The organism is Variovorax sp. 01T432 (genome assembly GCF_056398605.1).
Genome location: NZ_JBFTPS010000029.1, coordinates 1 through 55,358 on the forward strand (window position 1 = coordinate 1; position 55,358 = coordinate 55,358).

Genomic DNA, 55,358 nt, shown 5'->3' on the forward strand with positions numbered 1-55,358 from the left:
AATAGCGGAATAGCGGGCTCACCGCACGGCGTCCGATAACGCCGTGAGCTCGCACCAATGACGTGTCGGTCATCTTGGCGCTGCCGTTCACCTTGTAGCGCATAGTCGTTTCTTCGCGAACGCCTGGCCCGGGTACGGGTTTGGGATGCTCAATAGACAATCGTCAAGAAGACGGCACATCAATCAGGAGACTCCCCGCGTGCATCCATCGCTCCTCATTGCCGAGCGCGCCAAGATCTCAGACTGACTGCGAAAGGCTGAAGCCAGAAGGCCGGGGCGGAATTCATCAAGCCTCTTCACGCGCGTCATCGCTTGTCAGAATCCGTTTCACCTCTGCAACGGAATCTGACGCGCAACGGGGCGAGGCTTGCGCGGGATGCTTGCCGCGCACTTGCCGACTCAGCGATCAGTGCAAGGCCGCACCGGGCCGCTGCACGATGCGGTTTTCACGCGATGGCGAACGCAGCAAGTAGCCGATGCCGGCGGCCTCCGACTTCTGCCGCGTGACCTCCGTCTTGCTCGTCGCCACCACGGGGCAGGCCCCCGTGTCGCGCAAGCTCAGCGCCGCCGCGAGTCGCGCTTCCGCCGGGTCGCCGAGCCCGTGTGCGAAATCGTCGGCCACCACGCAAGTGGGCGGGAAACCGTCACCGTAGTCGCCGAAGCCCTGCTGGTTCACGCCCTGCATCTGGATCGCGAAATAGGTGGTGCCGCAGTTGTCCTGCGGAAAGAAGGCATAGGGCTTGCCGCAGGTGGTGCCGCCGACCAGGTTCACCGTGACGCCCACGCCCCGCAGGCCGTTGACGACCGACTCGCTCGCCGAGCAGGTGTCCGGCCCCGCGAGCACAGTGACGCGCGACAGGCCGAGCCTCGGCAGCGGCTGGCCCGCCGGCGTGGAGAAGCCGCGCGAGGTCGCGTAGAAAGGCACGGTGGACAGGGCGGCCGTGAGGTGGAAGGGGTTCTTGCTGTTGAACTGCAGGCGCTCGAAGGTCGCCCCGTCCGTGGCGGCCGGTGCGCTGACCATCGAGGCCAGTTCGCTGGCCACGTCGAGCAAACCGCCGCCGTTGTAGCGCATGTCGATCACCAGGTCGGCGATGCCCGCGGCCTGGAGCTGGCTGACGGCGGCGATCAGCTGCGACTCTGCCGTCTCGAGGTGGTCGTTGAAGAGCATGTAGCCGACTGACCCGCTCGCGGTGGCGATCGTCTTCACGTTCTGGACGGGCGATTCGGCGATGTTGCCGGCCGTCAGCGTCACGGTCCTGATGCTGCCGTCGAGCGCCTGCAGCATGAAGCTGTGCGTCTCGCCCGCGTGCGCGGGCGCGAGACCGGCATTGAGCCCGGCAACGTCGGTGCCGTTGATGGCATCGAGGCCGTCGATGCCGATGATCTTCTCGCCGCGCTGGATGGCGGCCTGCGCCGCCTGCGAGCCCGGATGGGTGAAGGCCACGCGAACATCGCGCGGCGGTTGCGGGCTCAGGACGGCCAGCTGGAGCCCGTAGCCCAAGGCGATTCCACCTTGCGCCAGCGCGCGGTATTGGGCCGTGTCCTGCGTGAAGTGGAAGCGGTCCTTCGGCCGGCCACTGGCCGTGAGCTTGGGCGTCTTGAGCACGTCGAAGTAGGCAATGGGCGTTGCGTAGTTCGCGGCGACGAGGGTGGTCGGCACTTCGTCGAACCAGAGATAGGTCTCGTCGATCCACGAACGCAGCCAGCTCTTTTCGGTGTCCAGCGATCCCTGCGTGTCGGGGAAGGCGGCCCCGGTGTCCGGGTCGACGCCGAAGCGCGGGGCGATGCACTGGCCCGCGAAGGTGGAAGACTGCGCGAGGGCCGTGGCCGTCGCCGGGGCGTTGTTCGGTGCGGCGCCTCCACCGCCACCCCCGCCTCCGCCTCCGCAGGCCGCCAGCGAGGCGACGATCGCGAACATGGCAAGGCGCACAGTTGCGCGTGCCGTGGCCGTCCGGCAGACAAGCTTCATGACGACGATCTCCCTTGAGCGCGCGGGCATCCGGCGCAACTGTCTTGCGTTCGTACTATTGGACGAAGCCCATGCCGCGGGACTCGCGCACTTCGGGCTTGATCCGGTGCTCGGCGTCGAGCTGGTCGAGAAACTCGGCGGCCGAGAATTCGACGGCGAGGATATCCGTTTGGCGCTTGACCGCCGCGAAATCCCCCGGACAAAGCTGGGGAAGCTTGGCGAGGCGAAGCCTGATGTCGCTGGTCATCAGGCGCTCGTCGCCGGCCAGGGCCTCGGTGATGAACATGCGCTCGCGCTGCGTTGCCGTCAGCGGCATGAACTTGATCTTGAAGGTGAAGCGGCGCAGCGCGGCCTGATCGATCCGGTCGAGCAGGTTGGTGGTGCAGACGAAGATGCCGTCGAAGCGCTCCATGCCCTGCAGCATCTCGTTGACCTCGGTCACCTCGTAGGTGCGTTGCGCGCCGCGGCGGTCCTGCAGGAAGCTGTCGGCCTCGTCGAGCAGCAGCACGGCCTTCTCGCCTTCGGCTTCCTTGAACATCGCGGCCATGTTCTGCTCGGTCTCGCCGACATACTTGCTCATGAGATCGCTGGCCTGCTTGATGATGAGAGGCCTGCCGATGACCTTGGCAATGTGCTCGGCCAGCGCGGTCTTGCCGGTGCCGGGCGCGCCGTAGAAGCACAGGGTGCCGTGGCCGCGCGCCTTGAGCGCCTCGACGATGCGGGGAATCTCGAAACGGGTCTCGACATTGAGCATGTCGAGGTCATAGGAAGTGACGCTGCGCCGCGCGCCGAGGCCGTCGACGGTGCCCAGGGCGAGGTCGGCATTTCGCAGCTGGCGCTCGATCAGCCCCTCGACCGAGGTGCCTTCGGTTCTCGCCAGTTCCGCGAAGCGCACGGCCGTACGTATCTGCGCCGGGGTGAGGCCCTTGCGGGCGGCGAGCTTGGCGGTGAAGGCATCGGAGACCGAGACGCCTTGGAGCGTCTTGCGCACCAATTGCTCGCGCGCGCCGGGCGGAGGCGACTTGAGTTCGAGGTGATAGGCGAAACGGCGTCGGAACGCGGGGTCGATCTGCTCGATGCGGTTGGTGACCCAGAGCGTCGGCACGGCGTTCGATTCGAGGATCTGGTTGACCCAGGCCTTGCCGCTGACGCTGCCGGTGGACGGCGACGGGACCTGCTCCGCGCGCGCCATGATCTGGGCGGCCTCGGTGCTGATCGGAGGAAAGACGTCCTCGACTTCATCGAACAGCAGCGCGGCCTGGGCGCTGCCCTTGAGGAACACCTGTGCGATCTGCAGCGAGCGGTAGCGGTCGCGGCCCGACAGCGAGTTGCCGTCGCGGTCGGCGTATTCGACTTCGAAGAGTTCGAGGCCGGCGGCCTGCGCGACCACCTTGGCGAGTTCGGTCTTGCCGGTGCCGGGGGGGCCGTAAAGCAGCACGTTGACGCCGGGCTCCTTGCGCGAGACGGCGGCGCGCAGCAGCGTGATGAGCATCTGCGCGTCGTCATCGACGAAGGAGAAATCGTGCACCGACAGCGCGCTCTTGGCCGAGGGTCGCGTGAAGACCGCCATCAGTTCGTTGTGGTCGCGGTATTCGCGCATGAGCACCGGCGGAAGCTTCTCGCTGACCTTCATCAGGTCGGCGAGATCGGTGATGTTGTGTTCGGAGATCAGGTTCTCGACGAGGCCGATGCGTTCCAGCCGCGAGCCGGCGCGCAGCGCTTCGCCGACTTCGCTGGCGTTGACGCCGGCGACCTCGGCGATCGCGGCGTAGGCCTCGGGGGCATTGTTCACCTTGAATTCGACGAGCAGGGAGCGCAGGTCGCGCTGGTAGCGCGCCAGCGTCCCGTAGAGCAGCAGCGCGCGCTCGGCCTTGTTCAGCTGCAGCAGGCCCGCGAGCGCGTCGATGTTCTTCTCGACCAGGGTGGACTGCTTGCGCAGCGCATGGGTCAGCCAGTCGCGGGTGACCGAGAGCACGGCGAGCAGGTCCTTGGGCTGGTCCTTGGCATATTCGTCGAGGTAGAAGAAGAGCGTGCCTTCCTCGTAAGGGCCGCGCCAGACGCCATGGCGTTCCAGTAGCGTGCGGCCGTCGAAGCCCTCGACACCCTTCCAGACCTCGTTGCCCGCGCAGCGCCGGCCAAGGAATTCACGCAGGCGTTGCAGCACGGGGGCCGGCCAGACCAGGTGCCGGCCGGTGAGCGACAGGAGGCCGTTGAGGTCGCGACGGACATTGAAGCGCGGGCCCTGCTTGGCCGCGAGCGTGAGCACGAAGTGCGAACACATGAGTTCGAGCACGGGTGCTTCCTTGAGTCCGGGCGACGGCAATGCGTGGCCGCGCGCAGCGGCAGCCACCACATCGACACCGGAGCGCTTGACCATCAGACAACCTCCAGATAGGAGCATCACGAACTGACTGGACCATAGCGCAGAGTTTTGGGTTGGGGAAGACTCGGGGGCGGTAAAAACCCTTGTGTTGCAAATACATTCCACAATCCGCCGATGGTTGGAATCGACGATATCGAACGCGCCGCCGCGCGCCTCAGGGGCCAGGTTCTGGACACACCCTGTGTGGAATCCCGCACGCTTTCCGAGATCGTGGGGGCGCAGGTCTTCCTGAAATTCGAGAATCTGCAGTTCACCGCCTCGTTCAAGGAACGGGGGGCCTATAACAAGCTGGTGGATCTCGCGGAGGCAGGAACGCGGGGTGTGATCGCGATGTCGGCCGGCAACCACGCGCAAGGCGTGGCCTACCACGCACAGCGGCTGGGCCTGCGCGCGTTGATCGTGATGCCGCGCTTCACGCCGGCCGTGAAGATCGAACGGACGCGCGGCTTCGGGGCCGAGGTGGTGCTCTACGGGGACTCGCTCGACGCGGCCCGCGCCCATGCGCTGGAACTCGCGCAGCGCGAGGGCCTGACCTTCGTCCACCCGTACGACGATGAGGCCATCATCGCGGGGCAGGGCACCGTCGCGCTCGAGATGCTGGACGCGATGCCCGAACTCGACGTGCTGGTGGTGTCCGTCGGCGGCGGCGGGCTGATCGCGGGCATGGCAATCGCGGCGCGGGCGCGCAAGCCGGACATCCAGATCATCGGCGTCCAGACCACGCGCTTTCCGGCGATGGTGAACGCCGTCCAGGGCACGCACCATGCGCAGGGCAAGAGCACCATTGCGGAAGGCATCGCCGTCGGGACGCCGGGCGTGCTGACGCGCGAGATCATTTCGGCGCTGGTCGACGACCTGCTGCTCGTGGATGAAGGCGACATCGAGCAGGCGGTGCTGATGCTGCTGGAGATCGAAAAGACACTGGTCGAGGGCGCGGGCGCCGCCGGGCTGGCCGCGCTCATACGCCACCCGGACCGCTTCAGGGGAAAGCGCATCGGGCTGGTGCTTTCGGGGGGAAACATCGACCCGCTGCTGCTGGCCGCGATCATCGAGCGGGGCATGGTGAGGGCAGGAAGGCTGGCGCGCGTGCGGGTCAGCGCGCGCGACGTGCCGGGCTCATTGGCCCAGATCACGGCGACTGTGGCGGAAGCGGGCGCCAACGTCGACGAGGTCCACCACCAGCGCGCCTTCACGATGCTGGCGGCGCAGAACGTCGATGTGGAGCTTGTTCTGCAGACCCGCGGGCGCGAACATCTCTCGGCGGTGCTGGATGCTCTTCACGCAGCCGGATTCGAAGCCGTCGAGCAACACTGAGGGGCGGGCAACTTCCTACACCGCGACGGGCGGGGCCATCGGTAAAATGGTTCTAACTTGTCAGTTTTTTTCGAATCCAAGGAATCACGATGTCCCACCCCGTCTCCACCGATCCCAGCCACGACGCGCTCGTCGAAAAAGACGCTGTCGAGTCGATCGTCCACCTCATGCCGCTGGTGCTTCCGCTGGTCGGCGGCGTGCTGATGCTTCTTCTGGCGTCCATCGCCGTCTTCATGGCCTGAAGGTGCGTCGGGCTCGTGGCGCTGTCCGCCCGCGCCGCCGCCCGATGGTCCGTCGGCCTGCTCGCTGCGGGCCGCATCGATCCACCTCCCGAGACGGAAAACGTTTTTTCCAACGGACCTCGCCTGTGACCGGCGTCGAGTCCCGCTCGAAAAGACGATTTTTGCAACTTAGGAGACATTGATGAACGCACCCCTGAAGGGCCTTGCCATAACGGCGCCCTCTTACGTCAAGAACGCAAAGCTGATTGCCTGGGTGGCCGACATGGCCGCACTGTGCAAGCCCGAGGCTGTCCATTGGTGCGACGGCAGCGACGAGGAATACAGCCGCCTTTGCCAGCAGATGGTCGACGCCGGCACCCTCAAGCGGCTCAATCCGGCCAAGCGGCCCAACTCCTTCCTGGCGAACTCCGATCCGAGCGACGTCGCTCGTGTCGAGGACCGCACGTTCATCTGCTCCGCCAGGAAGGACGATGCCGGGCCGACCAACAACTGGATGGCACCAGCGGAGATGCGCGCCACGCTGCAGCCCCTGTTCGACGGCTGCATGAGGGGCCGCACGATGTACGTCGTGCCCTTCAGCATGGGCCCGCTGGGCTCCCCGATCGCGCACATCGGCATCGAACTGTCCGACAGTCCCTATGTGGCGGTCAACATGAAGATCATGACCCGCATGGGCAAGGCCGTCTACGACGTGCTCGGCGCGGAAGGCGACTTCGTGCCTTGCGTGCACACGGTGGGCGCCCCTCTGGAGCCGGGCCAGACGGATGTCGCCTGGCCCTGCAACAAGACCAAGTACATCGTTCATTACCCCGAGACACGCGAGATCTGGAGCTACGGCTCGGGCTACGGCGGCAATGCGCTGCTGGGCAAGAAGTGCTTCGCACTGCGCATCGCATCGAACATGGGCCGCGACGAAGGCTGGCTGGCGGAACACATGCTGATCCTCGGCGTGACGAACCCCGAGGGCCGCAAGTACCACGTGGCGGCCGCGTTCCCCAGCGCCTGCGGCAAGACGAACTTCGCAATGCTGATTCCGCCGGCCGGTTTCGAAGGCTGGAAGGTCACCACGATCGGCGACGATATCGCCTGGATCAAGCCCGGCGCGGACGGCAAGCTGTACGCGATCAATCCCGAGGCGGGCTACTTCGGTGTCGCGCCCGGCACCAATCTGCAGACCAACCCGAACTGCATGGCCTGCCTCGACCATGACGTGATCTTCACGAATGTCGCCCTGACGGACGACGGCGACGTCTGGTGGGAGGGCATGAGCGAGGCCCCCGCGCACGCGATCGACTGGCAGGGCAAGGACTGGACACCGGCCATCGCCAAGGAGACCGGCGCGAAGGCCGCGCATCCCAACGCACGCTTCACTGTCGCCGCGACGAACAACCCGGCGCTCGACAGCGCCTGGGACGACCCGAAGGGTGTCGCGATCGACGCGTTCATCTTCGGCGGCCGCCGCTCGACCACCGTGCCGCTCGTCACCGAGGCGCGCAACTGGGTCGAGGGCGTCTACATGGCCGCGACCATGGGCTCGGAGACGACTGCCGCCGCCGCCGGCCAGCAAGGCGTGGTGCGGCGCGACCCGTTCGCGATGCTTCCGTTCGCGGGCTACAACATGAGCGACTATTTCCAGCACTGGCTGGACCTGGGCAAGAAGCTGGAAAGCGCCGGCGCCCGCCTGCCGAAGATCTACACCACCAACTGGTTCCGCAAGGGCGAGGACGGCAAGTTCGTGTGGCCCGGCTACGGCGAGAACATGCGTGTTCTGAAGTGGATGATCGACCGCATCGAGCAGAAGGCCGAAGGCGCCGACCACGCGTTCGGCGTCAGCCCGCGCTACGAGGATCTGCACTGGACTGGCCTGGCGTTCAGCCTTGCGCAATTCGAGACGGTCACCCGCACCGACAAGGCGTCGTGGCAGGCGGAACTCGAGCTGCACACCGAACTGTTCCAGCAGCTCGCGCATCGTCTGCCCAAGGAATTGGCGGAGACGAAGGCGGTCATCGAGCAGCGCCTCGAGGCCTGATTCAGACGGCCCCCACAACGCAAAAGGCCGCCCGAGGGCGGCTTTTTGATGTCGGCGCCAAGCCGACCGGCGAATCGCCGGGATCGATCAGTAGTAGTTGGCGGGGCTGACGCTGCGCGCCGCCTGATGAACCGCGGGGGCAGTCGCAGCGGTCTCTTCGAAGGCTTCCTGGCGCGTCGAAATCGCCTGCAGGTCGCGAAGAATGCGCTGGTCGAACTTGGCGTAGGCCAGGAACTCCTCATCGGCGCGGGCGGCGGCATGGCGGCGCGAGGCGGCGCGGGCGGCAGCGACGGCGCGGGCCGCAAAGCTGCGAGCGCTCTCGGCGAAGAATGCCAGCGAAACAAAGGCCACAGCCCAGAGCACGACCCAGGCGACGACAAGGCCCCCTTCTTCGTTCAATGCCGACATGAGCTTGTCGGCGACGACCAGCAGGGACGAGACGATCGCAGCGAGCAGCAGTGCTGCCAAGCCGCGGGCACCGTCCACGGCCTTGCGGGCTGCGCGAACGCGCTCTGCGAAAGCCTGAGCCCGTGTCACGCCGGGATGGCTGGTAGGTTGGTCAACGTGTACGAAACTGGTCATGATGCGTTCCTCCAAAAGAACGAGTAGCGGTAGCCGATGCGGTGATATTAGGGGTTACCCTAGTGCTTTGCTACTTTATCTTCTTGATGTTTATCATTCATCACAATGATGGACGTCAACTTCCGCACACTGGATCTGAACCTGCTTCGCGTCTTCGACGAGGTGATGGCAGAGCGCAATCTGACGCGCGCCGCGAAGAACCTCTCGATCACGCAACCCGCCGTGAGCAACGCGCTGCGCCGCTTGCGCGAGGTGCTCGGCGACGAACTCGTGCGCCGCTCGGGCGCCGGCGTCGAACCGACGCCGCGTGGCCTTGCTCTGTGGCCCACGGTACGCGACGCACTGCGGCAGTTGCAGCACACCCTGGCGCCTGGTGAATTCGATGCCGGGGTCGCGGACACGACCTTCCTGCTCGCCATGGCCGACTCGACCGCCGCCGAACTCATTCCCGGCCTGGTGCGGATCGTGGAAAGGGAGGCGCCGGCGGTCTCGCTGCGCATCCTGCCGCTGACCACGCGGGACCCGCGGCGCATGCTGGAGAACGAGGAAGTCGACATGGCGATCGGTTATTTCCCGGCACTGATCGCCAGCCTTGCGGCACAGGGACAGTCGGGCAGTGGCGTGCCCTTCGAGACGCAGCGGCTCTATGCCGGCCAGTACGTCTGCGTGATGCGGCGCGGGCATCCGCTGGCGGATGCGCCCCTGACGCTGGACAGCTTCTGCGCCGCCCACCATCTGCTGGTCAGCTTTTCCGGCCGGCCCTATGGCTTCATCGACCAGACCCTCGGCGCCATGGGGCGGGAGCGGCGAATCCTCATCACGGTGAACCAGTTCTTCACCGCCGGGCGCACGGTCGCAAACTCAGACCTGCTGACCGTGCTGCCGCGACATTTCATCAGCGTGACCGGCTTCGGCGAGCAACTCGTGCAACGCGAGCTGCCCTTCGACCAGCCCTTGGTCCATGTGGACGCCGTCTGGCATCGCCGGGCACACCACAGCCATGCCCATGAATGGCTGCGTCAGGCGCTGCTGCGATCAGCGAGCGCCGCGTTCGCCGATCAGAACGCGCGATGAGCTCAGCGCACCACGCTGAGCCAGGCGCTGGCGGCAGCGCGCAATTCCTGGGCATGATGGGCGTCGACGCCGGCGCTGCGATCGGCGCTTTCCATCAGGGCCGCGGCGGGGCTCGAAGGCGTCGCCACGAGGGTCGGGCGGAAGAAACGGACCCAATGAGAAATGAAGCTGAGCATGATGTTGCGCGGCCATTCCCGCGCTGGTATTGATGAGACTAGATTAAGGGTTTTCCCCAATACATCCAGCCCCACATCATGCGTTTTTTGCATGACATACACACCTGGACTGCATTCATGAAGCTTCAGCTGCTCTCGGATCTCCATATTGAGGTGCACCCGCGCCTCCAGATCCGGCCCGCACCCGGCGCTGACCTCCTGGTCCTCGCGGGCGACATCGGCTCCTACCAACAAGGTTCGCGCATCGTGGAGCCCGATTTCGGCCTGAGCCGCTTTTCACCGCGGCACGGCTGGCCCGCGCGCGTGCTCTATGTCCCGGGCAATCACGAATACGACAACGCCGATTTCGACGATGTCCACGCGCGCCTGCGCGAGACCTGCGATGCGCTGGACATTCAATGGCTGGAGCGGGAAACGCTGGTCATCGACAGCGTGCGCTTCGTCGGCACCACGCTCTGGGCCGACTTCGATGCCTTGGTCGAGCCGACCGACAACCTGGCAGACGCCCTCAAGAAGCGGGGCAAGGCCATGCGCGCCGCCAACTTCTACTTGCAGAAGGCCGCCACGATGCGGGCCGGAAAGCTCTTTCTCGCCGAGGAGTTGAGAGAGCACTCACTGACGTGCCAGGCATGGCTGCGCCAAGCTCTGGCCGAAAGCTTCGAAGGCCCGACAGTCGTCGTCACGCACTTTGCGCCGACGCTGGCGAGCGCCGATCCGCGCTACGGCCTGACACCGGGCACGGCCGGCTTCTGCAATTCGCTGGACGAGCTCTTGCCGGCAGCGGACCTTTGGCTGCACGGCCACCTTCATCACGCCTTCGACTACGTGAAGGACGGTTGCCGTGTCGTCGCCAATCCGCTGGGATACGTGGGCAAAGGAGAGCAGGAAGGTTTCAGGCCCGAGCTGCTGATCGACGCGCCGCCGCGTTCGGCGCGCGGCAAAGGCTGAGCCTCATGCACCCGAAGCAGCGCTTCGGGTGCCCGTCAAGCCGCCCTCACGCCGGCGCGGCCTGCCTCGACAACGAAGCGCGCCTGCGTCTCGAAAGCCGCATCAGCGACCACTGGGTGCGCGGTCGCGCGGAACTCGCATCGCATCGCCTCGGGCGTGACCTCGATGAGCGCATGCCCGCGTTGGTCGCCCCGCGCGTGCATGACGTCGGGGTTGTCGCGCCGCATGCGCTCCATCGAGGCCAGGTCCGCGCCGCGAGAGGTGATCGAGCCGCCGACGATCTCGCTGGCGATCACCGGCGAAGCCGGATCGTTCGGCACGACGCGCAGATCCGCCGCCACATGGCGATGCACATCGCCGCCGAGCAGCACCAGGTTGCTCACGCCGGCGTCGCTCGCGCCCTGCAGCATGCGGCGGCGTGCCTCCGGATAGCCGTCCCAGCCATCGGTCCAGACCGACCGACCCTCAGGCGTGTTGAAGGCGCTCGAACTGACCTGGGTCGACTGGCCCAGCAGATTCCATTGCCGGCGCGAGCCGGCCAGGCCCCGCGCGAGCCACTGCTCCTGCTCGGCGCCGAGCATCGTCCGGCGCGGGTCGCCGAGTTCGGCGCAACCCGTGACCGTGCGGCCTCCGCCGCCGACGCGCCCGGAATCGGGGCAGGCGTGATGGCTGCGGTACTGGCGGCAATCCAGCGTCCAGAGTTCGGCCAGGCGGCCCCAGGCATGCCGGTCATGGATGCGCATCGATGACCCTTGCGGCGGCACGGTGAGCGGCATGTGCTCGAAGTAGGCGCGGTAGGCCGCGGCGCGGCGGCGCAGGAAGGTGGCCGGATCGGTATGGGCCGGGTCCTGGTCGTCCGCATAGTCGTTGACCACCTCGTGGTCATCCCAGGTCAATATCCAGGGATGCGCGGTGTGCGCAGCCTGCAGATCGAGGTCGCGCTTGTAGAGCGCATGGCGCTCGCGGTAGCCGTCCAGCGTACGCGGCACCGGGCTGCCGTGCTTGCGCACGGCATGGGCGTTGCTGCTGCCCTCGTAGATGTAGTCGCCGACGAAGAGCACGAAGTCCAGATCGCGCGCGGCGATCTCACGGTGTGCCGCGTAGAAGCCCTGTTCATAGTGCTGGCACGATGCCAGCGCGAATCGCAGGCGCCGTACCTGCGCGTCGGGCGCGGGCGCGGTGCGCGCATGGCCGACCGGGCTGACGGCATCGCCGCAGGTGAAGCGGTACCAATAGTCGCGTTGCGGCTCCAGCCCCTGTGCGTGCACGTGCACGCTGAAGGCCCGCGACGCGTCTGTGGTCACCTCGCCCTGCGCCACGCGGGTGCGCAGTCCGGCGTCGCCGTAGATCTCATATCGCACCACGCAGGCGGGGCGGGCGTCGCGGGTCGCCTCGTCTTCGGCAGCCGGTGCCAGGCGCGTCCACAGCACCACGCTGTCCGGGCGCGGCTGGCCGCTCGCCACGCCCAGGGTGAAGGGGTTCGAAGTCCAGCGCGCAGCGGCATGGGCGCAGCCGAGCATCGGCGCAGCCCAGCCGTCGAGCGCGAGCCAGAGCGCGGCGCGATGGAGGTCTCGGCGGTGAAGATTCATCGTCCCGATTGTCGGACAGCCGCTAGAGCAATTGCTCCTCCACCAGCGGCGACAGCAGCCAGTTCTTGAAGCGAAGCCAGAGGTAGCCGCCGGGCTCGTCGTCGTGCACGATGTCCTCGCCGGACTCGCTGTATTCCAGCCATTGGACCCGCTCGCCGTCAGGCGCCAGACGAAGGCGATAGGCGAGGTTGGATCGGCCCCAGGTGATGAGCCGCATGAAGTCGGCGACGATCTCCGGGCTGTCGATGACCAGGCCCATTTCGGTGTTGACGGCGGCAGAGCGGTAGTCGAGATTCATCGAGCCGATGAAGAGGCGCCTGTCGTCGATCACCGCGAGCTTGGCATGCAGGCGGCTGACCGATCGGCCGAACTCGCCGAAGTGCCCGGACCTGTCGCTGAGCCCCGGGGCAACCTCCCGAATCGTCACGCCGATCTTGAGCATCTCGGCGCGGTAGCGGGCGTAGCCGGCGTAGACCAGCGGCTCGTCGGTGGCGCCCAGCGAATTGGTGACGACGGTGATGTTCCCGCCCTTCGATCTCGCCGCCTTCAGCATCGCCATGCCGCGCGCGCCCGGGATGAAATACGGGGAGACGATCATCACCCCCTGATGCGCCGAGTTCAACGTGTTGAGCGCCCCTTCGCTCACGCTGCCGCGATAGGCGTCTTCGCCGCTCTTGCGCATCAGCTTGGCCGGATCGTCGAAGAAGAGATGCGCCCCGGCCCAGTTCATGTCGACGGCGCCTGACTCGATCTGCCGCCCGACGGCCGTTCGCTCCAGCACGTCCCTGGGCCGCGGAGACACCTCGGGATCGGCGCCGCGGACGAGTTCGTCGAAGCGGCGACGCGCGGCCTCAGGGGACATGGCAGGCGCGACGACGTCGGCGACCGGGCGCACCTGCTCGCTGTTCCAGTAGCGGTCGAAGGCGGCGGACATCTCGCGCACGATCGGGCCGCTCGACAGCACGTCCACGTCGATGAAGTTCGCGGCGGAGTCACGCATGAAATATTCGTTGGCGATGTTGCGGCCGCCCGAGATGGCGAAGCTGTTGTCGGCCACCACCAGCTTGTTGTGCATGCGATGGTTGATCCGGCGGAATTCGTACAGCGACAGCAGCATGCGGGCCGCGAGCGAGTTCGCGCGCGAAGGCAGCGGGTTGAACAGCCGGACCTCGACATTCGGGTGCGCGGCAAGCGCAGAGAAGAGCTCGTCCTCGCCAGCGGTGTAGAGGTCGTCGACCAGCAGGCGCACGCGCACGCCACGCGCGGCCGCATCGCGCAACTCGCGCAGGAAGAGCAGGCCGGCGTCGTCGTTCCGTATCAGGTAGTACTGCACGTCGAGCGACTTCTCCGAGGCGCGCGCCAGTGCGATGCGCGCGTCGAAGGCGAACGGCGCCTCGGGCAGCAGGCGGAAGCCGGAAAGACCGGGCTGGCCGGCCGGCGCGCCCGCGCCGGCGATACGCGCCAGGCGCGTCTGGGCGACATCGGTGATCGCCTGCGTGGGCACCGACGGCGCCGGCGGCGGCAGCCTCGCGCAGCCGCCGAGCAGCACACAGGCGCAAAGCGCCAGCAAGACCCGAGTTTTCACCAGCGGCCCCATGTGCCGAAATGTACCTCCCCGCCTGGCCGCTGTGCAGACCCCTATGATCGGCGCGCATTGGCAGCAAGGGATACGCGTGCTCAACGGCTTGTGGCTTGGTTTCTTTCTGGTGGCTGCGGCAGCCGCGCTGGGCCGTTGGCTCATCGGCGGCGACGCGACCGTGTTCGCCATGCTCGTCGAGAGCCTGTTCGCGATGGCGCGCCTCTCCGTCGAGGTCATGGTGCTGCTGTTCGGCACGCTCACGCTGTGGCTCGGCTTCCTGCGCATCGCCGAGGCCGCCGGCATGGTCGAGCGGCTCGCGCGGATGCTCGGCCCTCTCTTTCGCCACCTCATGCCCGGGGTGCCCGCCGGCCACCCGGCGCTCGGCCTCATCACGCTGAATTTCGCGGCCAACGCACTGGGTCTTGACAACGCGGCGACGCCCATCGGCCTCAAGGCGATGCGCGAACTTCAGACGCTCAATCCGAACACCAGCACCGCCAGCAATGCGCAGATCCTGTTCCTGGTGCTCAATGCGTCCTCGCTGACGCTGCTGCCGGTCACGATCTTCATGTACCGCGCGCAGCAGGGCGCGGCCGATCCGACGCTGGTGTTCCTGCCGATCCTGCTCGCGACCAGCGCCTCGACGTTCGTCGGCCTGCTCTCCGTGGCCTTCATGCAGCGCCTGAGGCTCTGGGACCCGGTGGTGCTGGCCTATCTCATCCCCGGTGCGCTGCTGCTCGGCGGCTTCATGGCGCTGCTCTCGACCCTGTCGGCCGTGGCCCTCGCCTCTCTCTCGTCGCTGCTGGGCAACCTCACGCTCTTCGGATTGATCACCGGCTTCCTGGTGGCGGGCGCGATTCGCCGCGTCAGGGTCTACGAATGCTTCATCGAGGGCGCAAAGGAGGGTTTCGACGTGGCGAAGAACCTGCTGCCCTACCTCGTCGCGATGCTCTGCGCGGTGGGCGTGCTGCGCGCCTCGGGTGCGCTCGACATGGTCCTCGGCGCCATCCGCTGGGGCGTTGGCCTTACCGGATGGGATACGCGCTTCGTCGATGCGCTGCCCACGGCACTGGTCAAGCCCTTCTCGGGCAGCGCCGCACGGGCGATGCTGATCGAGACGATGAAGACCCAGGGCGTGGACAGCTTCCCCGCGCTGGTCGCCGCCACCATCCAGGGCAGCACCGAGACCACCTTCTACGTGCTCGCGGTCTACTTCGGGGCGGTCGGCATCCAGCGCGCCCGGCACGCGGTGGCCTGTGCACTGATGGCGGAACTCGCGGGCGTTCTCGCGGCAATCGGCGTAGGGTATTGGTTCTTCGGCTAGAGCGCCCCCTCAGCGCCCTCCCGGCCAATCGGCCAGAATAGGCCCTCACTTCCCCGCTTTCCCGTGACCGCTCCCGCCCAGGCACAACCGCCCACTTTCTCGAGTGACGAATTCCGCGACGCTCTCGGCATGTTCGCCACCGGCGTCACCATTGTCACGACCCGCGCGGCGGACGGGACGCTGGTCGGTCTCACGGCGAACTCCTTCAACTCGGCGTCGCTCGACCCGCCGCTGGTGCTGTGGAGCCTGGCGCGTGGAGCGGCCTCGATGGTCGCGCTCAGCACCGGATCGCACTACGCCATCAACATCCTCTCGGCGAGCCAGAAGAAGCTCGCCGAGCGCTTCGCGGCCAAGGACGTCGACCGCTGGGCCGACGTCGAATTCACCGAAGGCCTCGGCGGCGCACCCGTGCTGGTCGGCGCGGCCGCCAGCTTCGAGTGCTTCAACCGCAGCCGCTACGACGAAGGCGACCATGTGATCTTCGTCGGCGAGGTCGAGCGCTGCGGGCACACGCCGGGAGCCTCGCCGCTGCTGTTCCACGGTGGGCGCTTCTACACCGAGCATCCGCTCTGACGCGCGGCGGCCACCCCTCAGCTCGGGCGCGCGTAGGTCGACGCGAATCGCTGCTGAAGATAGTCATGGGCCGTGATCGGCGCGTAGCGCGGCGATTGGCCGGCGGGCACGCAGGACGCGATGGCGCTCACGATCGCGTCGGGATTCGGGTCGAGGAAGAACGCGATCGAGTAGCGCTGTGCTGCCGGCTTCAACACGCGATGCGGCGTCGAGACGTAGATGTCATGGGTCCAGCGCATCAGGCAATCACCGATGTTGCAGATGAAGGCGCCCGGCGTCGCGGGCACGTCGACCCAGGCGCCGTCGCGGCGCCGCACCTGAAGCCCGGCGACGCCGTCTGTCGCCAGCAACGTGACGTTGCCGTAGTCGGTGTGCGCGCCGGCACCGATCGGTTCCGCGGGCAGGGCCGGGTCCGGCGCGGGGTAGTGCAACAGGCGCAGCGTCGCCAAGGGACGATCGATCTTGTCCTCGAAGAAATCGGAAGGCAGGCCGAGGTCCAGCGCGAAGGCCGTGTGAAGGCTGCGGCCCACCGCCAGCACGGCGTCGAAGTAGCGCTGGACCGTGTCGCGAAATCCGGGGAGCGCCGGCCAGACGTTGTCGGGCCGCGTCCGACCATCGGTCCAGATGAAATTCAGCGCCTCCTTGTGGTCTGCCCCCGTCTTTTCGTCAAGCGCCTCGACGCCGAGTCCGACATAGCCGCGGTTGCTGCCGAGCCGCTCGATGGCCATGTCGCGCTTGGCCGGGACGGGTTGCGCGAAGAAGCGTGCACTCGCCGAGAAGGCCGCGTCGACCAGATCCACAGGTACCCCGTGGCCGCTGATCACGAAGAAGCCGACCTCGCGGCACGCGGCGCCGACCTGATGCGCGACGGCGCGCCGCGCCGTGGCATCGCCGGAGATCAGTGCGGACACATCGATGCTGGGTATGTCGTTCATGAGGCCATTGTGCTCATGACGCGGATACGATCGCCGGATGGGACCCCGTCGGATGCGCCTCTGCATGCCAATCCGCACCGCGACGCTGGTCGCGGGGATCATCGTCGTCCCGATCGCGCGCGGCGCCGAAGACGGCGGGCGCCGGAACTTCTTCGACGACCCCTTCTTCCAGGTCGCCTCGGGTCTGCCGGGCTGCCCGGTACCCTTGGGCCCGCTCTACTCGCCCGAAGAGGTACGCAGCCAGATGCACAGCCGGCTGGAACGCGGCACGAGCTGCTGGCTCGCGGGCAAATGCGCCGACAGCAACGCATACCGCTACGACAGGCAACTCGCGCCCAAGGTGCAGGCCGCGCTGGCCGCCGTGCCGGGCAGCCGGCGCGGCAGCGTGTGGGTCATCATCCAGCGCCGCTGGGTCTACCTGCAGGGCTGCGTGCCCTCGCGCGCGCTCTCGCAGCGACTGGAGCAGGCGGCGCGCGCCGTCCCCGACGTGGAGCTCGTGCTTCCCGAACTCATGATCGGCACGCGGGACAAGCCCCCGTATGCCGTCGCAAGGCCATAAGACAAGAATGATCGAACGAAAGAGCCACCTCGACAGCCGAGCCACCTCCCTTCTTCTCGCCTGCTGCGCGTTCTGGGGACTGCAGCAGATCCTCATCAAGACCACGGTCGCCGAAGTGCCGCCGCTCTGGCAGGCGTCCATCCGCATGGTGGGTGCCGTGATCCTGCTGTGGCTCTGGTGCGTGCGCCGCCGCATACCGCTGTTCGAACGCGACGGCACGCTCCCCGGGGGCCTGCTCGCGGGTGCGCTGTTCGCCGGCGAGTTCACCTGCATCTACATCGGCCTGCAGAACACATCGGCCTCGAGGCTCACGGTGTTCCTCTATACGGCACCCTTCGTGGTCGCGCTGCTGCTGCCGCGCTTCGTACCGGCCGAGCGGCTGCGCGGCGTGCAATGGCTCGGCCTGGCGATCGCCTTCGCCGGCGTGGTCCTGGCCTTCAGCGAGAGCTTCGGCCACAGCACCTCGCGCCAGTTGTACGGCGATGCGCTGGCGCTCACGGGTGGCGTGCTGTGGGGGCTCACGACACTGACGCTGCGCACCACCCGCCTCGCCGTTGCCAGCGCCGAGAAGACGCTCTTCTATCAACTGGCCGTCACCGCGGTGGTCGCCCCGGTCCTCTCGCTGCTGCTCGGCGAGCGCTGGGGGTTTTCGTATTCGGGCTACGCGTGGCTCTCGATCGCGCTGCAGACCGTCATCGGCGCCTTCGCGAGCTACCTGGCGTGGATGTGGCTGTTGCGTCACTATCCGGCCACGCGCATCTCTTCGTTCACCTTCCTGACGCCTCTTTTTGCGCTGGTCCTGGGCGTCGCACTGCTGTCCGAGCGGCTCACCTTGCAATTGGTGCTGGCGCTCACCGGTGTGGCGCTGGGGATCGTGCTGGTGAACCGTCGCCCGGGTAGGGCTTCATGAATTTCCAGGCCGTCCTCGAAGACATCCATGCCGCGATCCGCCCCCTGCTGGGGACTGGCGGGACGGTGGCCAGCTACATCCCCGCGCTCGCGCGGGTTCCCGCCCGGCAGTTCGGCATCGCGCTGCGAACCTGCCAGGGCCAGGAGGCCAGCACGGGCGACGCGGCGACGCCCTTCTCGATCCAGAGCATCTCCAAGCTCTTCACCCTGACGCTGGCCATGCGGCACATGGGCGACGCCCTGTGGGACCGCATCGGCCGGGAGCCCTCGGGCAACCCCTTCAACTCGCTGGTGCAGCTCGAAAACGAACAGGGCAAGCCGCGCAATCCCTTCATCAATGCGGGCGCCATCGCGGTCGCCGATCGGTTGTTGAGCCGGGGCGACGCCAAGGCCGACATCCTCGCCCTCATGGCGGATCTCTGCGGCGAGTCGATCGGCTTCGATGGCGAGGTCGCGGCATCGGAGGCGGCAACGGGCTACCGCAACTACGCGCTGGCCAATTTCATGAAGAGCTTCGGCAAGCTCGACAACGGCGTCGAAGCCGTGCTCGACGTCTACTTTCACCAGTGCGCGCTGCGCATGAACTGCATCCAGCTGGCGCGCGCGGCCGGCTTTCTGTGCCGGGACGGCGCGCACCCGCGCGGCGGCGAGGCCGAGATCACCACCGAGCGCCATGCGCGCCGGATCAACGCGCTGATGCTGACCTGCGGCACCTACGACGCCGCCGGCGACGTGGCCTTCTCGATCGGACTCCCCTGCAAGAGCGGTGTCGGCGGCGGCATCGTCGCGGTCGTGCCCGACAAGCTCACGCTGTGCGTCTGGTCGCCCGCGCTCGACGCCACCGGCAATTCGTTGCTCGGCATGAAGGCGCTCGAGATGTTCGTGGCGCGCACCGGTCTTTCGATTTTTTGATGAACCTTCCATGACAGAACAAACAGACCTGATCCAGCAACCCACTCTCTGGAGCGACGAGCGCTGGACCGCGCGCGTGATCAAGAACGAGGACGACGACGGCTGGGCGGTGTCGATGACGCGCCAGGGCGACCCGGAGCCGGCCCTCGTCGGACCCTGGACCATGGGCCGCGACAAGAAGAACCCGAAGCCGCTCGACGCGCCGGCCTTCCATACGCTGGTCAAGACCGCCTCCGAGGTCTTGCGCCGGCACGAGCAGCAGCTGCATGCGCGGCTCAACAAGAGCGTGAGCCTCGGCGCAGGTTCGGAGCGCGTGCGGGTGTCGCTGCAGATCGTGCCCGACGAAGACAATCCGCATGGCCTGCTCACGGCCCTGGACGAACTCGGCGCGACGCTCGGCGAAGCGCGCGTGCGGCCGGACTTCAAGCTCAGCGCCGCGAGCGCGCAAGCGTGGATCGAAGGCGGCTTCCAGAAGCCGCGCTGAGTCAACGCCCGAGGCCGACGCTCAGGTCGCGCGTCGACTCGCGCACCACCAGTTCGGGACGCAGCACCACGGTCGAGGCCGACAGCGCCTTGCCCTCGATCTCGTCGAACAGCATCTCGGCCGCGCGCCAGCCAAGCTCGCGATGCGGCAGGCGGATGGTGGTCAGTGGGGGATTCACCATGTCGACCAGCGGCATGTCGTTGTGGCCGGTGATGGAAATCTCCCGGGGAACGGCGATCCCGGCCTCGCGCAGCACGTCGTAGGCGCCGAGCGCGACGAGGTCGTTGCAGCAGACGATCGCCTCGGGCAGTTCGCCGCCATCCAGCATCAGGCGCATCGCCTGCTGCCCGGCTTCGCGGGTGTAGCCCGCGCACTCCACGACGCGCGCCAATGAGAGCCCGCGATCGCGCAGCGCCTGCTCGACGCCCTGCCGCCGGCCGACACCCGTCGGAATGTTCTGCGGACCGGCGAGGTGCGCGATGCGCCGATGGCCGTAGCCCACCAGATGGTCCACGGCCAGCTTCATCGCCAGCCGGTCGTCGCTGACCACCGCCGGAAGGCGGCCGGTCTCGTCCGCGCGGTTGACCAGCACCGCATGCATGCCGGCCCTGGCGATGAAATCGATCAGCGGGTCGTCCCGCGTCGCGATGGCCATGACAAGCCCGTCCACCTGCTGCGCCAGCATGCGCTCCACGATGGGACGTGCGAGGGCGTGATCCACGACGTTGGCGACGAAGACGAAATAGCCGCGCGCGGCGGCGCTCGCTTCGATGCCCTGGAGGATCGGCGGGAACACCGCGTTGGTGATGTCGGGCACCAGCACGCCGATGGTCCGCGTGCGGCCGGTGCGCAAGGCCGACGCCGCGCGGTTGGCGCGGTAGCCCAGCCGTTGCGCCGCCTCTTCGACCACCCGTAACACCTCGGCGCTGATGAGCCGGCGCTTTTCCGGATTGAGGGCGCGCGAGACGGTCGACACGTGCACGCCGGCGGCTTGCGCGACGTCGCGAATGGTGACGGTGGAAGGCGGAACAGGGCTCATGGATGCAAACGATTGGTGTGGTGCCACAGAAGCACCTTTCTTATTTGGCATGGTAATCGAGGGGATTCCCTGATTTCCGGTTTGGCCCGATTCATTGAATAATTTGCAAACGTTTGCATAAACCACCGCGCATCATGAATATCGTCACCACCCCCGAATCCGTGCTCCAGATCGCAACCCAGGCCATGGCCCGCACGCCCGACGAGCGCCTTCGAACGCTGATGTCCGCCCTCACCCGCCACCTGCATGACTTCGTGATGGAGGTGAAGCTGAGCGAGGAGGAGTTCGAGCGCGCGCTCGAATTCCTGGTGGCGATCGGCCAGGCCAGCGGCGAGAAGAAGAACGAGGTCGTGCTGGCCGCCGACCTGCTGGGCGTGTCGACCCTGGTGGCGCTGCTCAACAACCAGGACCCGCAGGGCGAATCGCTCGCCGCCCTGCTGGGCCCCTTCTGGCGCGCGAATGCGCCGCTCTGCCAGCCCGGCGAAAGCATTGCCCGCTCCGAGACGCCCGGCGTGCCGCTGGAGGTCACGGGTGTCGTGCGCAATGCCGCCGGGCAGCCGCTGGCGGGCGCGATCGTCGATGTCTGGCAGGCCTCGCCCGTCGGCCTGTACGAGAACCAGGATGCGGCGCAGGAAGACATGAACCTGCGCGGCCGTTTCGAGACCGATGCCGAAGGCCGCTTTCGCTTTCGCACCGTGCGCCCCGCTGGTTACCCGGTGCCGGTCGACGGCCCGTGCGGCGAGCTCCTGCGCGCGCAACGGCGGCACCCCAACCGCCCGGCGCACCTGCATTTCATGGTCAGCAAGCCAGGTCACAAGGTGCTCGTCACGCAGGTCTTCGCGGATGACGACGAGAACCTCGAAAGCGATCCCGTGTTCGGCGTCACCCGCAAGCTGATCGGCCGCTTCGAGCCGCAGCACGGCGGACAGCATGCGACGCTGCAGCACGACTTCGTGCTCGAAGCCGGCGAGATGAAGTTTCCCCGTCCGCCGATCCCTTGAACACCCCCAGGCTTGCCCACTTCGTGTGGCCGCCTACCCCCTTGCAGGGGGCGCTGCCGGCGGTCCGGCGGAGCCGGCGCGCGGCAGCCCCCGCAAGGGGGCCGGACCGCCGGGCGCGCCTGGTGCTCTTCTTCCTGATTCATTGACTCGCTTTCCAAACCTCTCATGAGCTTCGATCCCACATCCCGCCTCGACGGCAAGCTTGCCGTCATCGCCGGCGGCCTCGGCGCCATCGGCTACGCGAGCGCACAGCGCCTCGCCGCGCTGGGCGCCACCTGTGTGCTGATGCACCGCAAGGGCGCCGATGCCGCCGAACGCGCCGCCGCGCTCCCTTCCGCGCAAGGCCAGCCGCACTGCGCGATCCGCGCCGACATCGTCGACACACCCAGCCTGCAGCGGGCCGCCGACGAAGTGCGCGCGACGCACGGCCGCTGCGACATCCTGGTCAACAGCGCCGGTCACACACGGCCGGTGCCCGCGGCCGATCTCGATGGGCTCACCGACGAACTGATCGACGAGTTGCTGCGCGCCAACTTCCGCGGCGTCTTCGCGACCATCCGCGCCTTCGCTCCCCTGCTCAAGGCCAGCGGCGACGGGCTGGTGGTGAACGTCTCGTCGATCGCCGGATTCACCGGCGTGGGCAGCAATCTCGCTTATGTCGCCGCCAAGGCGGGTCTGGACGTGGTGGGCGATGCGCTGGCCAAGGCGCTGGCGCCGGCCGTGCGCGTCGTGTCGGTGTCGCCGGGCGCGGTCGAATCGGCCTTCGTGCCGGGTCGCGGCGACGATTTCAAGGCCAGGATGGCCAACACCACGCCGCTGGGCCGCATCGGTTCGCCCGAGGACGTCGCCGCCGCCATCGAGGCGCTGGCCACCACGCTTCGCTTCGTGACGGGCACGCGCATCGTCGTCGACGGCGGGAGGCACCTGTGAGCAGCAAGACCCTGATCACCTGCGCCGTCACCGGCAACCTCGTCAAGCCGGACCAGACACCGCACCTTCCGATCACGCCGGCGCAGATAGCCGACGAATGCCTCGCGGCGGCCGAGGCCGGCGCCGGCCAGGTGCACATCCACGTGCGCGACCCCGCGACCGGCCGGCCTTCGATGGAGGTCGAGCTCTATCGCGACGTGGTCGACCGCATCCGGCGCGCCAATCGCGAACTGGTGATCAACCTCACCACGGGTCCGGGCGGGCGCTTCATACCGAGCGAGGACGACCCGAGGGTCGCCGCGCCGGGCAGCACGCTGCTGCCGCCCGAGAAGCGCGTCGAACACATCGCGCTGATCAAGCCGGACGTGTGCTCGCTCGATCTCAACACCATGAATTCCGGACCCGACGTGGTGATCAACACGCCAAAGAACGTGCGCCGCATGGCGAAGGTGATCCGCGACGCCGGCGTGAAGCCCGAGCTGGAGATCTTCGATTCGGGCGACATCCACATGGCGCTCGACCTGATCGCGGACGGCACACTCACCGGACCGGGAATGTGGACCCTGGTGCTGGGCGTGAAGTACGGCTTCATGCCGACGCCGCAGACCGTCATGTATGCCCGCGACATGCTGCCGCGCGGCGCCTTCTGGAGCGCCTTCGGCATCGGCCGCATGGAGTTCCCCATCGTCGCGCAGGCGTGGCTGCTGGGCGGCCACGTGCGCGTCGGAATGGAAGACAACATCTATCTCGAGAAGGGCGTGCTCGCGCAAAGCAACGCGCAGCTCGTGGCGAAGGCGCGCGACATCATCCGGAGCCTGGGCGGTGAGGTGGCGAGCGCCCGAGAGGCGCGCGGACTGCTCGGATTGGCGGGGGCCTGAAGATGGACACGCCAGTCATCGACAACATCGCCCGCGCGCTGCGCGTTCGCCAGAAGGCGGCGGACCTCGCCTCGCTGACGCTGGAAGCCCCACCGCAGTCGCAGCCGGCGGCCAGGCCGGGATTCGCTGTCGTCCGGGTGGCCGCGGCGGCCGTGAACCCGAGCGACGTGAAGGCCGCGCTGGGCATCATGCCGCAGGCCGTCTGGCCACGCACCCCAGGCCGCGATTTCGCGGGCGTCGTGATCGACGGCCCGGGCGAATGGCTGGGGCGCGAGGTCTACGGATCGGGCGGCGACATCGGCATCAAGCAGGACGGCTCGCACGCGCGCTTTCTCGTGCTGCCCGTCGGGGCCCTGCGCGACAAGCCGCGCGGTATTTCGATGGACGAGGCCGGCGCCGTCGGCGTGCCCTTCGTGACCGCCTATGAAGGCTTCCGCCGCAGCGGGATGCCGCAGCCGGGCCAGAACGTGCTGGTGCTCGGCGCCAACGGCAAGGTCGGCCAGGCGGCGGTGCAGCTGGCGGCGCAGCGTGGCGCCCGCGTGATCGCGGTCCGGCGGCGCGCCGGGCCTTACGAAGGCTTCTCGAGCAGCCCGGTCGACGTGATCGACGCGTCGAAGGAAGACGTGGCGGCGCGCGCGCGCGAGCTGACGGACGGGCGCGGTGTCGACATCGCCTACAACACGGTCGGCAGCGCCTACTTCGAGGCGGCGAACAAGTCGATGGCCAAGGGCGCGACGCAGATCCTCATCTCCACGCACGACCGCGCGGTCCCCTTCGACATCTTCGCGTTCTATCGCGGCATGCACACCTTCGTGGGGGTCGATTCGCTCGCCATGGACTGCATCGCATCCACCTCGCAGCTCGACGCGATGCGCGAGGGCTTCGAGCGCGGCACCCTCAAGCCCTTTCCGGTGGCGCGGGCCTTCACGCTGGACGAGGCCCTGGATGCCTACCGCCTGGTGCTGTCGGGCAGCACCGACCGCGTCGTGCTTCGCCCCTGATCAAGGTACGCCCCATGCACGTCACTCGTTTCGACCAGGCGCCCGCCTACGAGGCGCCGAACCATTTCGGCATGCACTGCCTGCGCCTGCAGGGCAAGGAGGCCGGGCCCTCGGTGCAGATGTGGATGGGCGTGAGCCAGATCCTTCCCGGCGGGCATACCTCGCTCGACGGCTCGCCGATGGAGAAGCTCTATCTGGTGCTCGAGGGCCAGTTGACCGTCGTGTGCGAACTCGACGGCAAACGTGACGAACAGGTGCTGGGCCCCTATGACAGCTGCCGCTTCGCGCCCGGCGAAAAGCGCCAGCTGGTCAACCGCGGCCATCGACCGGCGATGGTCGCGCTGGTGATGCCGCACGCACCGCCCCCGCCCGCCGCGCCGAAAGCACCGGGCTGATCCCTCATTCCCGACCTCGACGAACTACAACGGAGACAAAGACATGACGACATTCCTTCCGGGCCGGCGCGGGCTCGTCGCAGCCGCCCTGGGCTTGTGCGCATTCGCGGGCGCCCACGCGCAACAAGGCGAGTGGCCTCGCGGCCAGACCATCCGCCTGGTGGTTCCCTTCACCGCCGGCAGCGGCACCGACATCGTCGCTCGCCTGGTGGCCGAGCGGCTGGGGCCCGCGCTAGGCACCAGCGTCTTCGTCGACAACAAGCCCGGTGCCGGGGGCACGCTGGGGGCGTCGCAGGTCGCCAAGTCGCCCGCCGACGGCTATACGCTGCTCGTGCACTCCGCGGGCCACCTGGTCAATCCCTCGATCTACCCGAACCTCAACTACGACACGCTCAAGGACTTCGCCGGCGTGACGCCGCTGGCGAGCCTGCCGAACGTGCTGGTCACGGCCCCCGGCAAGTTCACCGACGTGCGGGATCTGGTCGCCCAGGCCAAGGCCAAGCCGGGAAGCTTCAACTATGCGTCGGCGGGCAACGGATCGGCGACCCACATGAACGCCGAGGTGTTCCGCCTCGCCGCCGGTGTGCAGGCCCAGCACGTGCCCTATCGCGGCACGCCCGAGGCGATGACGGAAGTCATGGGCGGGCGGGTCGACTGGTTCTTCGCGCCGATGGTGTCCGCGCTGCCGCTCATCAGGGATGGGCGCCTGAAGGCACTCGCGGTAGGCACCGGCAAGCGCTCGGCCGTGATGCCGCAGACACCCACGACGGTCGAGGCGGGCGTGCCCGGCTCCGAATACCTGTTCTGGGTCGGTCTCTTCGCGCCGGCGAAGACGCCGCGGCCGGTGGTCGATCGCCTGCAGGCGGAGGTGGCGAAGATCATGGTCGCGGCGGAACTCAAGGAGCGCCTCGACAAGCTGGGCGCCGAGCCCTTCACGATGCCTTCGGCGCAGTTCGACACGTTCCTGGCCGAGGAGACCGCGAAGGCGCAGCGGGTCGTCAGGGCGGCCGGCATCAAGCTGGACTGACCCGGCGGTGATCCGGCGGCGGCGCGAGACCGCGTTCTGGTCTACCCTTGGCCATGCCCATTCTCCCCGCCACCCTCCTCTTCCTGCATCTTCTTGCCGCCGCCTTCTGGGTCGGCGGGATGGCCGCGATGCACTTCGCCGTCCGACCCGCCGCCGTGGCGACGCTGGAGCCGCCGCTGCGACTGCCCTTCATGGCGGACGCGCTCGCGCGCTTCTTTGTCGGTGTCTCGATCGCCATCGGGGTCCTGCTCGCCAGCGGGTTCCTGTTGGTGTGGCTGGCGGGCGGCTTCGCCCACGTGCATGCGAGCGTGCACGCGATGCTCACGCTCGGCCTGGTAATGATGGCCCTGTTCCTGCATGTGCGCTTCGCGCCCTATCCGCGCCTGCAACGCGCGGTCGCGGCGCGCGAGTGGCCGGTGGCGGCCGCAAACCTGGGCACCATCCGAAAGCTGGTGGCGCTCAATCTGGGCCTCGGCGTGCTCGTCTTCGTGCTGGCGATCGTCGGGCGCGCGTTCTGACTGGCGGTCTTCAGGCCTGGCTGAACTGCGCCAGGATCTGAAGCACGCTGTCGGTCGCGCCGTCCAGCTGCGCGCGCGGCCGATGCGCGATGCCGAGCCGGCGCGTGAGCGCGGGGCTCAGCGGGAGCACCTGCATGCGCTCGCTCGATGCGCCGTCCGTCGACGGCTGCAGCGGCAAGACGGCCGCGCCGTAGCCTGCGGCGACGAGGCTGCGCATGGCGGCGTCATAGTTGAGCTCGATGCGCGCGCGCGGCGCTTCACCCGCGGCCGCGAACCACTCCATGGTGAGTCGGTACATGTGCGTGGTGGCGTCGTTGAAGATCAACGGCTGCCCGGCCAGCCATTTCGGCGTCGCGCGCCTGGGCGTCTTCCACTTCAGGGGCACGTAAGCCATCATCGGCTGGCTGCGCCATCGCGTCACGACCAGATCGCGGGAGGGCGGCTGCGGCATGGCCACCAGGCCGATGTCCAGCGTGCCCGTCGCGAGCCTCGCCATCGCCTCGCCCGAGCCCAGGATGCTGACCTCCACGTCGATGCCGGCATGGCGCTCCCCGAGGGCTTCGAGCACCTGGGGCAGCAGATCGACGACCACGCCGGTCGACGTGCCCAGCCGCACCCGGCCCACCCGGCCTTCGGCTTGGCGCCGGACGGCATCGACCGCGTCGTCGGCGTCGCGCAACAGACGCCGCGCACGCTCCACCAGCGCTGCGCCGGCAGCCGTAGGCGTGATGCGCCGGCTGCCGCGCAGGACCAGCGTGGCGCCCAGCCGCGACTCCAGCTCGCTGATGTGCAGGCTGACAGTGGGCTGCGCGAGGTGAAGCGCCTGTGCGGCGGCCGAGAACGTGCCAAGGTCCGCAATGGACACCAGCGTGCGCAGTTGGTCGAGGTTGAGTTGTCTCATCAGGAAAGCTGATCGCGTGGCTCAGGAATCTCAACTTCCACAATAGCATGGCAGATCGGAAGATGGCGCTCCATTTACGGAGCCATGTCATGCAGCCGAAGCTTCAATCCCCGGTCGTCACCTTTCTGGCGTCGTTCAAGCGCTTGTGCGCACGCGCCATCGCCATGCATCGGCAGCGCGCACAGTGGCTTCAGCTCACGGGCATGAGCGAACACGAACTCAAGGACCTGGGCATCGGCAGAAGCGAAGTGCCGCAGTTGCTGCGACGCCGCCCCGGTGCGGCGCCTGGCATTGACTGCGCTAGACCACGCCGGCCGCGCGCAGCGCGGCACGCTGCTCGGCGCTGAGCCCGAATTCGGCCAGCACCTCGTCGGTGTGCTGCCCCAGCGCGGGCGGCGCGTAGCGAAGCACCGGCGGCGTGGCCTGCAGCCGCAGCGGACTGGCGACACCCACGATACGCTCGATGCCGTCGCCCGCATCGCGCGGCAAGGCCACGGCCAGGCCGCGCGCCTTGACCTGGTCGTCCTCGAAGGCCTGCGCGATGTTGTTGATCGGTCCGCAGGGAACGGCCTTGTCCTCCAGCAGCGCGATCCACTCCGCCGTGGTGCGCGTGCGCGTCACGGCTTCCATCTGCGGGATCAGGACTTCGCGGTGCCGCACGCGCAGGGTGTTGGTCTCGAAGCGCGGGTCGCTGGCCCAGTCCGGATGGCCGGCCGCCTCGCAGAAGCGCGCGAACTGGCCGTTGTTGCCGATGGCCAGCAGCATCGACCCGTCCCGCGTGTGGAAGTCCTGGTAAGGCGCGAGGCTGGGATGGCTGTTGCCCAGCCGTTGCGGCGCGACGCCGGTGTTGAGGAAGGCGCTGGCCTGGTTGGCGAGAATGGCCATGCCGACATCGAGCAGGGCCATGTCGATGTGCTGGCCTTGGCCCGTGCGGTGCCGCACTTCGAGCGCGGCGAGGATCGCGCTGCTGGCGTAGACGCCGGTGAACAGGTCGATGAGCGCAACGCCCACGCGCAGCGGCCCGCCGCCGGGGACTTCGTCGGGCCGGCCGGTGATGCTCATCATGCCGCTTGTCGCCTGGATCATCAGGTCGTAGCCGGCGCGCATCGCGTGAGGACCGTCGTGACCGAAGCCGGTCACGCTGCAGTAAATGAGACGCGGGTTGGCCGCGCGCAGGTTCTCGTAGTCGAGCCCGTATTGCTTGAGCCCGCCGGTCTTGAAGTTCTCGACCAGGACGTCGCTCTGCGCGGCCATCCCCTGAAGCAGCGCCTGGCCTTCGGGCGTCGCCATGTCGATGGTGACCGAGCGCTTGTTGCGATTGCAGGCCGTGAAATAGGTCGCCTGGTTGGTGTCCCTGCCTTGCGCGTCCTTCAGGAAGGGCGGGCCCCAGCTGCGGGTGTCGTCGCCGACACCGGGGCGTTCGATCTTGACGACATCGGCGCCCAGGTCCGCGAGGATCTGGGTGCACCACGGACCCGCGAGCACGCGGGAGAGATCCAGAACCTTGAGGCCCGCGAGGGCGCCTTCCTTGAGCGCTGTCATTTCAGTTGCTCCACCGTGTTTGCCGCGACCCGCGACGCATGAAACCGGCGCGGCCCAGTGCCAGGGATGCCGCGGAGCCGGCTTTGCCGGGCCGCCGGCATCGCCCCCTTGAGGGGGAGGCGCCACAGGCGCTTCGGGCGTGCTTCATCCTAGTTCGCGAAGGCTGCGATGCCGGTCTGGGCGCGGCCGAGGATGAGGGCATGGATGTCGTGCGTGCCCTCGTAGGTGTTGACCACCTCCAGGTTGACCAGGTGCCGCGCCACGCCGAATTCGTCGCTGATGCCGTTGCCACCCATCATGTCGCGCGCCAGGCGCGCGATGTCCAGTGCCTTGCCGCAGGAGTTGCGCTTGAGCAGCGAGGTGACCTCGACCGACGCCGTGCCCTCATCCTTCATGCGGCCCAGGCGCAGGCAGCCCTGCAGGCCCAGCGTGATCTCGGTCTGCATGTCGGCCAGCTTCTTCTGGATCAGCTGGTTGGCCGCGAGCGGGCGGCCGAACTGCTTGCGGTCCAGCGTGTACTGGCGGGCGCGATGCCAGCAGTCTTCGGCGGCACCGAGCGCACCCCAGGAGATGCCGTAGCGCGCGCTGTTGAGGCAGGTGAACGGGCCCTTGAGGCCCCGCACCTCGGGGAAGGCGTTGTCTTCGGGGCAGAACACGTTGTCCATCACGATCTCGCCGGTGATCGACGCACGCAGGCCGACCTTGCCGTGGATCGCCGGCGCGCTCAGGCCCTTCATGCCCTTCTCGAGCACGAAGCCCCGGATCGGGCCGACCGTTCCGCTCTCGCTCACTTCCTTGGCCCAGACGACGAAGACATCGGCGATCGGGCTGTTGCTGATCCACATCTTGGCCCCGCTGAGCGCATAGCCGCCCGGCACCTTCTTGGCGCGCGTGACCATGCTGCCGGGGTCGGAGCCGTGGTCGGGCTCGGTCAGGCCGAAGCAGCCGATCCATTCGCCGGTGGCGAGCTTGGGCAGGTACTTCTGCTTCTGCGCCTCGGTGCCGAATTCGTTGATCGGCACCATGACGAGCGAACTCTGCACGCTCGCCATCGAGCGGTAGCCGGAATCGACGCGCTCGACTTCGCGCGCGATGAGGCCGTAGCAGACGTAGTTCAGGCCGGGGCCGCCGTACTGCTCGGGAATGGTCGGGCCCAGGAGACCCAGCGCGCCCATCTCGCGGAAGATGGCCGGGTCGGTTTCGCCGTTGCGGAAGCCTTCGAGCACGCGCGGTGCGAGGCGCTCCTGGCAGTAGGCGTTGGCGGCGTCGCGCACCATGCGCTCGTCATCGGTGAGTTGCTGGTCGAGCAAGAGGGGATCTTCCCAGTGAAAGGCGGCGTGGGCCATGAACGGTCTCCGGTGTAAGGCTTGAGGTTGTGCCGATGGTAAGCGCCTTGGGAGGGGCGGCGCAAACGACGATTCGACACCCAGTTATGCGGTTTGCGAACTTCAAAGCACAATGTGCCGGGCCAGCGCCACTTGTTGCGCCGCAGGTTCAACTATGTAATCACCGCATACCATGCGCCGAAAGATCCCCTCCACCCAGGCCCTGATCTGCTTCGAGGCCGCCGCGCGGCATGAGAGCTATACGCGCGCCGCGCAGGAACTCGCCCTCACCCAGAGCGCGGTGTCGCGTCAGATCACGGCGTTGGAGGCCTTTCTCGGCATGGCGCTTTTCCGCCGCACGCGCCACGGCGTGGCCCTGACGCCAGCGGGCGCCGACTATGCGCGCCAGATCGCGCGCCAGCTCGACACCATGGAGCGCGACACGCTCGACGCGATGGCCAGGCAAGGCCTGGGCGGCTCGCTGCAGCTCGCGGCGGTGCCGACCTTCGCGACACGCTGGCTGATCCCCCGGCTGCCCGACTTCGCGGCGAAGCATCCTGACATCACGGTGCACATCGAGACCCGAACGCGCCCCTTCCTGTTCAATGACACCCCATTCGACGCCGCGATCTATGCGGGAACCCCGGCGCAGACGGCGAACTGGGCCGGCACGCAGTCGACGGTGCTGCTGCATGAAGACGTGGTCCCTGTATGCAGCCCGGCGCTGCTGCCGGCGAGAAAGACGATGTCGCCAGCCGCCGTGGCGCGAATGCCGCTGCTGCAGCAGAGCACTCGGCCTGACGGCTGGCGCCAGTGGTTCGATGCGCAGCATGTGGATGCGCCGCGCGCCCACAGCGGACCGCGCTATGAACTCTTCTCGATGCTGGCGATCGCCGCCGCGCACGGCCTGGGTGTGGCGCTGATGCCGCGCATGCTCATCGAGGCCGAACTCGCGCGCGGCGAACTCGTCGTGGCCTGCGATCGACCGCTGCGCGGCGAGCGCAGCTACTTCCTGGTCAGCCCGGCGGCGCACGACGAACGGCCCGTGTTCAAGCTCTTCCGCGAGTGGCTGGTCGCACAGGCGAACGCGAATGGCGCTTGTCCGGCGGGCGCGCCGCCGTCACCCGGAACATGAGATCCTTCGAGAAGTCTTCATCGATCCCCCGTCGGCTTGAAAGCGCGCAAATGTCATGAGCAAGAAACCCCTCATTGTTGGCGCCATCGTTCTCCTGGCGGGCGCGGTCTTCGCGGCGTGGTACTTCAACCGCGCGCCCGTCGACCCGCGCAGCCTGGCGCTCTATGGCAATGTCGACCTCCGGCAGGTCTCGCTGGCCTTCAACGGCAGCGAGCGCATCGGCAGGCTGAACGCGCAGGAGGGCGATCACGTGAAGGCGGGCCAGGTGCTGGGCGAGCTGGACACGCGCACGCTCGAGCTGCGCGCGGCGCAGGCCGACGCACAGATCGCCGTGCAACAGCAGGCGCTGCAGCGGCTGAAGACCGGCAGCCGGCCCGAGGAGATCGCGCAGTCCCGCGCGCAGGTCGCCGCGGCGACGGCCGATGCCGACCTCGCCCGTCAGCAACTGGAGCGGCTGCAAGCCATCCGGCAGACGACTGCCGGCCGCGCGGTCAGCCAGCAGGATCTCGACAGCGCGCAGGCGCGCCGGAAGGTGGCGCAGGCCCATCTCGAGAGCGCGCGCGAGGCGCAGCAGCTGGTCGTGACCGGCCCGCGCAAGGAGGACATCGCGCAGGCGCAGGCGCAACTCGAGGTCTCGGTGGCCGCGCTCGCCCTGCTGAAGCACCAGTTGCAGGAGGCCGAACTCCGGGCGCCCATCGACGCGGTGGTGCGCGCGCGCCTGATGGAGCCGGGCGATATGGCCTCGCCGCAGCGCCCGGTCTTCACGCTCGCAATCACCGATCCCAAATGGGTGCGCGCCTATGTGACGGAAACCCAGCTCGGCCGCGTCAAGCCCGGCATGCCGGCAACGCTGAGCACCGACAGCCACCCGGGCGAGACGCTCGCCGGCAAGGTGGGCTATATCTCGTCGGTCGCCGAGTTCACACCCAAGACAGTGCAGACCGAAGAACTGCGCAGCAGCCTGGTCTACGAAGTACGCGTGCTCGCCGACGACCCCCAGGACCGCCTGCGGCTGGGCATGCCGGTGACCGTGCGGCTCTCCCCGGACGGCGATGCGGACGCGCGCGGAGGCAGGCAGTGACGTCCTCCGTCGCGCCGGCGCTGGTCGGCCGCGGCCTGCACAAGGACTTTTCCGTCAAGGGCTCGAAGCGCATGACCCACGCCCTCGACGACGTATCGCTCGAAGCATCCGCCGGCGCGCTCACGGCGCTGGTGGGCCCCGACGGCGCCGGCAAGACTACGCTGCTGCGCCTCGCGGCCGGGCTGATGCGCGCGGACCGGGGCTCGTTGCAGGTGCTGGGCATCGACGTCGCGGCCGATCCGCAAGCCGTGCAGGACCGCATCAGCTACATGCCGCAGCGCTTCGGCCTGTACGAAGACCTGAGCGTGCAGGAGAACCTCGACCTCTACGCCGACCTGCACGGCGTGCGCAAGGACGCGCGGCGCGAGCGCTATGCGCGCCTGATGGAGATGACCGACCTCGGCCGATTCACTTCCCGCCCCGCCGGCAAGCTGTCGGGCGGCATGAAGCAGAAACTCGGCCTCGCCTGCACGCTGGTGCGCTCGCCGGACCTGCTGCTGCTCGATGAGCCCACTGTCGGCGTGGACCCGCTCTCGCGCCGCGAACTGTGGGAAATCGTGCGGCAGCTCGTCGACGACGAAAGGCTCTCGGTCATCGTCAGCACCGCCTATCTCGACGAAGCCGAGCGCTGCGCGCGGGTCTTCGTGCTGCACGAGGGCAAGCTGATCGCCGAGGGCTCGCCGCAGGAGATCCGCGACAACGCGAAGGGACTCTGCTTCGCGGCGCGACCACCCGAGGGCACGCCGGCCCGCGCGATGCAGGCGCGGCTGCTGGACGCGCCGGCGTCGATCATCGACGCGGTCCCGCAAGGCGGCGAGGTTCGCTTCATCCGCCGGCCGGACGCGGATGAGAAGGGAGTGGCCGCGCTGTTCGACGGCATCCGCATCGAGCCCGTGCCGGCGCGCCTCGAAGACGGTTTCATGGTGCTGCTGCGCGCGCGACATGCGGCGGTAGCCGCACCGGGCACTGGCGCCCCGGCCGCCGCCGCAGCTTCCGGCGGCCAGGACGAAGTCGTCATCGAGGTGAAGGATCTCGTTCGCAAGTTCGGCGATTTCACCGCTGTCGCCAGCACCAGCTTCGAGGTTCGGCGCGGCGAGATCTTCGGCCTGCTCGGGCCGAACGGCGCGGGCAAGACCACGACCTTCCGCATGCTTTGCGGCCTACTGCCCGCCAGCAGCGGCTTCCTGCAGGTGGCGGGCGTCAACCTGCGCCATGCGCGCGCGCAGGCCCGCAGCCGCATCGGCTACGTCTCGCAGAAGTTCGCGCTCTACGGCAACCTCACCGTGGCCGAGAACCTCCAGTTCTTCGGCGGCGCGTACGGCCTGCGCGGGCAGCATCTGCGTGACCGCATGCAGGTGGTACTGCGGCAGTTCGACCTGCTCGGGCAGGAGCAGGCCACCAGCGGCCAGCTGCCCGGCGGCTTCAAGCAGCGGCTGGCGATGGCGACAGGCCTGCTGCACGAGCCCGAGATCCTGTTTCTCGACGAACCCACCAGCGGCACCGATCCGCTCGCGCGCCGCGAGTTCTGGCGCCGCATCACGGCGCTTGCCGAAGCGGGCGTGACCATCATCATCACGACCCATTTCATGGAAGAGGCCGAGTACTGCGACCGCATCGTGATCCAGGACGCCGGCAAGGTGCTGGCGATCGGCACGCCGCAGCAGGTGCGCGCGCGGGCAGGCGGCAAGCCGGGCGCGCGGCTGGACATGGAACAAGCCTTCATCGGCATCGTGTCGCAGGCCCGCTCGGGAGCGCCGGCATGAGGACCGGCGCGCACGGCGGTCGCTTCTGGCCCCGTCTGGCCGCGCTCACGCGCAAGGAAACGCGGCAGCTGCTGCGAGACCCGGCGAGCCTGGCCATCGGCATCCTGCTACCCATCATCCTGATCCTGATCTTCGGCTACGGCCTCTCGCTGGACGTCAAGAACGCGCCGCTCGCCGTCGTGATGGAGGACAGTTCGCCCACGGCCTTCGACGCGGTCGCGGGCCTGCAGCTCACGCCCTCCATCTCGCCGGTCATGCTGGCTTCCATGCGCGATGCGGAAGAGCTGATGCGCGAACGCAAGGTCGACGGGATCGTTCGCGTGCCGGGCGACTTCTCGCGCCGGCTCGCGGCCGGCGATGCGCGCATTCAGTTGATCGTCCACGGCGCCGACGCGGGCCGAGCCAGCATCATCCTTCGCTACGCCGGCGCCGCGCTGGGCCAGACGGCCCTCGCGCGGGCCGACCGCGGCGGCGCATCCGCCGGCCGCTCCGAGGTGCCCGGCATCGGTTCGGTCAGCATCGAGCAGCGCATGTGGTTCAACAGCGCCAACACCAGCACCTGGTATCTGGTGCCCGGGCTGATCGTTCTCATCATGACGCTGGTCGGCGCCTTCCTGACGGCGCTGGTCATGGCCCGCGAGTGGGAGCGCGGCACGCTGGAGGCGCTCTTCGTCACGCCGGTGCGGCCGGTGGAGATCCTGCTGGCCAAGATCATTCCATACTTCGGCATCGGCTTGGCCGGGCTCGCGCTGTGCCTGGCGGCCGCGCGCTACCTGTTCGAAGTGCCGATGGTCGGCTCGCTCGCGATCCTCGTCCTCAGCGCCATGCTCTATCTCATCGTCGCGGTCGCTGTCGGCCTGGTGATCTCCTCGGTGACGCGCAACCAGTTCCTGGCGAGCCAGGTCGCGCTGCTCACGAGCTTCCTGCCGTCGCTGATGCTTTCGGGATTCCTGTTCGACCTGCGCAACGTGCCCCTGGCCGTACGCATCGTGGGCCAGGCACTACCGGCGACGTATTTCATGGAGCTCATGCGCACACTCTTCCTGGCTGGCGACATCTGGCCCCTCGTCTTCAGGAACTGCGCCATCCTGATGGGCTATGCCGTGCTGCTGCTGGGCGTCGCGCGCTTCGTCACCCGCAAGAGGCTCGACTGAAGGGGCGCCATGAACGGTTCATTCCTTGAGTTTCTGCGGCGCATCGCCAACCTCGTGCGCAAGGAGTTCCTGGCCGTGCTCAAGGATTCGGCCAGCCGGGCCATCCTGGTCGTGCCGTCGCTGATGCAAAGCCTGCTGTTCGGCTATGCCGCCACCTACGACCTGAGCAATGTCGACTACGCGCTGCTCGACCAGAGCCGCAGCGGCGCCTCGGTCGCGCTGATCGCCAGGATCGACGGCACCGGCGTGTTCCATCGCGCCGCGACCTTGCGCACGCAGCAGGACATCGCGCGGGTGATCGACACGCAGAAGGCGCTGCTCGTGGTCCAGATCGGTCCGCGCTTCGAGCAACAGCTCAGCGCGGGAGAAGACGCCCCCATCCAGTTGATCGTCGACGCGCGCAATTCAAACACCGCGGGCTCCGCCGCCGGCTTCGTCAGCGCCGTCGTGACGGCCTTCAACGACGAATGGCGCGAGCAGCATGGCGGCGGCAAGCCGCCGGTGACGGTCGTATCGCGCGCCTGGTACAACCCGAACCTGGAGACACGCTGGAACTTCATGCCCGGCATGATCGCCGCGCTCAGCATGCTGCAGACCTTGCTGCTGACCGCCCTTTCGGTGGCGCGCGAGCGCGAGCAGGGCACTTTCGACCAATTGCTGGTGACGCCGCTGTCGCCGACCGAGATCATGATCGGCAAGGCCGTGCCGCCAGTGCTGATCGGACTGGTGCAATCCACCATCGTGCTGCTGATCACCTTGCTGTGGTTCCGGGTGCCCATGGCCGGCTCCTTCATCACGCTCTACGCCGGCCTCACCTGCTTCACTATCGCGAGCGTGGGCATCGGGCTGTCGATCTCGGCGGTGTCGGCCAACATGCAGCAGGCCATGCTCTACACCTTCGTGCTGGTCATGCCGATGATGCTGCTGTCCGGCCTGACGACACCGGTGAGCAACATGCCGCACCCGCTGCAGATCGCGACGCTGGCGAACCCGCTGCGCTTCGCGATCGACCTGGTGCAGCGCGTCTACCTCGAGGGCGTCGGCCTGCTCACGGTCTGGCACAACCTCATTCCGCTCATGATCATCGCGGCCATCACGCTGCCTCTGGCGGCGTGGCTGTTCCGCAACCGGCTCGTCTGAAACGGGAGAAGCCATGAAGACACCGATTCCCATCTCACGCACGCGTCCCGGACGCGGCTTCCTGGCGCTGATGGCGGCGATGACGCTCGCCGACTGCGCGCTCGGCCCCGAGTTCGAGCCCGCGACACCCGATGCGCCCGTCGACTTCTCGGCCTGGCATGGCGGCTCGCCGGATCTGATCGATCCAAGGCAGCGCGACGCGTCGGCGACCGCCCTGCCCGCCGGGTGGAAGATGTTCGGCGACCCGGTGCTCGATGCGCTGGAGGCGCAGGCGCTCGCCGCCAACCAGGATCTCCAGACCGCTGCGCTGCGCTTCGCGCAAAGCCGCATGCAACGGCAGGCGGCCGAGGCCCAGCGTGGCCCTCAGCTCAACGCGCAGGCAGCTGCTGCACGGCAGCGGCAGAGCGAGTTCGGCGAAAGCACGCGGCTGATCGATGCGCTGAACCCCGGCAATCGCAGCGCGCTCATCGACGTCCTGAGCGAGCCTCATACCCTCTATCAAGCGGGCTTCGACGCATCCTGGGAGATCGACATGTGGGGCCGCGTGCGGCGCTCGGTCGAGGCCGCGGATGCGAACATCGCGGCGGCCCAGGCAATGCTCGCGCAAGTCCAGCTCAGCGTGCAGGCGGAGCTGGCCCGTCACTACTTCGAGTTGCGCTCGGCGCAGCGTCTGATCCGCATCGCGCGCGCCGAAATTGCCGCCGCCGGGGAAACGCTCGAACTCGTCAAGGCCCGCGCCGACGGCGGACTCACGACCGACCTCGACGTGGCGCGCCAGAACGCGCAGACGGCCGACCTGCGCTCACGCCTGCCGCCATTGATCAGCCAGGAGGCGCAAGCCGTCAACCAGATCACGCTGCTCGTCGGCGAACGGCCCGGCGCGCTCCAGGCGCAACTGGCGGCGCGGGCGGAAGACGCTGCGAGCGCCCTGCCCGATCTATCGCTGGGGCTCCCATCAGACGTGGCGCTGCGCCGACCCGACATCCAGCGCGCCCAGGCGCAGCTCCACGCGGCGACGGCCGGCATCGGCGTCGCGATGGCCGATCTCTACCCGCGCATCACGCTCGGCGCGAACTTCGGTCTCGAATCCGCCGGCGCGGGGAACTTCGGCGAATGGGGAAGCCGACGCTGGTCCGTCGGCCCCAGCCTCCAGCTGCCGATCTTCGACAACGGCCGCCGCCGCGCCACCGTGACCTTGCGTGAACTGCAGCAGCAGGAGGCAGCGGTGGCCTACCAGCAAACAGTGCTGAAGGCATGGCACGAGATCGACGACGCATTGAGTGCCTATACGGCGGAGCGCCAGCGCAACCTGCAGCTGGCCGAGAAGGAGCGCAGCAGCCGCGACGCGCTGCAACTCGCGCGCGTGCGCTACGACAACGGGCTCACCGATTTCCTGGTCGAGCTCGACGCGCAGCGCACCTTGCTTCAAGCACAACGCGAGCATGCCGACAGCACAGGCCGCCTGGCGCTGGGACTGGTGGCGGTCACCAAGGCGCTCGGCGGCACAGGCTGAGCCACCACCCGCCCCGGCAACGACGTCCGCATCAACCCCCTGAAAGGCGAATAAGAACAAGCGAACAAAATGGATAGGGGATTTCGCAAACGCTGGCGTCGGCGGCCTTGCTCTTCTATGCTTCGGTCACCCAACAACTTCAAGGAGAGACCATGTCACTGCGCATCAACGATATCGCGCCGGATTTCACGGCCCAGACCACCCAGGGGCCCATCAAGTTCCATGACTGGATCGGCGACAGCTGGGCGATCCTGTTCTCCCATCCCAAGGATTTCACGCCGGTTTGCACCACCGAGCTCGGCTACATGGCGAAGATCGAGCCCGAGTTCACCAAGCGCAACACCAAGCTGATCGGCCTGAGCGTCGACCCGGTCGATGCCCACGATCGCTGGGCCAAGGACATCGAGGAAACGCAGGGCTATCTGCCCAAGTACCCGATGATCGGCGACACCGACCTTGCGGTGGCCAAGCTGTACAACATGCTGCCGGCCGACGAGGCAGGCACGTCCGAGGGGCGGACCGCGGCGACCAACGCGACCGTGCGCTCGGTGTTCGTGATCGGGCCCGACAAGCGGATCAAGCTGATGATGACCTACCCGATGACCACCGGCCGCAACTTCGACGAGATCCTGCGTGTCGTCGATTCGATCCAGCTCACGACAACGCACAAGGTCGCCACGCCGGTCAACTGGAAGAAGGGCGAGGACGTGATCATCGCGGGCTCCGTGTCCGACGACGACGCCAAGAAGCTGTTCCCGGCGGGCTGGAAGTCGCCCAAGCCTTATCTGCGCGTGGTCAAGCAGCCGGGATAACCATCACCGGGCGCGCGGCATGATCTTCGAGCAGATCGCGACCGGCGGTTGCCAGTCGTACCTCATTGGCTGCGCGCAGACATGCGCCGCGGCGCTCATCGATCCCGAGATCAGCCAGGTCGATCACTACGTCGCGCTCGCCAACAGGGACGGCGTGCGCATTCGCTACCTGATCGACACCCACACGCACGCCGACCACTTCTCGGCGACGCGGGAGCTTGCGCGGCAATTGAACGTGCCCGTGATCATGCATCGCGCAAGCCCCGCACCCTTCGTCGACATGCGGCTCAGCGACGGCGAGATGCTCGTGCTGGGGCGCCTGCGGCTGCAGGTTGTTCACACGCCGGGGCACACCGCCGACTCGATGTGCCTGCAGGTCGAAGACCGCCTGTTCACCGGCGACACATTGCTCATTGGCGCGACGGGACGCACCGACTTGCCGAGCGGCGATCCCGAAGCGCTCTACGACAGCCTGTTCGACCGCGTGCTGCGCCTGGATCCGGCGCTCAAGGTCTGCCCCGCACACGACTACAAGGGCCGCAGCCACTCGACGATCGGGGAGGAGATCGCGTCGAACCCGCGCTTGCAGAAGCGTGATCGCGCCGATTTCGTCGGGATGATGCGCAGTCTCAACCTCACCATGCCGACGCACGTCACGGAGGCATTGCGCACGAACATGAGCGGCGGCAAGACGGTGGCCCAAATGCTCGCCAACGCGAGCGCAAGGGTGCCGTTCATGTCGCTGGCGGAGCTGAAGTCCCGCGCCGAAGCGACGGAAGGCGACTTGCTGGTGCTGGATGTTCGCGAACGCGAAGCTTATGAAAGCGGGCACGTTCCCGGTGCGAAATCGCTGCCACGAGGGCAACTCGAGTTGCGCGTCAACCAGGAGCTTCCCGATCCGACGCGGCGCATCGTCAGTTGCTGCGAGCTGGGCTACATCTCGACGCTGGCCGCATCGACCTTGCGCGAGATGGGCTTTCTGCACGCCGTCGCCCTCGACGGCGGCATGAAGGCCTGGCGCGAAGCGGGCTACCCGCTCAAGGCGGGCCGCGAGCCTTGAGCGACACAAACGCCATGACGTTGAACTATCTGGATTTCGACTACAGCGAGGACACCGAAGACGTGGGCACCTTCGACGCGATGGCGGCCACCGGACCGCAACAGGTGGCGGCCGTGCACGCCGAGATCGTCGAGGTGCTTGTCTGGGCGCATTCGACCTTCCCGGAGCGACGAGGGCCGGTCGGCGATGGCGGCGACTGGGACTATGACCTCCAGGGCATGCAGGAGATCGCATCGCCGGAGATCATCGAGTTCCATGAACACACGCGCGAACTCCTGGTGCGGCTCGGACCCCCCGGTTCGCCGCGCCACACCATCACCTTGTCGATCACCGGCACGCGCGAATTCTGCGAGGCCTTCAGGCAGCGTTTCGCCTAGGCGGCCACCGCGACCTCTCTGAAGCACGCAAGCATCGCGGTCACCCCCGTTGCCTTTCCGACGCGCTCGCGCCAGTTCGGTGCTTCGTGGTCCATCTGCCTGCAGATGTCATCCCACGCCTCGGCAAGGGCTGCCCACTGTGCCACTCGCGGCTCGCCGACGCGGCGCGCCAGCGCGCCCAGCGCGCGCTTCAGCGACGGCACCTGTTCGATCAGCAGGCGACAACGCCTGAAGGCGTTCGCGTCGCGCGGCAGTTCGTCTTCGGAGCCGAGATGGCGCGGCGGCCAGACGCCCGTCAGCAGAACGAAGAGAGCGAGGCTGGAAGGACCATGCTCGCCCGCGGCGAGCCAGCGGACGGCCTCGAGGTCGAGGCGGAGGGCAGCGCGCCCCAGATGCGCTCGCACACGGCCCATGGCGGCAGGGGTTTCCTGTTTGCGGATGCGCGCCAGCGCCTCGGGCGGGCCGATGACGGCCGTGGCACCGAGCATGCGCGCAAGTCCGGCGTGCAGCACTTCCGTGTCGCCCGCGGCCCTCATGAGGTGAAGAAACTCGGGCAGTGGCATGTGCCCATACACGAGCCGGCATCCTTCGCGCATCACGATTCGATAGGCCGGCTCTTCTTGTTCAGATATCGTCTGCGAGGCCATGCAGTTCTATCGGCCGCCGGATGGCCGGGGAACAGGGCAAGAGCGCAAAAAATCTGCCGCGTGGCGTCGATCAGCGCCTTGCAGGCAGCGGCAACGGACGGCCCGGCGTCGCCGGAATCAGCTCGCCGAGGGTTGAATGTATGCGCACGCTGCGCCGGATCATCCGATGCGACGGATCGATAAGCACTTCAGCCGCCCTGCAAGGGCCGCGAGACTCTTCGCGGCACGTCGAACCAGAACGAGGAGTGCCTCCAGGGTGCGGCACGCGAAATCGGCGGGTAGGCAGCGATCAGCACCTCATGGCTTCGTGCGATCTCCTGCCAGTCGCCCGGGTCGAACAGGTCGACGCGATTGCGCAGGCCGCGGCCGACGAGCGACGATAGCGAGTAATCCTTCCAGGAGGCGTAGTGGGTCCTCGCCTCCCGCTGGAGGCGCGCAAGTGCGCTTTCGGCGAATTCGCGCGTCACATAGCCCAGCGTGAAGCCCAGGCGCAGGAGATAGGACGCCTGTTGAATGTCCCAGGCCATCATGTTGAGGTGTCGGCCGCCAATCTCGCGTGGCCTGATGATGCCGGCGTCAACCGACAAGAACACGCAGACATCCAGCAGAGCGGCATAGGCCTCCGTGTCGACGGGCGCCCGATGGACCCACGCCGCATACGCGCCCTGCTCCTCCATCGAGCTTCCGCCCAGCCGCGCAAGGCGATGCTCGAGAACGCGGTGGAAGTCCTTGAAGGAATGGGTGCCGCCCAACTGAGCCATCTCCGAACCGCGAGCAATGCCGGGACCGGCGCGCGGGGCACGCAGGCCACCGGAGAGGTCCGTCGACGGGGCATCGGAATCGCGGTCGTTCGTGCGATCGTTGCCAAGCACGGCGGGCGGATCGATGCAATGAGCGCGCCAGGCGCGGGCACCACCGTCATGCTGACGCTGCCTCTCGCGCAGGCGTGTCAGGAACTCCAGGAGACGGTCACTACGGCGCAGCAAATTCCATGACCAGCATCGACAAACCGAGGCTGACCGCGACCAGTAATACCATCACGAAGAACACTTTCAGCCTTCGCTGATTGGCACTTGCGCGGTGGTCTTCGGTCATGGGCAGGTCTCGATGGGTCAGGCGGTGAATACTCGGAAACTCCTTGGAAGACCAATATCGATTCCTCGAGAGACCCGCCTGTCAGTTGTACCTGCACACTTTGTCTTTCGAATAACTATCTTATTATCGGGGCCAGGACCAGATGGACACCTCCGCGACATCACACAGAGTGCTGCTCCTGCGACACGCCGACGTGCTGGTCACGATGGATGCGGCACGCCGCGAGATTGCCGATGGGGCATTGGTCATGGAAGGTCCCGCCGTTGCATGGGTGGGCGCCACCGCCGACTTGCCACCGGCCTACATCCAAGCGGCGCACGATGGCAGGGCAGAGGCCATCGACATGCACGGCCACGTCGTGATGCCCGGGCTGGTCAATACGCACCACCACATGTACCAGAGCCTCACGCGCGCGGTACCCGAAGCGCAGGACGCCGAGCTCTTTGGCTGGCTCACGAGCCTCTACCTGCTCTGGGCCCGCATCACGCCGGAGATGATCCGCGTCTCCACGCAAACCGCCATGGCGGAGCTGATGCTGTCGGGCTGCACCACGACCAGCGACCATCTCTACCTCTTTCCCAACGGGGCCAGACTGGACGATTCGATCGAGGCGGCCGAAATGATGGGCATGCGCTTTCACGCCTCGCGCGGCAGCATGAGCGTGGGCAGGAGCCTGGGCGGCCTGCCGCCGGATGGCCTGGTCGAGACCGAGGACGCAATCCTGCGCGACAGCGAGCGACTTATCGGCAGCTACCACGACACTGCCCGCCATTCGATGCGTCGCATCGTACTGGCGCCCTGCTCCCCCTTTTCCGTTTCGCGCGACCTGATGCGCCTGTCGGCCGAGCTGGCCCGCGAACGCGGCGTCTCACTCCACACCCATCTCGCGGAAAACGACAATGACATCGCCTACTCGCGCGAGAAATTCGGCATGACACCCGCCGAATACGCCGAGGATCTGGGCTGGGTGGGCCATGACGTCTGGCATGCGCACTGCGTGAAGCTCGACGCGGCGGGCATCGCGCTCTTCGGCCGCACCGGCACCGGTGTGGCGCACTGCCCGTGCTCGAACATGCGCCTGGCTTCCGGCATTGCCCCGATCGCAGCGATGCGCCGCGCTGGCGTTCCGGTGGGCCTGGGCGTCGACGGCAGCGCCTCGAACGACGGCGCGCACATGCTCGGCGAAGCACGCCAGGCCATGCTGTTGCAGCGCGTGGGCCACGGCCCCGCCGCGATGAGCGCACGCGAGGCGCTGGAAATCGCCACCCTCGGCGGCGCCCGCGTGCTCGGTCGCGACGATATCGGCGCACTCGCGCCCGGGATGTCGGCCGATGTCGTGGCATTCGACCTGCGCGGCGTCGGGCACGCCGGTGCGGGGCATGACCCCGTCGCCGCGCTGGTGTTCTGCCAGCCGACCGGCGTGGCATTGAGCGTGGTCAACGGCCGCGTGCTGATTCGCGAGGGCCATTTCACGCAACTGGAACTGCCGCCCTTGCTTGCGCGGCACCGGGAACTGGCGCGCGCACTGTACGAACGAGCCCGGCATTCGCACGTGATCTAGCCGGCATTTGGTAGCGCCGCCATTTTTGGCGATCGTCGAACCATCGTTACAGTACCTGTAGACACAAATTCGTGGCGCCATGACTTGACCTTCCAAACGGTAGCGCTATCATTTCAACCCCACCGCCCAGCGCACCCCTTCGAGACAGTGAGCCTCATGCCCGTCACCTCCACGCCGACCATCGCCGACTTGCGTGTGATCCCCGTCGCCGGCCGCGACAGCATGCTGCTCAATCTGAGCGGCGCGCACGGCCCCTTCTTCACCCGCAACCTCCTGATCCTCACCGACAACGCGGGCCGCACCGGCGTCGGTGAAGTGCCCGGCGGCGAAAAGATCCGCCAGACGCTCGAGGACGCGCGCCCCCTCGTCATCGGGCAGCCGATCGGCGCCCACCAAAGCGTGCTGCAGCGGGTGCACAGGCAGTTCGCCGATCGCGACGCCGGCGGGCGCGGATTGCAGACCTTCGACCTGCGCACCACGATCCACGCCGTGACGGCCGTCGAGTCCGCCCTGCTCGACCTTCTCGGCCAGCATCTCGACGTCCCGGTGGCGGCCCTGCTCGGAGAAGGCCAGCAGCGAGACGCGGTCGAGATGCTCGGCTACCTCTTCTTCGTCGGCGACCGCGACAAGACCCAGCTGCCCTACCACCGCGAGCCTGGTGCCGACAACGACTGGTTCCGCCTTCGCCACGAGAAGGCGATGACGCCCGAAGCCATCGTGCGACTTGCCGAAGCGGCCCGGGCCCGATACGGCTTCAACGATTTCAAGCTCAAGGGCGGTGTGCTGCGCGGCGAAGAAGAGATCGATGCAATGAAAGCGCTGCACGCGCGCTTTCCCGAAGCACGCGTCACCCTCGACCCCAATGGCGGCTGGCTGCTGAAGGACGCGATCCGCCTGATGCGCGACATGCGCGGCGTCGTCGCCTATGCCGAAGACCCCTGCGGCGCCGAGGACGGCTTCTCCGGCCGCGAGGTGATGGCCGAGTTTCGCCGGGCAACGGGCCTGCCGACCGCCACCAACATGATCGCCACCGACTGGCGTCAGCTGGCGCACGCCCTGTCGCTTCAGTCGGTGGACATTCCGCTCGCCGATCCGCATTTCTGGACCATGGCCGGCTCAGTGCGCGTCGCCCAGACCTGCCGCGACTGGGGCCTGACCTGGGGCTCGCATTCGAACAACCATTTCGACGTGTCGCTGGCGATGTTCACGCACGTCGGCGCCGCCGCGCCCGGCCGCGTCACCGCGATCGACACGCACTGGATCTGGCAGGACGGCCAGCGCCTCACCAAGGACCCGTTGCGCATCGAAGGCGGCATGGTGCAGGTGCCCAAGAGGCCGGGCCTCGGCGTCGATCTCGACATGGCCGAAGTCGAGAAGGCGCACCAGCTCTACAAGCAGCATGGCCTGGGCTCGCGGGACGACGCGCTCGCCATGCAGAGCCTCATCCCGGGCTGGACATTCAACCCCAAGCGTGCAGCCTTCGACCGCTGACCACGCCAAGGAGCGCCCCATGAGAGAAAACCGCCTGCGTACGCTGTGGAAATCGGGTGGGGCCGCCGTCAACGGCTGGCTGGCCATACCCAACGGCTTTTCCGCCGAAACGATGGCCCACCAAGGCTGGGACTCGCTGACCATCGACCTGCAGCATGGCGTGGTCGACTACCAGTCGATGATCCCCATGCTGCAAGCCATCTCGACCACCGACACCGTGCCGGTGGTGCGGGTGCCCTGGCTCGACCCGAGTGCCCTGATGAAGGCGCTCGACGCGGGCGCCTACGGCGTCATCTGCCCGATGATCAGCACTCGGGAGGAAGCCCAGAGACTCGTCGCCTACACCCACTATGCGCCGCGCGGCACGCGCAGCTTCGGGCCCGTGCGCGCCACGCTCTACGGCGGCGCCGACTATGCGCAGCACGCCAACGACACCATCGTCACCTTCGCGATGATCGAGACGGCGCAGGCGCTGGACAACCTCGACGCGATCATGTCGGTCGAGGGCCTGGACGCGGTCTACATCGGCCCGTCCGATCTATCCCTCGCGCTCGGCTGCAGGCCCGTCTTCGACGACGTCGATCCCGCGGCCGCCCAGGCCATCGACCACATCCTCGAACGCGCCAAGGCGCACGGCCTGGTCGCCGGCATCCATAACGGCACGGCCGAGGGCGCGCTCGCACGCATCGCCAAGGGCTTCCAGTTCGTCACCGTGAGCTCCGACGCCCGCCTGATGGCGGCCGGCGCGCAGCAAGTGCTCGCAAAGATGCGTGCCGCGCCCGCGCAGTCCGCGACGACTTCCACCGCCTCTTACTGAAAGGACCCCGACATGAAGATCGGATTCATCGGCCTCGGCATCATGGGGGCGCCGATGGCGCAGAACCTCATGCAGGCCGGCCACGAAATGGCCGTGCGCACGCGCAGCAAGGTGCCCGAAGCCCTGAAGGCGGCGACCGTCTGCAAGACCAATGCCGATGTCGCGCGCGCCGCCGATGTCATCATCCTCATGCTGCCGGACACGCCCGACGTCGAGCAGGTGCTCTTCGGCGAGGACGGCGTGGCCTCGGGCCTCTCCAAGGGGAAGCTGGTCATCGACATGAGCTCGATCGCGCCCATCGAAACCAAGCGCTTCGCCAGCAAGATCAACGAACTCGGTTGCGACTACCTTGACGCCCCGGTCTCCGGCGGCGAGGTGGGCGCCAAGGCGGCCAGCCTGACAATCATGGTCGGCGGCGAGGAGGCTATCTTCGAGCGCGCGAAGCCGCTGTTCGAGGCCATGGGGAAGAACATCACGCTCGTCGGCGGCAACGGCGACGGCCAGACCACCAAGGTCGCCAACCAGATCATCGTCGCGCTCAACATCGCCGCCGTCGGCGAAGCGCTGCTCTTCGCCAGCAAGGCCGGCGCCGATCCGGCCAAGGTACGCCAGGCACTGATGGGCGGCTTCGCGGCCAGCCGCATCCTCGAAGTGCATGGCGAGCGGATGATCAAGCGCACGTTCACCCCCGGCTTTCGCATTGCACTGCACCAGAAGGACCTGAGCCTGGCGCTCGCCGGCGCGAGGTCGATGGGCGTGGCGCTGCCGCAGACAGCTTCGGCCGCGCAGCTGATGCAGTCCTGCGCCGCGCATGGATGGGACCAGCTCGACCACTCGGCGCTGGTCAAGGCGCTGGAGCAGATGGCGGCGCACGAGCTGGCGCCGGGCTGAGCGATGCACCAGCTTCCCGGCCGCGAGGCGGCGGGGCAGTCCGCAGTCAATGATTGCGTTACCATTTTCCGATCGTGATTCTGCCCAAAGCACCCAGCCGCACCGCGCGCCGCACCAGCGGCGGCATCACCCTGGAGGATGTCGCCAAGCTCGCCGGCGTCGCGCCCATCACTGCCTCGCGCGCGCTCAACAACCCGGACCTGGTCTCGCCCAAGACGCGCGAAAAGGTCCGGCTGGCGGTCGAGCGCACCGGCTATGTTCCCAATCTGCTGGCCGGCGGGCTCGCATCCAACCGCAGCCGGCTGGTGGCCGCGCTGGTGCCCACCATCGCCGGCCCGGTCTTTCTCGAAACCATCCAGGCGCTGACCGAGGCGCTTGCCGAGGCCGGCTACCAGCTCATGCTCGGCCAGAGCGGCTATCGGAACTCCCGCGAGGACGCCTTGATCGATGCCATCGTCGGCCGACGGCCCGACGGCATCGTGCTGACGGGGATCATGCGCTCCGCGGAGGGGCGCCGCAGGCTGCTTGCCTCGGGCATCCCCGTCGTCGAGACCTGGGACCTGACGGCCACGCCCGTGGACATGCTCGTGGGCTTTTCCCACGAGAAGGTGGGAGTGGCCATCGCGAATTACCTTTATGGCAAGGGCTATCGGCGCGCCGCCGTGGTTACCGGCGACGACCAGCGCGCGAACCTGCGGCGTGCGGCCTTCGAACAAACGTGGCGCGCGCTCGGCGGAGGCCCCGTCGAGATCTGCAACGTGCCGGCGCCCACCACCCTGGGCAGCGGCCGGACCGCCCTGGCCCAACTGCTGGCGGCCGATCCGAAGATCGACGTGGTGGTCTGCAGTTCCGACGCGCTGGCCCACGGCGTCATCACCGAGGCGCAGGCGCGTGGCATGAATGTGCCCAAGGACTTGGCCGTGATGGGCTTTGGCGACCTCGGCTTCGCGCGCTTCACCCATCCTGCCATCAGCACCGTGCGCATCGACGGCACCGCCATCGGGCGGCAGGCCGCGCGTTTCATCATCGACCGCGCCGAGGGCCGGCCGGTGGAACAGAAGGTCCTGGACCTCGGCTTCTCGTTGGTCGAGCGCGACAGCGCCTGAGTGTTTCGCGGCTCCGTCGCGCCTGCGAACCCCCAAAACCCTGTTGACCGCATCCCGCAACGCCGCTTATGATGAAATGACAGCGCTACCATTTTGAGACGCGGTCGAGCGCGAATCACACCCTCAGAGACACCCCATGACCGACCCCCTTTCCCCAGCTTCGCCCGCCCCCGCGGTCCGCCGCAAGCAGCCCGAAGAGCTCCGCTCGCACCGCTGGTACGGCGTGAAGGACCTGCGCAGCTTCGGCCACCGGTCGCGCACCGCCCAGATGGGCCTGTCGCGCGACGACTACCTCGGCAAGCCGGTGATCGCCATCCTCAACACCTGGAGCGACATGAACTCCTGCCACACCCACTTCCGCCAGCGCGCCGAGGAAGTGAAACGCGGCGTCTGGCAGGCGGGCGGCTTTCCCGTGGAGATCCCCGCCCTGAGCCTGGGAGAGGCCTTCCAGAAGCCCACGACCATGCTCTACCGCAACCTGCTCGCGATGGAGGCGGAGGAGCTGCTGCGCTCCTACCCCGCCGACGGCTGCGTGCTGATGGGCGGCTGCGACAAGACCACGCCTGGCCTGGTGATGGGTGCGCTGGCGATGAACCTGCCCACCATCTTCGTGCCCGCCGGCCCCATGCTGCGCGGCGACTACAAGGGGCAGTTCCTCGGCTCCGGCTCCGACACCTGGAAATACTGGGCCGAGCTGCGCGCCGGCAACATCAGCGAGCAGGACTGGCAGGACGTGGAGGACGGCATCGCCCGCTCGCCCGGCACCTGCATGACCATGGGCACGGCCAGCACCATGACCAGCGCGGCCGAGGTGCTGGGCCTGACGCTGCCGGGCGCATCGTCGATCCCGGCGCCCGACTCGCGCCATTCGATGATGGCCACGCACACCGGCAAGCGCATCGTCGACATGGTGTGGGAAGACCTGAAGCCGCTCGACTTCCTCACCGCCGCCTCCTTCGACAACGCCGTCACCGCGGTGCTCGGCCTCGGCGGCTCGACCAACGCCATCGTCCACCTGATCGCGATGGCGCGCCGCGCCGGCGTGCAGCTCGACCTGGCCCGCTTCGACGCGCTCGCCCGCAGCACGCCGGTGATCGCGAACCTGCGCCCCGGCGGCAAGTACCTGATGGAAGACTTCTTCTACGCCGGCGGCCTGCGCGCCTTCCTGCGCGAGATGGGCGACCTGATCGACGGCAGCCAGCGCACCTGCAACGGCCGCACGCTGGGCGAGAACATCGAGGGCGCGCGCGTCTACAACGCCGACGTGATCCGCCCGCGCAGCGACGCCCTGCTGGAAAGCGGCGGCCTGGCCGTCCTGCACGGCAACCTCGCGCCCGACGGCGCCGTGATCAAACCCGCCGCCATGGAAGCGCAACTGCGCCGCCATACCGGTCCGGCCGTGGTCTTCAGGAACTACGACGACCTCGCCGCGCGCATCGACGACCCCGAGCTGCCGGTCACCCGGGACAGCGTCATCGTGCTTCAGAGCGCCGGCCCGCAAGGCGCGCCCGGCATGCCCGAGTGGGGCCAGTTGCCGATCCCGCAGAAGCTCCTGAAGGAGGGCGTGCGCGACATGGTGCGCATCAGCGACGCGCGCATGAGCGGCACCAGCTACGGCGCCTGCGTGTTGCACGTCACGCCCGAGTCGCACGTGGGCGGGCCGCTCGCGCTGGTGCGCGACGGCGACCTGATCACGCTCGACGTCGAGGCGCGGCGCATCGACATGCAGGTGAGCGAGGAGGAACTCGCGCTGCGCCGCGCGGCCTGGAAGAAGCCGGTCCCCAAGTTCAGCCGCGGCTTCGGCGTGATGTACCTCAAGCACGTGCAGCAGGCCGACACCGGCTGCGACTTCGATTTCCTGGCGCCCGACTACACCGAGGACACGGGCGCCGCGCAGCCGCCCGGCGGCGAGCCCGAGATCCACTGACCGGCCCCGAAGCCCAACCCCGAAGACACCCTGGAGCGAGACAAAGATGAACCATTCCCCCACCCGCGCGACCCCCTTGCTGCGAAAGCTCGGCATTGCCCTTCCCCTGCTGATGGCCTGCGCCTGCGCTGTCCACGCCGAAACAGCCGCCGAGGGCTATCCGAACCGCGCGGTCACCATCGTCGTGCCCTTTCCCGCCGGCGGCGGCACCGACCTCGGCGCACGCCTGCTGGCCACCAAGCTGGGCCAGAAATGGGGCAAGGCCGTGATCGTCGACAACCGCGGCGGCGCGGCCGGCCTGCTCGGCGCGGACCTGGTCGCCAAGGCCAAGCCCGACGGCTACACGCTGCTGATCGGCAACGTCGGCACGCAGTCCATCAATCCCTCGCTCTACAAGAAGATGCCCTATGACCCCGAGCACGCCTTCGCGCCGGTGTCGCTCGTGGCGGAGCTGCCCTTCGTGATGATGGTCAGCCCCACCCTGCCGGCCAAGACCGTCAAGGAATTCGTCGCGCTGGCGAAAGCCTCGCCAGACAAGATCGCCATGGCCAGTTCGGGCAGCGGCGGCTCGCCGCACCTGACCGGCGAAATCTTCTCCGCCGCCGCCGGCGTGCGCATGACGCACGTGCCCTACAAGGGCGGCACGCCCGCGATGACGGACCTGATGGGCGGCCACGTCGACGTGCTCTTCGCTTCGATCCTCGAATCGGCCAGCGCCATCAAGTCGGGCAAGCTGCGCGGCCTGGCCGTGACCAGCGCCTCTCGCTCGCCCACGCTGCCCGATGTGCCGACGCTGGCCGAAGCCGGCGTGCCCAACGCGGAGTCGGGCTCCTGGATCGGCCTGCTCGCCCCGGCCGGCACGCCGCAAGCCATCGTCGACAAGCTTGCCGCCGACGTGAAGAGCGTCATCGGCGCCGACGACACCCGCAAGGCGCTCATCGAGCAAGGCGCCGTGCCGCGCGGCACCGGGCCGGCGGAGCTGAAGGCGCAGATCGATGCCGACAGCGCGCGCTACGGGCGCGTGATCCGCGAGAAGCACATCGGCATCGACTGAGCACCGGGACCCCAGGAGACCCACGCATGCACCCCACATCCAACGCCAGCCGCCGCGCGGCACTCAAGGCGCTCGGCGGCGCCGGCCTGTGCGCCACGCTCGCCCCGATCGCCTTCGCCGAGACCGCCGACGCCTGGCCCGCGCGCCCCATCACCTACGTGGTGCCCTTCACCCCCGGCGGCTCCACCGACGTCATCGGCCGCGTGATCGCGCAGAAGCTCGCCGAAGCGCTCGGCCAGCCCGTCGTCGTGGACAACAAGCCGGGTGCCGCGGGCGCCGTCGGCGCGAGCTTTGTCGCCAAGGCCAAGCCCGACGGCTACACGCTCTTCGGCGGCACCATCAGCACGCACGCCATCAACGTGAGCCTCTACAAGAACCTGCCCTACGACCCGGTGAAGGACTTCGAGCCCCTCTCGCTGGTCGCCTTCCTGCCCAACGTGCTGATCGTCGACCCGAACCTCGGCGTCAACTCCGTGGCCGAGCTGGTCGCCCTTCTGAAGAAGGACCCGACCAAGCGCACCTTCGCCTCCTCGGGCGCCGGCACCTCGACCCATCTCGCGGGCGAACTGCTGGGCGACCTGATCGGCATCAAGCTCACCCATATCCCCTACAAGGGCACGCCGCCCGCGATGCTCGACGTGTCGTCCGGGCAGGTCACGTTCATGTTCGACCAGATGACTGCCGCGCTGCCGCTGGTGCAGGCAGGCAGGCTCAAGCTCCTGGCCGTCACCACGGCCAAGCGCATGGCGCTGGCGCCGCAGCTGCCGACCATGGCCGAAGCGGGCGTACCGGGCTTCGAAATGGCTTCGTGGCAAGCCGTCTATGCACCGAAGAACGTGCCCAAGCCGATCCTCCAGCGGCTCTCGACCGAGATCGCCCGAATCCTGCAGATGCCCGACGTGAAGGACAAGCTCACCAACCAGCTGGGCATGGAAGTCGTCGCCGGCTCCCCGGCGCAGCTCGCCGCCCTGATGCAGAAGGAAATCCCGCGCTGGGCCGAGCTGATCAAGAAGTCCGGAGCGACAGCGAGCTGACCCCTGGGCCCCCTGACATTTGCCCTCGATCTTTCAAACGCACACCATGACCGAAGCCATTCAACCCACACCTCTTTCCGACGAAACGCGCGAGCGCCTTCGCCACGTCAGCGTCGCCACGCTGTGCACGCAGCTCTTCAAGCGCGGATTCCGCAACGTCTACCTGCAGGGCATCAGCCGCCTGACCCAGCCGAGCGGCGGCAATCTCGTCGGTCCGGCCTTCACGATGCGCAACATCCCGGCGCGCGAGGACCTGGACCAGATCAGCGCCTTCGACGACCCGAACCACCCCCAGCGCAAGGGCATCGAAAGCGTGCCGCCCGGCCATGTGCTGGTGATCGACTGCCGGGGCGAAACGCGCGTGGCCTCGGGCGGCCAGATCCTCACCACGCGCCTCAAGGTGCGCGGCGCCGCCGGTCTCGTCTCCGACGGCCCGGTGCGCGACAGCGGCCCGATCTCGCGCATGGACTTCCCCGTGTTCTGCGCCGGCGGCAGCGCGCCGCTCAACCTCATCCACCACCATGCGATCGACCTGAATGTGCCTATCGCCTGCGGCGGCGTGCCGGTGTACCCGGGCGACGTGATGGTCGGCGACGACGAGGGCGTGGTCGTCATTCCGCATCACCTTGCCGAGGAAGTGGCGCGCGATGCGGTCGAGCAGGAAAAGATGGAGGCCTTCATCCTGGAGCGCATCGAAGGCGGCGCGAAGCTCGCCGGCACCTATCCGCCCAACGCCGAGACGCGCGCCGCCTACGAAGCCACCCGCAAGGACCGCTGAGCCGCGCACGACAAGAACAAGACCCACCCCCATGCATCGCAGAACCTTCACCGCCCTCGCGGGCCTCACCCTCACCCTGGCCTGCGCCCTGCCCGCGGCAGCGCAGACCTACCCGAGCAAGCCCATCACCATCGTCGTGCCCGCCTCGCCCGGCGGCGCCATCGACCTGACGGCGCGCCTCATCGGCCACAAGCTCACCGAGGCCTGGGGCCAGTCGGTGGTCATCGACAACCGCGCCGGCGCCACCGGCATCATCGGCACCGACCTGGTCGCCAAGAGCCCCCCCGACGGCCACACGCTGGTCCTGGTCGCGAGCAGCCACGCCATCAACCCGAGCATCGTCAGGAAGCTGCCCTTCGACACCCTCAAGAGCTTCGAGCCCGTGGCGCTCACGCACGTGGTCCCCCTGGTGCTGGTGGTCTCGCCCACGCTCCCGGTCCACTCGGTGAAGGAGCTCATCGCCTACGGCAAGGCGAACCCCGGCAAGCTGAGCTTCGCCTCCAGCGGCAGCGGCGGCGCGCCGCATTTCTCGGGCGAGCTGTTCAAGAGCATGACCGGCATCGAGATGACGCACATCCCCTACAAGGGCAGCACGCTCGCGCACCCGGACCTCATCAGCGGGCGCACCTCGCTGATGTTCGACACCGTCGCGGCGGTCCATACGCAGATCAAGGCCAACCGGCTGCGGGCGCTGGCGGTGACGACCCTCAAGCGCTCCTCGGTGCTGCCCGATGTGCCCACCATGAAGGAGGCCGGCCTGCCCGGCTACGAAACCAGCACCTGGGGCGGCCTGCTCGCCCCCGCCGGCACGCCCAAGGCCACCATCGAGAAGCTCAACGCCGAAGTCAACAAGATCCTCGCCATGCCCGACGTGCGCAAGACCATGCAGGACAACGGCATCGAGCCCGGCAGCGGCTCGCCTCAGCAGTTCGCGGACTTCATCGCCGCCGAGACCGGCAAGTGGGCCCAGGTCGCCAAGGACGCCGGCATCCAGCCCGAATGAACGAGGAAACACCCATGCGACCCCGCGTCCTCCAACACGGCCGGCTCCTGCCCGCGCTCGAAACCCGTCTCGCCGAGACCTACGACATCCACCCGCTCTGGGAAGAGAAAGACCCGCAGGCCTTCCTCGCCGCGCACGGCGGCGCCTTCGCCGGGCTTGCCACCTCGGCGCGCTTCGGCGCGGACGCGGCGCTCATCGCCGCGCTACCTTCGCTGAAGGTCATCTCCAGCTTCGGCGTCGGTCTCGACGCCATCGACCTCGACGCGGCACGCCGGCGCGGCATCGCCGTCGGCTACACACCCGACGTGCTCAACGACTGCGTGGCCGACACCGCCTTCGCGCTGGTGATGGACGTGGCGCGCCGCACCAGCGCATCCGACCGCTTCGTGCGGCGCGGCGACTGGCTCAAGGGCCAGTTCCCGCTCGCCACCAAGGTCTCGGGCAAGCGGCTGGGCATCCTCGGCATGGGCCGCATCGGCCGCGTGATCGCGCGCCGCGCCGGGGGCTTCGACATGGAAGTGCGCTATCACAACCGGCGTGCGCTGAGCGACGTGGACTACGGCTATGCGACGAGCCTGAAGGAACTGGCCGAATGGTCGGACTTTCTCGTCATCGCGAGCGCCGGCGGCGAGCAGACGCGCGGACTGGTGTCGCGGGAGATCCTCGACGCGCTGGGGCCCCGGGGCTTCCTGGTCAACGTCTCCCGCGGGACGGTGGTCGACGAGGCGGCGCTGGTCGAAGCGCTCCAGACCCAGCGCATCGCCGGCGCCGGTCTGGACGTGTTCGAGGACGAGCCCCATGTGCCCGAGGCACTGTTCGCGCTCGACAACGTCGTCCTGCTGCCGCACCTGGCCAGCAACACCCACGAGACACGCGCGGCCATGGCGCAGCGGGTGGAGGACAACCTGGCGGCCTTCTTCGCCGGTCGGCCGCTGGTGAGCTCAGCGCTCTGACACTGTGCGCGGGCGCACCAGCAGCGCCCGGCCCGCGCCCCAGCCGCTCCAGGCCATGCAGGCCGCCAGGAACACCAGCAGCAGCGCCGACGATTCGAAGCCGCCGGTCCAGCCGCGCAGCAGACCCGCAACCAGCGGCCCGGTGCAGGCCAGCACGTAGCCGACGCCCTGCGCCATCGCGGAGAGCTGGGCGGTCGTGCGGGCATCGGGCGAGCGCATCACGATCAGGCTCAGCGCCAACGCAAAGGAGCCGCCCTGCCCGCAACCCAGGAACACGGCCCAGAACCAGCGGCCTGCGAGCGGCGCGAAGATCAAGGCCAGCATCGACATCAGCGTGACCACGGCGCAGCCGATGGCCAGCCCGCGTTGATCGCGGCAGCGCACCGCGATGGAAGGCGTCACCAGGCAGGTGAGCAGCTGCGCGAGGATCGACACGCCCACGATGAATCCGGCCGTGGCACCGTCGAGGCCGCGCTCGCGCAGGATCGGCGCCAGCCACCCGAGCGCGATGTAGGCGAGTGCCGATTGCAGCCCCATGAAGCAGGTCACCTGCCAGGCCAGTGGATCGCGCCAGAGGCTGCCTCCCGCCACACCCGCCTGCGCGTGCCGCGGCCGTTCGGCCATCGCCTGCGGCGCCCACAGCAGCAGCACCAGCATGGCGGGAAAGGCCCAGGAGGCGAGGGCCAACGACCAGGAACCGCCGAACAGGTGCTGCTCCAGAGGCACCGTGAAGGCGGTGGCGCCCGAGGCCCCGCCGCACACGGCCAGCGTGTAGAGGCCGGTCATCATCGCGGAGCGGCTGCCGAAGTCACGCTTGACCAGGCCGGG

At 68.0% G+C, this 55,358-nt stretch carries 55 protein-coding genes (1 of these 55 running past the window's edge); 40 read left to right on the forward strand and 15 right to left on the reverse strand.

Features of this window, described 5'->3' with window-relative positions; genetic code table 11:
* Positions 1-406 precede the first annotated feature (406 nt).
* Both AC1DNF_RS21080 and AC1DNF_RS21085 read right to left on the reverse strand, forming a co-directional pair.
* Complete coding sequence (locus tag AC1DNF_RS21080) at positions 407-1,969, reverse strand: S41 family peptidase (protein WP_478150570.1); 1,563 nt, start codon at positions 1,967-1,969, stop codon at positions 407-409.
* Positions 1,970-2,024: 55 nt separating this feature from the next.
* Complete coding sequence (locus AC1DNF_RS21085; protein ID WP_478150571.1) at positions 2,025-4,346, reverse strand: ATP-binding protein; 2,322 nt, start codon at positions 4,344-4,346, stop codon at positions 2,025-2,027.
* 120 nt (positions 4,347-4,466) lie between these two features.
* Between AC1DNF_RS21085 and AC1DNF_RS21090 the strand changes: the two genes are divergently transcribed.
* The 3 genes from AC1DNF_RS21090 (at position 4,467) to AC1DNF_RS21100 (ending at position 7,937) form a co-directional block, all read left to right on the forward strand.
* A complete protein-coding gene (locus tag AC1DNF_RS21090; RefSeq protein WP_478150572.1) occupies positions 4,467-5,666 on the forward strand; it encodes a threonine ammonia-lyase in 1,200 nt (399 codons plus the stop codon).
* Positions 5,667-5,755: 89 nt separating this feature from the next.
* Positions 5,756-5,908 (forward strand): hypothetical protein, encoded by a 153-nt coding sequence (locus AC1DNF_RS21095; RefSeq protein WP_478150573.1) that lies wholly within the window; start codon positions 5,756-5,758, stop codon positions 5,906-5,908.
* A 181-nt stretch (positions 5,909-6,089) separates the two neighbouring features.
* Positions 6,090-7,937: a phosphoenolpyruvate carboxykinase (GTP) gene (locus AC1DNF_RS21100; RefSeq protein WP_478150574.1), complete on the forward strand. Its 1,848-nt coding sequence runs from the start codon at positions 6,090-6,092 to the stop codon at positions 7,935-7,937.
* 87 nt (positions 7,938-8,024) lie between these two features.
* Here AC1DNF_RS21100 and AC1DNF_RS21105 read toward each other — a convergent pair whose 3' ends face one another.
* The gene (locus AC1DNF_RS21105; protein WP_478150575.1) at positions 8,025-8,519 is read right to left on the reverse strand and encodes a hypothetical protein; all 495 of its coding nucleotides are present in this window, start codon (positions 8,517-8,519) and stop codon (positions 8,025-8,027) included.
* 108 nt (positions 8,520-8,627) lie between these two features.
* Here AC1DNF_RS21105 and AC1DNF_RS21110 point away from each other — a divergent pair, with 108 nt between their 5' ends.
* On the forward strand, positions 8,628-9,593 hold the full coding sequence (locus AC1DNF_RS21110) for a LysR family transcriptional regulator (protein WP_478150576.1): 966 nt from the start codon (positions 8,628-8,630) through the stop codon (positions 9,591-9,593).
* Positions 9,594-9,595: 2 nt separating this feature from the next.
* On the opposite strand, the gene AC1DNF_RS21115 is transcribed toward AC1DNF_RS21110, so the two are convergent.
* Positions 9,596-9,862 (reverse strand): hypothetical protein, encoded by a 267-nt coding sequence (locus tag AC1DNF_RS21115; RefSeq protein ID WP_478150577.1) that lies wholly within the window; start codon positions 9,860-9,862, stop codon positions 9,596-9,598.
* 24 nt (positions 9,863-9,886) lie between these two features.
* Here AC1DNF_RS21115 and AC1DNF_RS21120 point away from each other — a divergent pair, with 24 nt between their 5' ends.
* Positions 9,887-10,717: a metallophosphoesterase gene (locus AC1DNF_RS21120; protein ID WP_478150578.1), complete on the forward strand. Its 831-nt coding sequence runs from the start codon at positions 9,887-9,889 to the stop codon at positions 10,715-10,717.
* A 35-nt stretch (positions 10,718-10,752) separates the two neighbouring features.
* Here the strand turns inward: AC1DNF_RS21120 and AC1DNF_RS21125 are convergent, their stop codons facing one another.
* Positions 10,753-12,306, reverse strand: coding sequence for an alkaline phosphatase D family protein (locus AC1DNF_RS21125; protein WP_478150579.1), 1,554 nt, complete (start codon positions 12,304-12,306; stop codon positions 10,753-10,755).
* A gap of 22 nt (positions 12,307-12,328) precedes the next feature.
* On the reverse strand, positions 12,329-13,891 hold the full coding sequence (locus AC1DNF_RS21130) for a phospholipase D family protein (protein ID WP_478150580.1): 1,563 nt from the start codon (positions 13,889-13,891) through the stop codon (positions 12,329-12,331).
* An 88-nt stretch (positions 13,892-13,979) separates the two neighbouring features.
* Between AC1DNF_RS21130 and AC1DNF_RS21135 the strand changes: the two genes are divergently transcribed.
* Together AC1DNF_RS21135 and AC1DNF_RS21140 are read left to right on the forward strand one after the other, a co-directional pair.
* Positions 13,980-15,209: a nucleoside recognition domain-containing protein gene (locus AC1DNF_RS21135; protein ID WP_478150657.1), complete on the forward strand. Its 1,230-nt coding sequence runs from the start codon at positions 13,980-13,982 to the stop codon at positions 15,207-15,209.
* A 63-nt stretch (positions 15,210-15,272) separates the two neighbouring features.
* Positions 15,273-15,782: a flavin reductase family protein gene (locus tag AC1DNF_RS21140; protein ID WP_478150581.1), complete on the forward strand. Its 510-nt coding sequence runs from the start codon at positions 15,273-15,275 to the stop codon at positions 15,780-15,782.
* A gap of 17 nt (positions 15,783-15,799) precedes the next feature.
* Here the strand turns inward: AC1DNF_RS21140 and AC1DNF_RS21145 are convergent, their stop codons facing one another.
* On the reverse strand, positions 15,800-16,717 hold the full coding sequence (locus AC1DNF_RS21145; RefSeq protein WP_478150582.1) for an isopenicillin N synthase family dioxygenase: 918 nt from the start codon (positions 16,715-16,717) through the stop codon (positions 15,800-15,802).
* 64 nt (positions 16,718-16,781) lie between these two features.
* Between AC1DNF_RS21145 and AC1DNF_RS21150 the strand changes: the two genes are divergently transcribed.
* From AC1DNF_RS21150 to AC1DNF_RS21165, 4 genes are read left to right on the forward strand one after another with little or no spacing between them, the layout of a single operon-like run.
* On the forward strand, positions 16,782-17,276 hold the full coding sequence (locus AC1DNF_RS21150; RefSeq protein ID WP_478150583.1) for a BON domain-containing protein: 495 nt from the start codon (positions 16,782-16,784) through the stop codon (positions 17,274-17,276).
* Between the two features lie 7 nt (positions 17,277-17,283).
* The gene (locus AC1DNF_RS21155) at positions 17,284-18,186 is read left to right on the forward strand and encodes a DMT family transporter (protein ID WP_478150584.1); all 903 of its coding nucleotides are present in this window, start codon (positions 17,284-17,286) and stop codon (positions 18,184-18,186) included.
* Positions 18,183-19,097 (forward strand): glutaminase, encoded by a 915-nt coding sequence (locus AC1DNF_RS21160; RefSeq protein WP_478150585.1) that lies wholly within the window; start codon positions 18,183-18,185, stop codon positions 19,095-19,097. The genes AC1DNF_RS21155 and AC1DNF_RS21160 overlap by 4 nt, the downstream gene beginning before the upstream one ends.
* Positions 19,098-19,107: 10 nt before the next feature.
* Positions 19,108-19,581, forward strand: a complete 474-nt coding sequence (locus tag AC1DNF_RS21165) for a hypothetical protein (RefSeq protein ID WP_478150586.1) — start codon at positions 19,108-19,110, stop codon at positions 19,579-19,581.
* A 1-nt stretch (position 19,582) separates the two neighbouring features.
* Here the strand turns inward: AC1DNF_RS21165 and AC1DNF_RS21170 are convergent, their stop codons facing one another.
* Positions 19,583-20,620 carry a LacI family DNA-binding transcriptional regulator gene (locus AC1DNF_RS21170; RefSeq protein WP_478150587.1) on the reverse strand — a complete coding sequence of 346 codons (1,038 nt, stop codon included), beginning with the start codon at positions 20,618-20,620 and terminating at the stop codon, positions 19,583-19,585.
* A gap of 134 nt (positions 20,621-20,754) precedes the next feature.
* Between AC1DNF_RS21170 and AC1DNF_RS21175 the strand changes: the two genes are divergently transcribed.
* The 7 genes from AC1DNF_RS21175 to AC1DNF_RS21205 all read left to right on the forward strand — a co-directional run bounded on the left by AC1DNF_RS21175 (position 20,755) and on the right by AC1DNF_RS21205 (position 26,370).
* Positions 20,755-21,621 (forward strand): dioxygenase family protein, encoded by an 867-nt coding sequence (locus AC1DNF_RS21175; protein ID WP_478150588.1) that lies wholly within the window; start codon positions 20,755-20,757, stop codon positions 21,619-21,621.
* 165 nt (positions 21,622-21,786) lie between these two features.
* The gene (locus AC1DNF_RS21180; protein WP_478150589.1) at positions 21,787-22,551 is read left to right on the forward strand and encodes an SDR family NAD(P)-dependent oxidoreductase; all 765 of its coding nucleotides are present in this window, start codon (positions 21,787-21,789) and stop codon (positions 22,549-22,551) included.
* Entirely contained in the window at positions 22,548-23,429 is an 882-nt protein-coding gene (locus AC1DNF_RS21185) for a beta-keto acid cleavage family enzyme (RefSeq protein WP_478150590.1), read from the forward strand. The genes AC1DNF_RS21180 and AC1DNF_RS21185 overlap by 4 nt, the downstream gene beginning before the upstream one ends.
* A 2-nt stretch (positions 23,430-23,431) precedes the next feature.
* Positions 23,432-24,430, forward strand: a complete 999-nt coding sequence (locus AC1DNF_RS21190; protein ID WP_478150591.1) for a quinone oxidoreductase family protein — start codon at positions 23,432-23,434, stop codon at positions 24,428-24,430.
* Between the two features lie 14 nt (positions 24,431-24,444).
* A complete protein-coding gene (locus tag AC1DNF_RS21195) occupies positions 24,445-24,825 on the forward strand; it encodes a cupin domain-containing protein (RefSeq protein WP_478150592.1) in 381 nt (126 codons plus the stop codon).
* Between the two features lie 43 nt (positions 24,826-24,868).
* Positions 24,869-25,852: a Bug family tripartite tricarboxylate transporter substrate binding protein gene (locus AC1DNF_RS21200; RefSeq protein ID WP_478150593.1), complete on the forward strand. Its 984-nt coding sequence runs from the start codon at positions 24,869-24,871 to the stop codon at positions 25,850-25,852.
* 53 nt (positions 25,853-25,905) lie between these two features.
* Positions 25,906-26,370, forward strand: a complete 465-nt coding sequence (locus AC1DNF_RS21205; protein ID WP_478150594.1) for a CopD family protein — start codon at positions 25,906-25,908, stop codon at positions 26,368-26,370.
* A gap of 10 nt (positions 26,371-26,380) precedes the next feature.
* On the opposite strand, the gene AC1DNF_RS21210 is transcribed toward AC1DNF_RS21205, so the two are convergent.
* Complete coding sequence (locus AC1DNF_RS21210) at positions 26,381-27,271, reverse strand: LysR family transcriptional regulator (protein ID WP_478150595.1); 891 nt, start codon at positions 27,269-27,271, stop codon at positions 26,381-26,383.
* Between the two features lie 89 nt (positions 27,272-27,360).
* Between AC1DNF_RS21210 and AC1DNF_RS21215 the strand changes: the two genes are divergently transcribed.
* Positions 27,361-27,618 (forward strand): DUF1127 domain-containing protein, encoded by a 258-nt coding sequence (locus tag AC1DNF_RS21215; RefSeq protein ID WP_478150596.1) that lies wholly within the window; start codon positions 27,361-27,363, stop codon positions 27,616-27,618.
* On the opposite strand, the gene AC1DNF_RS21220 is transcribed toward AC1DNF_RS21215, so the two are convergent.
* Positions 27,572-28,813, reverse strand: coding sequence for a CaiB/BaiF CoA transferase family protein (locus AC1DNF_RS21220; RefSeq protein WP_478150597.1), 1,242 nt, complete (start codon positions 28,811-28,813; stop codon positions 27,572-27,574). The genes AC1DNF_RS21215 and AC1DNF_RS21220 overlap by 47 nt on opposite strands.
* A 149-nt stretch (positions 28,814-28,962) precedes the next feature.
* The gene (locus tag AC1DNF_RS21225; protein WP_478150598.1) at positions 28,963-30,159 is read right to left on the reverse strand and encodes an acyl-CoA dehydrogenase; all 1,197 of its coding nucleotides are present in this window, start codon (positions 30,157-30,159) and stop codon (positions 28,963-28,965) included.
* Positions 30,160-30,331: 172 nt separating this feature from the next.
* On the opposite strand from AC1DNF_RS21225, the gene AC1DNF_RS21230 reads away from it, so the two are divergent.
* The 9 genes from AC1DNF_RS21230 to AC1DNF_RS21270 all read left to right on the forward strand — a co-directional run bounded on the left by AC1DNF_RS21230 (position 30,332) and on the right by AC1DNF_RS21270 (position 40,173).
* Positions 30,332-31,273, forward strand: a complete 942-nt coding sequence (locus AC1DNF_RS21230) for a LysR substrate-binding domain-containing protein (protein WP_478150599.1) — start codon at positions 30,332-30,334, stop codon at positions 31,271-31,273.
* A gap of 55 nt (positions 31,274-31,328) precedes the next feature.
* Positions 31,329-32,354 carry an HlyD family secretion protein gene (locus AC1DNF_RS21235; protein ID WP_478150600.1) on the forward strand — a complete coding sequence of 342 codons (1,026 nt, stop codon included), beginning with the start codon at positions 31,329-31,331 and terminating at the stop codon, positions 32,352-32,354.
* Positions 32,355-32,425: 71 nt separating this feature from the next.
* Positions 32,426-34,117: an ATP-binding cassette domain-containing protein gene (locus tag AC1DNF_RS21240; RefSeq protein ID WP_478150658.1), complete on the forward strand. Its 1,692-nt coding sequence runs from the start codon at positions 32,426-32,428 to the stop codon at positions 34,115-34,117.
* The gene (locus AC1DNF_RS21245; RefSeq protein WP_478150601.1) at positions 34,114-35,271 is read left to right on the forward strand and encodes an ABC transporter permease; all 1,158 of its coding nucleotides are present in this window, start codon (positions 34,114-34,116) and stop codon (positions 35,269-35,271) included. Before AC1DNF_RS21240 ends, AC1DNF_RS21245 begins: the two co-directional genes overlap by 4 nt.
* Before the next feature lie 9 nt (positions 35,272-35,280).
* Positions 35,281-36,411 (forward strand): ABC transporter permease, encoded by a 1,131-nt coding sequence (locus AC1DNF_RS21250; RefSeq protein ID WP_478150602.1) that lies wholly within the window; start codon positions 35,281-35,283, stop codon positions 36,409-36,411.
* A gap of 13 nt (positions 36,412-36,424) precedes the next feature.
* Positions 36,425-37,924 carry an efflux transporter outer membrane subunit gene (locus AC1DNF_RS21255; protein ID WP_478150603.1) on the forward strand — a complete coding sequence of 500 codons (1,500 nt, stop codon included), beginning with the start codon at positions 36,425-36,427 and terminating at the stop codon, positions 37,922-37,924.
* A 152-nt stretch (positions 37,925-38,076) separates the two neighbouring features.
* Positions 38,077-38,736 carry a peroxiredoxin gene (locus tag AC1DNF_RS21260; RefSeq protein ID WP_478150604.1) on the forward strand — a complete coding sequence of 220 codons (660 nt, stop codon included), beginning with the start codon at positions 38,077-38,079 and terminating at the stop codon, positions 38,734-38,736.
* Positions 38,737-38,755: 19 nt separating this feature from the next.
* Entirely contained in the window at positions 38,756-39,796 is a 1,041-nt protein-coding gene (locus AC1DNF_RS21265) for an MBL fold metallo-hydrolase (RefSeq protein WP_478150605.1), read from the forward strand.
* A 14-nt stretch (positions 39,797-39,810) separates the two neighbouring features.
* The gene (locus AC1DNF_RS21270) at positions 39,811-40,173 is read left to right on the forward strand and encodes a hypothetical protein (protein WP_478150606.1); all 363 of its coding nucleotides are present in this window, start codon (positions 39,811-39,813) and stop codon (positions 40,171-40,173) included.
* Here AC1DNF_RS21270 and AC1DNF_RS21275 read toward each other — a convergent pair.
* The gene (locus AC1DNF_RS21275; RefSeq protein ID WP_478150607.1) at positions 40,170-40,736 is read right to left on the reverse strand and encodes a hypothetical protein; all 567 of its coding nucleotides are present in this window, start codon (positions 40,734-40,736) and stop codon (positions 40,170-40,172) included. The genes AC1DNF_RS21270 and AC1DNF_RS21275 overlap by 4 nt on opposite strands.
* A 272-nt stretch (positions 40,737-41,008) precedes the next feature.
* Positions 41,009-41,692: a DUF1266 domain-containing protein gene (locus AC1DNF_RS21280; protein ID WP_478150608.1), complete on the reverse strand. Its 684-nt coding sequence runs from the start codon at positions 41,690-41,692 to the stop codon at positions 41,009-41,011.
* Between AC1DNF_RS21280 and AC1DNF_RS21285 the strand changes: the two genes are divergently transcribed.
* On the forward strand, positions 41,678-41,815 hold the full coding sequence (locus AC1DNF_RS21285) for a hypothetical protein (protein ID WP_478150659.1): 138 nt from the start codon (positions 41,678-41,680) through the stop codon (positions 41,813-41,815). The genes AC1DNF_RS21280 and AC1DNF_RS21285 overlap by 15 nt on opposite strands.
* Here the strand turns inward: AC1DNF_RS21285 and AC1DNF_RS21290 are convergent.
* Positions 41,793-41,915 (reverse strand): hypothetical protein, encoded by a 123-nt coding sequence (locus AC1DNF_RS21290; RefSeq protein ID WP_478150609.1) that lies wholly within the window; start codon positions 41,913-41,915, stop codon positions 41,793-41,795. The genes AC1DNF_RS21285 and AC1DNF_RS21290 overlap by 23 nt on opposite strands.
* A gap of 169 nt (positions 41,916-42,084) precedes the next feature.
* Between AC1DNF_RS21290 and AC1DNF_RS21295 the strand changes: the two genes are divergently transcribed.
* The 11 genes from AC1DNF_RS21295 to AC1DNF_RS21345 all read left to right on the forward strand — a co-directional run bounded on the left by AC1DNF_RS21295 (position 42,085) and on the right by AC1DNF_RS21345 (position 54,530).
* A complete protein-coding gene (locus tag AC1DNF_RS21295; protein ID WP_478150610.1) occupies positions 42,085-43,476 on the forward strand; it encodes an 8-oxoguanine deaminase in 1,392 nt (463 codons plus the stop codon).
* 156 nt (positions 43,477-43,632) lie between these two features.
* Complete coding sequence (gene gudD, locus AC1DNF_RS21300) at positions 43,633-44,967, forward strand: glucarate dehydratase (protein ID WP_478150611.1); 1,335 nt, start codon at positions 43,633-43,635, stop codon at positions 44,965-44,967.
* Between the two features lie 19 nt (positions 44,968-44,986).
* Positions 44,987-45,784, forward strand: a complete 798-nt coding sequence (locus AC1DNF_RS21305; RefSeq protein WP_478150612.1) for an HpcH/HpaI aldolase family protein — start codon at positions 44,987-44,989, stop codon at positions 45,782-45,784.
* 12 nt (positions 45,785-45,796) lie between these two features.
* Positions 45,797-46,675, forward strand: coding sequence for a 2-hydroxy-3-oxopropionate reductase (locus tag AC1DNF_RS21310; protein ID WP_478150613.1), 879 nt, complete (start codon positions 45,797-45,799; stop codon positions 46,673-46,675).
* 77 nt (positions 46,676-46,752) lie between these two features.
* Positions 46,753-47,781 (forward strand): LacI family DNA-binding transcriptional regulator, encoded by a 1,029-nt coding sequence (locus tag AC1DNF_RS21315; RefSeq protein WP_478150660.1) that lies wholly within the window; start codon positions 46,753-46,755, stop codon positions 47,779-47,781.
* 136 nt (positions 47,782-47,917) lie between these two features.
* Positions 47,918-49,708 (forward strand): L-arabinonate dehydratase, encoded by a 1,791-nt coding sequence (gene araD / locus AC1DNF_RS21320; protein ID WP_478150614.1) that lies wholly within the window; start codon positions 47,918-47,920, stop codon positions 49,706-49,708.
* A gap of 46 nt (positions 49,709-49,754) precedes the next feature.
* A complete protein-coding gene (locus AC1DNF_RS21325; protein WP_478150615.1) occupies positions 49,755-50,762 on the forward strand; it encodes a Bug family tripartite tricarboxylate transporter substrate binding protein in 1,008 nt (335 codons plus the stop codon).
* Between the two features lie 26 nt (positions 50,763-50,788).
* Positions 50,789-51,796: a Bug family tripartite tricarboxylate transporter substrate binding protein gene (locus tag AC1DNF_RS21330; protein ID WP_478150616.1), complete on the forward strand. Its 1,008-nt coding sequence runs from the start codon at positions 50,789-50,791 to the stop codon at positions 51,794-51,796.
* Positions 51,797-51,842: 46 nt separating this feature from the next.
* Positions 51,843-52,574, forward strand: coding sequence for a ribonuclease activity regulator RraA (locus AC1DNF_RS21335; RefSeq protein WP_478150617.1), 732 nt, complete (start codon positions 51,843-51,845; stop codon positions 52,572-52,574).
* Between the two features lie 31 nt (positions 52,575-52,605).
* Complete coding sequence (locus tag AC1DNF_RS21340; protein WP_478150618.1) at positions 52,606-53,577, forward strand: Bug family tripartite tricarboxylate transporter substrate binding protein; 972 nt, start codon at positions 52,606-52,608, stop codon at positions 53,575-53,577.
* Positions 53,578-53,591: 14 nt separating this feature from the next.
* Entirely contained in the window at positions 53,592-54,530 is a 939-nt protein-coding gene (locus AC1DNF_RS21345) for a 2-hydroxyacid dehydrogenase (protein ID WP_478150619.1), read from the forward strand.
* Here AC1DNF_RS21345 and AC1DNF_RS21350 read toward each other — a convergent pair.
* Positions 54,519-55,358, reverse strand: the 3' portion of a protein-coding gene (locus tag AC1DNF_RS21350) for a CynX/NimT family MFS transporter (protein ID WP_478150620.1). It continues 429 nt past the right edge of the window; the window shows 840 of its 1,269 coding nt (coding positions 430-1,269); its start codon lies off the right edge, out of view; its stop codon occupies positions 54,519-54,521. The two genes, AC1DNF_RS21345 and AC1DNF_RS21350, sit on opposite strands and share 12 nt — an antisense overlap.

Excerpts from the sequence above, each read along its gene's own strand:
- AC1DNF_RS21330 (WP_478150616.1), top strand. The coding sequence starts at position 50,789 with ATGCACCCCACATCCAACGCCAGCCGCCGCGCGGCACTCAAGGCGCTC.
- AC1DNF_RS21335 (WP_478150617.1), top strand. The coding sequence starts at position 51,843 with ATGACCGAAGCCATTCAACCCACACCTCTTTCCGACGAAACGCGCGAG.
- AC1DNF_RS21200 (WP_478150593.1), top strand. The coding sequence starts at position 24,869 with ATGACGACATTCCTTCCGGGCCGGCGCGGGCTCGTCGCAGCCGCCCTG.
- AC1DNF_RS21230 (WP_478150599.1), top strand. The coding sequence starts at position 30,332 with ATGCGCCGAAAGATCCCCTCCACCCAGGCCCTGATCTGCTTCGAGGCC.
- AC1DNF_RS21305 (WP_478150612.1), top strand. The coding sequence starts at position 44,987 with ATGAGAGAAAACCGCCTGCGTACGCTGTGGAAATCGGGTGGGGCCGCC.
- araD (WP_478150614.1), top strand. The coding sequence starts at position 47,918 with ATGACCGACCCCCTTTCCCCAGCTTCGCCCGCCCCCGCGGTCCGCCGC.
- AC1DNF_RS21095 (WP_478150573.1), top strand. The coding sequence starts at position 5,756 with ATGTCCCACCCCGTCTCCACCGATCCCAGCCACGACGCGCTCGTCGAA.
- AC1DNF_RS21205 (WP_478150594.1), top strand. The coding sequence starts at position 25,906 with ATGCCCATTCTCCCCGCCACCCTCCTCTTCCTGCATCTTCTTGCCGCC.
- AC1DNF_RS21150 (WP_478150583.1), top strand. The coding sequence starts at position 16,782 with ATGCCAATCCGCACCGCGACGCTGGTCGCGGGGATCATCGTCGTCCCG.
- AC1DNF_RS21255 (WP_478150603.1), top strand. The coding sequence starts at position 36,425 with ATGAAGACACCGATTCCCATCTCACGCACGCGTCCCGGACGCGGCTTC.
- AC1DNF_RS21170 (WP_478150587.1), bottom strand. The coding sequence starts at position 20,620 with ATGAGCCCTGTTCCGCCTTCCACCGTCACCATTCGCGACGTCGCGCAA.
- AC1DNF_RS21340 (WP_478150618.1), top strand. The coding sequence starts at position 52,606 with ATGCATCGCAGAACCTTCACCGCCCTCGCGGGCCTCACCCTCACCCTG.
- AC1DNF_RS21220 (WP_478150597.1), bottom strand. The coding sequence starts at position 28,813 with ATGACAGCGCTCAAGGAAGGCGCCCTCGCGGGCCTCAAGGTTCTGGAT.
- AC1DNF_RS21120 (WP_478150578.1), top strand. The coding sequence starts at position 9,887 with ATGAAGCTTCAGCTGCTCTCGGATCTCCATATTGAGGTGCACCCGCGC.
- AC1DNF_RS21250 (WP_478150602.1), top strand. The coding sequence starts at position 35,281 with ATGAACGGTTCATTCCTTGAGTTTCTGCGGCGCATCGCCAACCTCGTG.
- AC1DNF_RS21125 (WP_478150579.1), bottom strand. The coding sequence starts at position 12,306 with ATGAATCTTCACCGCCGAGACCTCCATCGCGCCGCGCTCTGGCTCGCG.
- AC1DNF_RS21180 (WP_478150589.1), top strand. The coding sequence starts at position 21,787 with ATGAGCTTCGATCCCACATCCCGCCTCGACGGCAAGCTTGCCGTCATC.
- AC1DNF_RS21260 (WP_478150604.1), top strand. The coding sequence starts at position 38,077 with ATGTCACTGCGCATCAACGATATCGCGCCGGATTTCACGGCCCAGACC.
- AC1DNF_RS21310 (WP_478150613.1), top strand. The coding sequence starts at position 45,797 with ATGAAGATCGGATTCATCGGCCTCGGCATCATGGGGGCGCCGATGGCG.
- AC1DNF_RS21225 (WP_478150598.1), bottom strand. The coding sequence starts at position 30,159 with ATGGCCCACGCCGCCTTTCACTGGGAAGATCCCCTCTTGCTCGACCAG.
- AC1DNF_RS21160 (WP_478150585.1), top strand. The coding sequence starts at position 18,183 with ATGAATTTCCAGGCCGTCCTCGAAGACATCCATGCCGCGATCCGCCCC.
- AC1DNF_RS21290 (WP_478150609.1), bottom strand. The coding sequence starts at position 41,915 with ATGACCGAAGACCACCGCGCAAGTGCCAATCAGCGAAGGCTGAAAGTG.
- AC1DNF_RS21165 (WP_478150586.1), top strand. The coding sequence starts at position 19,108 with ATGACAGAACAAACAGACCTGATCCAGCAACCCACTCTCTGGAGCGAC.
- AC1DNF_RS21215 (WP_478150596.1), top strand. The coding sequence starts at position 27,361 with ATGCAGCCGAAGCTTCAATCCCCGGTCGTCACCTTTCTGGCGTCGTTC.
- AC1DNF_RS21275 (WP_478150607.1), bottom strand. The coding sequence starts at position 40,736 with ATGCCACTGCCCGAGTTTCTTCACCTCATGAGGGCCGCGGGCGACACG.
- AC1DNF_RS21195 (WP_478150592.1), top strand. The coding sequence starts at position 24,445 with ATGCACGTCACTCGTTTCGACCAGGCGCCCGCCTACGAGGCGCCGAAC.
- AC1DNF_RS21155 (WP_478150584.1), top strand. The coding sequence starts at position 17,284 with ATGATCGAACGAAAGAGCCACCTCGACAGCCGAGCCACCTCCCTTCTT.
- AC1DNF_RS21245 (WP_478150601.1), top strand. The coding sequence starts at position 34,114 with ATGAGGACCGGCGCGCACGGCGGTCGCTTCTGGCCCCGTCTGGCCGCG.
- AC1DNF_RS21325 (WP_478150615.1), top strand. The coding sequence starts at position 49,755 with ATGAACCATTCCCCCACCCGCGCGACCCCCTTGCTGCGAAAGCTCGGC.
- AC1DNF_RS21085 (WP_478150571.1), bottom strand. The coding sequence starts at position 4,346 with ATGGTCAAGCGCTCCGGTGTCGATGTGGTGGCTGCCGCTGCGCGCGGC.
- AC1DNF_RS21210 (WP_478150595.1), bottom strand. The coding sequence starts at position 27,271 with ATGAGACAACTCAACCTCGACCAACTGCGCACGCTGGTGTCCATTGCG.
- AC1DNF_RS21240 (WP_478150658.1), top strand. The coding sequence starts at position 32,426 with ATGACCCACGCCCTCGACGACGTATCGCTCGAAGCATCCGCCGGCGCG.
- AC1DNF_RS21265 (WP_478150605.1), top strand. The coding sequence starts at position 38,756 with ATGATCTTCGAGCAGATCGCGACCGGCGGTTGCCAGTCGTACCTCATT.
- AC1DNF_RS21190 (WP_478150591.1), top strand. The coding sequence starts at position 23,432 with ATGGACACGCCAGTCATCGACAACATCGCCCGCGCGCTGCGCGTTCGC.
- AC1DNF_RS21270 (WP_478150606.1), top strand. The coding sequence starts at position 39,811 with ATGACGTTGAACTATCTGGATTTCGACTACAGCGAGGACACCGAAGAC.
- AC1DNF_RS21175 (WP_478150588.1), top strand. The coding sequence starts at position 20,755 with ATGAATATCGTCACCACCCCCGAATCCGTGCTCCAGATCGCAACCCAG.
- AC1DNF_RS21115 (WP_478150577.1), bottom strand. The coding sequence starts at position 9,862 with ATGCAAAAAACGCATGATGTGGGGCTGGATGTATTGGGGAAAACCCTT.
- gudD (WP_478150611.1), top strand. The coding sequence starts at position 43,633 with ATGCCCGTCACCTCCACGCCGACCATCGCCGACTTGCGTGTGATCCCC.
- AC1DNF_RS21100 (WP_478150574.1), top strand. The coding sequence starts at position 6,090 with ATGAACGCACCCCTGAAGGGCCTTGCCATAACGGCGCCCTCTTACGTC.
- AC1DNF_RS21080 (WP_478150570.1), bottom strand. The coding sequence starts at position 1,969 with ATGAAGCTTGTCTGCCGGACGGCCACGGCACGCGCAACTGTGCGCCTT.
- AC1DNF_RS21090 (WP_478150572.1), top strand. The coding sequence starts at position 4,467 with ATGGTTGGAATCGACGATATCGAACGCGCCGCCGCGCGCCTCAGGGGC.
- AC1DNF_RS21105 (WP_478150575.1), bottom strand. The coding sequence starts at position 8,519 with ATGACCAGTTTCGTACACGTTGACCAACCTACCAGCCATCCCGGCGTG.
- AC1DNF_RS21235 (WP_478150600.1), top strand. The coding sequence starts at position 31,329 with ATGAGCAAGAAACCCCTCATTGTTGGCGCCATCGTTCTCCTGGCGGGC.
- AC1DNF_RS21145 (WP_478150582.1), bottom strand. The coding sequence starts at position 16,717 with ATGAACGACATACCCAGCATCGATGTGTCCGCACTGATCTCCGGCGAT.
- AC1DNF_RS21110 (WP_478150576.1), top strand. The coding sequence starts at position 8,628 with ATGGACGTCAACTTCCGCACACTGGATCTGAACCTGCTTCGCGTCTTC.
- AC1DNF_RS21345 (WP_478150619.1), top strand. The coding sequence starts at position 53,592 with ATGCGACCCCGCGTCCTCCAACACGGCCGGCTCCTGCCCGCGCTCGAA.